General features: G+C 61.2%; 47 protein-coding genes, 1 tRNA gene and 2 pseudogenes. 18 read left to right on the top strand and 32 right to left on the bottom strand.

Annotation, left to right across the window (positions count from 1 at the left end; translation table 11 throughout):
- The 22 genes and pseudogenes from BLX42_RS09925 to BLX42_RS09820 form a co-directional block, all read right to left on the bottom strand.
- Positions 1-1,865, bottom strand: a 1,865-nt coding sequence (locus BLX42_RS09925) for a TIGR00180 family glycosyltransferase (RefSeq protein ID WP_161871700.1), incomplete at its 3' end; no start/stop codon positions are given.
- A 54-nt stretch (positions 1,866-1,919) separates the two neighbouring features.
- On the bottom strand, positions 1,920-2,654 hold the full coding sequence (locus BLX42_RS09920; protein WP_012315543.1) for a cephalosporin hydroxylase family protein: 735 nt from the start codon (positions 2,652-2,654) through the stop codon (positions 1,920-1,922).
- 6 nt (positions 2,655-2,660) lie between these two features.
- A complete protein-coding gene (locus tag BLX42_RS09915; RefSeq protein WP_161871699.1) occupies positions 2,661-3,746 on the bottom strand; it encodes a class I SAM-dependent methyltransferase in 1,086 nt (361 codons plus the stop codon).
- Positions 3,736-4,593 carry an NAD(P)-dependent oxidoreductase gene (locus tag BLX42_RS09910; protein WP_161871698.1) on the bottom strand — a complete coding sequence of 286 codons (858 nt, stop codon included), beginning with the start codon at positions 4,591-4,593 and terminating at the stop codon, positions 3,736-3,738. The genes BLX42_RS09915 and BLX42_RS09910 overlap by 11 nt, the downstream gene beginning before the upstream one ends.
- Positions 4,594-4,598: 5 nt before the next feature.
- Positions 4,599-5,822, bottom strand: coding sequence for a class I SAM-dependent methyltransferase (locus BLX42_RS09905; RefSeq protein WP_161871697.1), 1,224 nt, complete (start codon positions 5,820-5,822; stop codon positions 4,599-4,601).
- Positions 5,819-6,379 carry a dTDP-4-dehydrorhamnose 3,5-epimerase family protein gene (locus BLX42_RS09900; RefSeq protein WP_039604263.1) on the bottom strand — a complete coding sequence of 187 codons (561 nt, stop codon included), beginning with the start codon at positions 6,377-6,379 and terminating at the stop codon, positions 5,819-5,821. Before BLX42_RS09900 ends, BLX42_RS09905 begins: the two co-directional genes overlap by 4 nt.
- Complete coding sequence (gene rfbG / locus BLX42_RS09895; RefSeq protein WP_161871696.1) at positions 6,376-7,458, bottom strand: CDP-glucose 4,6-dehydratase; 1,083 nt, start codon at positions 7,456-7,458, stop codon at positions 6,376-6,378. The genes BLX42_RS09900 and rfbG overlap by 4 nt, the downstream gene beginning before the upstream one ends.
- Positions 7,440-8,213 carry a glucose-1-phosphate cytidylyltransferase gene (gene rfbF / locus BLX42_RS09890; protein WP_119687558.1) on the bottom strand — a complete coding sequence of 258 codons (774 nt, stop codon included), beginning with the start codon at positions 8,211-8,213 and terminating at the stop codon, positions 7,440-7,442. Before rfbF ends, rfbG begins: the two co-directional genes overlap by 19 nt.
- Before the next feature lie 125 nt (positions 8,214-8,338).
- Positions 8,339-11,920, bottom strand: coding sequence for a glycosyltransferase (locus tag BLX42_RS09885; RefSeq protein ID WP_161871695.1), 3,582 nt, complete (start codon positions 11,918-11,920; stop codon positions 8,339-8,341).
- A gap of 118 nt (positions 11,921-12,038) precedes the next feature.
- Positions 12,039-13,613 carry a flagellar hook-associated protein 3 gene (locus BLX42_RS09880; RefSeq protein ID WP_119687560.1) on the bottom strand — a complete coding sequence of 525 codons (1,575 nt, stop codon included), beginning with the start codon at positions 13,611-13,613 and terminating at the stop codon, positions 12,039-12,041.
- A 13-nt stretch (positions 13,614-13,626) separates the two neighbouring features.
- Entirely contained in the window at positions 13,627-15,675 is a 2,049-nt protein-coding gene (gene flgK, locus BLX42_RS09875) for a flagellar hook-associated protein FlgK (RefSeq protein ID WP_161871694.1), read from the bottom strand.
- A gap of 12 nt (positions 15,676-15,687) precedes the next feature.
- Entirely contained in the window at positions 15,688-16,854 is a 1,167-nt protein-coding gene (gene flgJ, locus BLX42_RS09870; protein ID WP_161871693.1) for a flagellar assembly peptidoglycan hydrolase FlgJ, read from the bottom strand.
- Between the two features lie 11 nt (positions 16,855-16,865).
- Entirely contained in the window at positions 16,866-17,975 is a 1,110-nt protein-coding gene (locus BLX42_RS09865) for a flagellar basal body P-ring protein FlgI (RefSeq protein WP_046785428.1), read from the bottom strand.
- A 12-nt stretch (positions 17,976-17,987) separates the two neighbouring features.
- Positions 17,988-18,683 (bottom strand): flagellar basal body L-ring protein FlgH, encoded by a 696-nt coding sequence (gene flgH / locus BLX42_RS09860; protein WP_161871692.1) that lies wholly within the window; start codon positions 18,681-18,683, stop codon positions 17,988-17,990.
- Positions 18,684-18,717: 34 nt separating this feature from the next.
- Positions 18,718-19,503: a flagellar basal-body rod protein FlgG gene (gene flgG, locus BLX42_RS09855; protein WP_012315556.1), complete on the bottom strand. Its 786-nt coding sequence runs from the start codon at positions 19,501-19,503 to the stop codon at positions 18,718-18,720.
- Positions 19,504-19,550: 47 nt separating this feature from the next.
- Positions 19,551-20,291 (bottom strand): flagellar basal-body rod protein FlgF, encoded by a 741-nt coding sequence (gene flgF / locus BLX42_RS09850; protein ID WP_046785376.1) that lies wholly within the window; start codon positions 20,289-20,291, stop codon positions 19,551-19,553.
- Positions 20,292-20,526: 235 nt separating this feature from the next.
- Positions 20,527-20,712, bottom strand: a complete 186-nt coding sequence (locus BLX42_RS09845; protein WP_012315558.1) for a hypothetical protein — start codon at positions 20,710-20,712, stop codon at positions 20,527-20,529.
- 73 nt (positions 20,713-20,785) lie between these two features.
- Positions 20,786-22,141, bottom strand: a complete 1,356-nt coding sequence (gene flgE / locus BLX42_RS09840; protein ID WP_161871691.1) for a flagellar hook protein FlgE — start codon at positions 22,139-22,141, stop codon at positions 20,786-20,788.
- Positions 22,142-22,171: 30 nt separating this feature from the next.
- The gene (gene flgD, locus BLX42_RS09835; RefSeq protein ID WP_119687564.1) at positions 22,172-22,879 is read right to left on the bottom strand and encodes a flagellar hook assembly protein FlgD; all 708 of its coding nucleotides are present in this window, start codon (positions 22,877-22,879) and stop codon (positions 22,172-22,174) included.
- A gap of 15 nt (positions 22,880-22,894) precedes the next feature.
- Positions 22,895-23,338, bottom strand: a complete 444-nt coding sequence (gene flgC, locus BLX42_RS09830; RefSeq protein ID WP_012315561.1) for a flagellar basal body rod protein FlgC — start codon at positions 23,336-23,338, stop codon at positions 22,895-22,897.
- A gap of 2 nt (positions 23,339-23,340) precedes the next feature.
- Positions 23,341-23,751 carry a flagellar basal body rod protein FlgB gene (gene flgB / locus BLX42_RS09825; RefSeq protein WP_012315562.1) on the bottom strand — a complete coding sequence of 137 codons (411 nt, stop codon included), beginning with the start codon at positions 23,749-23,751 and terminating at the stop codon, positions 23,341-23,343.
- Positions 23,752-24,197: 446 nt separating this feature from the next.
- Positions 24,198-24,523, bottom strand: a pseudogene (locus BLX42_RS09820) (transposase); the annotation flags it as partial.
- A gap of 299 nt (positions 24,524-24,822) precedes the next feature.
- On the opposite strand from BLX42_RS09820, the gene BLX42_RS09815 reads away from it, so the two are divergent.
- From BLX42_RS09815 to BLX42_RS09785, 7 genes and pseudogenes are all read left to right on the top strand, one after another.
- Positions 24,823-26,007 (top strand): hypothetical protein, encoded by a 1,185-nt coding sequence (locus tag BLX42_RS09815; RefSeq protein WP_178110729.1) that lies wholly within the window; start codon positions 24,823-24,825, stop codon positions 26,005-26,007.
- Positions 26,008-26,065: 58 nt separating this feature from the next.
- Complete coding sequence (locus BLX42_RS09810) at positions 26,066-26,614, top strand: adenylyl-sulfate kinase (RefSeq protein ID WP_161871690.1); 549 nt, start codon at positions 26,066-26,068, stop codon at positions 26,612-26,614.
- Complete coding sequence (locus tag BLX42_RS09805) at positions 26,611-27,360, top strand: class I SAM-dependent methyltransferase (protein ID WP_161871689.1); 750 nt, start codon at positions 26,611-26,613, stop codon at positions 27,358-27,360. Before BLX42_RS09810 ends, BLX42_RS09805 begins: the two co-directional genes overlap by 4 nt.
- A 5-nt stretch (positions 27,361-27,365) precedes the next feature.
- Positions 27,366-29,681: a PEP-utilizing enzyme gene (locus tag BLX42_RS09800; RefSeq protein ID WP_161871688.1), complete on the top strand. Its 2,316-nt coding sequence runs from the start codon at positions 27,366-27,368 to the stop codon at positions 29,679-29,681.
- Positions 29,678-30,295 carry a gamma-glutamyl-gamma-aminobutyrate hydrolase family protein gene (locus tag BLX42_RS09795; protein WP_161871687.1) on the top strand — a complete coding sequence of 206 codons (618 nt, stop codon included), beginning with the start codon at positions 29,678-29,680 and terminating at the stop codon, positions 30,293-30,295. Before BLX42_RS09800 ends, BLX42_RS09795 begins: the two co-directional genes overlap by 4 nt.
- Positions 30,296-30,365: 70 nt before the next feature.
- A complete protein-coding gene (locus BLX42_RS09790; RefSeq protein WP_161871686.1) occupies positions 30,366-31,079 on the top strand; it encodes a phosphocholine cytidylyltransferase family protein in 714 nt (237 codons plus the stop codon).
- A 24-nt stretch (positions 31,080-31,103) separates the two neighbouring features.
- Positions 31,104-31,814: pseudogene (locus BLX42_RS09785) on the top strand (IS630 family transposase); the annotation flags it as partial.
- 69 nt (positions 31,815-31,883) lie between these two features.
- On the opposite strand, the gene cheR reads toward BLX42_RS09785, so the two are convergent.
- Positions 31,884-32,711 (bottom strand): protein-glutamate O-methyltransferase CheR, encoded by an 828-nt coding sequence (cheR, locus tag BLX42_RS09780; RefSeq protein ID WP_012315563.1) that lies wholly within the window; start codon positions 32,709-32,711, stop codon positions 31,884-31,886.
- A gap of 51 nt (positions 32,712-32,762) precedes the next feature.
- On the bottom strand, positions 32,763-33,692 hold the full coding sequence (locus tag BLX42_RS09775; protein ID WP_012315564.1) for a chemotaxis protein CheV: 930 nt from the start codon (positions 33,690-33,692) through the stop codon (positions 32,763-32,765).
- 78 nt (positions 33,693-33,770) lie between these two features.
- Here BLX42_RS09775 and flgA point away from each other — a divergent pair, with 78 nt between their 5' ends.
- From flgA to BLX42_RS09755, 4 genes are all read left to right on the top strand, one after another.
- Complete coding sequence (flgA, locus tag BLX42_RS09770; RefSeq protein WP_161871685.1) at positions 33,771-34,523, top strand: flagellar basal body P-ring formation chaperone FlgA; 753 nt, start codon at positions 33,771-33,773, stop codon at positions 34,521-34,523.
- A gap of 150 nt (positions 34,524-34,673) precedes the next feature.
- A complete protein-coding gene (flgM, locus tag BLX42_RS09765) occupies positions 34,674-34,985 on the top strand; it encodes a flagellar biosynthesis anti-sigma factor FlgM (RefSeq protein ID WP_046785380.1) in 312 nt (103 codons plus the stop codon).
- A gap of 49 nt (positions 34,986-35,034) precedes the next feature.
- Complete coding sequence (locus tag BLX42_RS09760) at positions 35,035-35,502, top strand: flagella synthesis protein FlgN (protein WP_161871684.1); 468 nt, start codon at positions 35,035-35,037, stop codon at positions 35,500-35,502.
- An 80-nt stretch (positions 35,503-35,582) separates the two neighbouring features.
- Positions 35,583-36,326, top strand: coding sequence for a flagellar brake protein (locus tag BLX42_RS09755; protein WP_161871683.1), 744 nt, complete (start codon positions 35,583-35,585; stop codon positions 36,324-36,326).
- Between the two features lie 214 nt (positions 36,327-36,540).
- On the opposite strand, the gene BLX42_RS09750 is transcribed toward BLX42_RS09755, so the two are convergent.
- The 3 genes from BLX42_RS09750 to bkdR form a co-directional block, all read right to left on the bottom strand.
- Complete coding sequence (locus BLX42_RS09750; RefSeq protein WP_046785382.1) at positions 36,541-37,872, bottom strand: MFS transporter; 1,332 nt, start codon at positions 37,870-37,872, stop codon at positions 36,541-36,543.
- A gap of 130 nt (positions 37,873-38,002) precedes the next feature.
- Positions 38,003-39,244 carry a glutamine synthetase family protein gene (locus BLX42_RS09745; protein ID WP_168216552.1) on the bottom strand — a complete coding sequence of 414 codons (1,242 nt, stop codon included), beginning with the start codon at positions 39,242-39,244 and terminating at the stop codon, positions 38,003-38,005.
- Positions 39,245-39,443: 199 nt separating this feature from the next.
- Positions 39,444-39,929, bottom strand: coding sequence for a Bkd operon transcriptional regulator BkdR (bkdR, locus tag BLX42_RS09740; RefSeq protein ID WP_012315571.1), 486 nt, complete (start codon positions 39,927-39,929; stop codon positions 39,444-39,446).
- 197 nt (positions 39,930-40,126) lie between these two features.
- On the opposite strand from bkdR, the gene BLX42_RS09735 reads away from it, so the two are divergent.
- Genes BLX42_RS09735 through lpdA form a run of 4 tightly spaced genes read left to right on the top strand, consistent with a single transcriptional unit; the run spans position 40,127 to position 45,073 of the window.
- Complete coding sequence (locus tag BLX42_RS09735; RefSeq protein ID WP_161871681.1) at positions 40,127-41,359, top strand: 3-methyl-2-oxobutanoate dehydrogenase (2-methylpropanoyl-transferring) subunit alpha; 1,233 nt, start codon at positions 40,127-40,129, stop codon at positions 41,357-41,359.
- A gap of 1 nt (position 41,360) precedes the next feature.
- Positions 41,361-42,419 carry an alpha-ketoacid dehydrogenase subunit beta gene (locus BLX42_RS09730; RefSeq protein ID WP_161871680.1) on the top strand — a complete coding sequence of 353 codons (1,059 nt, stop codon included), beginning with the start codon at positions 41,361-41,363 and terminating at the stop codon, positions 42,417-42,419.
- Positions 42,420-43,691 (top strand): dihydrolipoamide acetyltransferase family protein, encoded by a 1,272-nt coding sequence (locus BLX42_RS09725; protein WP_161871679.1) that lies wholly within the window; start codon positions 42,420-42,422, stop codon positions 43,689-43,691.
- Positions 43,692-43,693: 2 nt separating this feature from the next.
- Positions 43,694-45,073 (top strand): dihydrolipoyl dehydrogenase, encoded by a 1,380-nt coding sequence (gene lpdA, locus BLX42_RS09720; RefSeq protein ID WP_161871678.1) that lies wholly within the window; start codon positions 43,694-43,696, stop codon positions 45,071-45,073.
- A 103-nt stretch (positions 45,074-45,176) separates the two neighbouring features.
- On the opposite strand, the gene BLX42_RS09715 is transcribed toward lpdA, so the two are convergent.
- Complete coding sequence (locus BLX42_RS09715) at positions 45,177-45,899, bottom strand: TylF/MycF/NovP-related O-methyltransferase (RefSeq protein ID WP_012315576.1); 723 nt, start codon at positions 45,897-45,899, stop codon at positions 45,177-45,179.
- Positions 45,896-46,762, bottom strand: coding sequence for a hypothetical protein (locus tag BLX42_RS09710; RefSeq protein ID WP_039602838.1), 867 nt, complete (start codon positions 46,760-46,762; stop codon positions 45,896-45,898). The genes BLX42_RS09715 and BLX42_RS09710 overlap by 4 nt, the downstream gene beginning before the upstream one ends.
- Positions 46,763-47,394: 632 nt before the next feature.
- Between BLX42_RS09710 and BLX42_RS09705 the strand changes: the two genes are divergently transcribed.
- Positions 47,395-48,366 carry an endonuclease gene (locus BLX42_RS09705; RefSeq protein ID WP_161871677.1) on the top strand — a complete coding sequence of 324 codons (972 nt, stop codon included), beginning with the start codon at positions 47,395-47,397 and terminating at the stop codon, positions 48,364-48,366.
- A gap of 22 nt (positions 48,367-48,388) precedes the next feature.
- Here BLX42_RS09705 and BLX42_RS09700 read toward each other — a convergent pair.
- Together BLX42_RS09700 and phnN are read right to left on the bottom strand one after the other, a co-directional pair.
- Positions 48,389-48,465 (bottom strand) — tRNA-Arg (locus tag BLX42_RS09700).
- A gap of 113 nt (positions 48,466-48,578) precedes the next feature.
- On the bottom strand, positions 48,579-49,166 hold the full coding sequence (gene phnN, locus BLX42_RS09695; protein ID WP_115274162.1) for a phosphonate metabolism protein/1,5-bisphosphokinase (PRPP-forming) PhnN: 588 nt from the start codon (positions 49,164-49,166) through the stop codon (positions 48,579-48,581).
- A 344-nt stretch (positions 49,167-49,510) separates the two neighbouring features.
- Here phnN and BLX42_RS09690 point away from each other — a divergent pair, with 344 nt between their 5' ends.
- Positions 49,511-49,837, top strand: coding sequence for an Arc family DNA-binding protein (locus tag BLX42_RS09690; RefSeq protein ID WP_003254499.1), 327 nt, complete (start codon positions 49,511-49,513; stop codon positions 49,835-49,837).
- Positions 49,838-49,956: 119 nt separating this feature from the next.
- Here BLX42_RS09690 and mgtE read toward each other — a convergent pair whose 3' ends face one another.
- Positions 49,957-51,399 carry a magnesium transporter gene (gene mgtE / locus BLX42_RS09685; protein ID WP_012315589.1) on the bottom strand — a complete coding sequence of 481 codons (1,443 nt, stop codon included), beginning with the start codon at positions 51,397-51,399 and terminating at the stop codon, positions 49,957-49,959.
- A 208-nt stretch (positions 51,400-51,607) separates the two neighbouring features.
- Here mgtE and BLX42_RS09680 point away from each other — a divergent pair, with 208 nt between their 5' ends.
- The gene (locus tag BLX42_RS09680; protein ID WP_161871676.1) at positions 51,608-51,772 is read left to right on the top strand and encodes a hypothetical protein; all 165 of its coding nucleotides are present in this window, start codon (positions 51,608-51,610) and stop codon (positions 51,770-51,772) included.
- Positions 51,773-51,837: the final 65 nt, after the last annotated feature.

The following is a 51,837-nucleotide window of genomic DNA, read 5'->3' as shown; positions in this document are numbered from 1 at the left end:
TCGAAGCCACCCGCCTCCACCAGCACCTCCCGACGCAGCAGCCAATGGCGTGCCATCAGCGTGGGATTGGCCTGCAGCAGGTCCAGGTTTACTCCCGGGCGCAGCAGCTCTCGCCAGGCACCATCGGCCTGTTGCTGGATCTCGTCTACAGCGACCGCGCGGCAATCGGGAGCGTTCAGCAGCTCGAGGCTGGCGCGCAAAAGACCGGTGGCGGTGAAACGGTCACCCGCATCAGCCAGCAACAGCCATTCGCAGGCCGTCTGCCGGGCGATCTGGTTGATCCGCTCGACGTAGTCTTCGCGGCTGACCTTGATGAAATGCAGGGTGTTCTGCAGCGAGGTGGCCACAGGCGGCTCGCCTGTGGTGAAGACCATGATCCGGAACGCCTTGCTCAGGCCGCCCAGCAGGCTGTCGAACGTGTCCTGGAGCTTGGCCATGTTGTTGTCCAGGTCCAACAGCAGAATGCCGAACTGCGGACCACCCTGATGCAGCGCCAGGTGCTCGTTGATGGTCGCTAGCGCGGCGGTGTCCGGCTTGCGCGCCTCCAGCCATTCAAGTAGACGGCCCGAACGCATGCTGCCGAGCAATTCGCGACCGCTCTGCTTCAACACGCCTTCCAAGCGCGCGAGCCAGGCGAACAGCGCCTCGCTTTCATCGCCCTCGTCGTTGTCGCGCAGGTGCTCGGCCAGGCGACGCACCACCTCGCGGTTAAAGGCATTGTGCCCCAGCGCGCCCCACAGGCGAGTACCGACGGTGCCAGGGGTGTCGTTGGCCTGCGCTTGCAGCAGGTGCTCCTGGCGCAGCAGCAGCGGCTCCAGTTGCTGCAACTGCAGGCGCCCGGCTGGCATGGCATGGATGAGGAATTCGAGCGCGGTGAGCTGGTCGAAGAAGGCCTGGTTGTAGAACGGCATTTCAACGTATTGTGATGGCAGGAAGGTGCGCACCGGCGGTTTCAGTGGATCGGCCCACTTTGAGCTCCACACTTTCTCCAAGGTGAGGGCCTTGCGCTGAAACAGGCTCTGAGACATTGACGCGAAACATTCCAGTGCGTGCTTACGCAAACCAGCACGATCCAGCCCTTCAATGGCCGTCGGCAGTCCAGCAAGAAAGTCGGCGAACGCTTCGCGCCCGGCCACCGATTTGGCATCAGTAAAGCTGAGCACGTGAATCACTTCGGTCTTGTGCTCTGAGTTGCCATAGTTGGCTTCACGCACCGCGTACGGCATCGGCAGGATCCGTGCATTGGCATTGGCCAGCAGGAAATATACATGGCCGATTTCCTGCCATTCAAAGCTTGTACCATCAGGCAGCAATTCGAACCAACGGTGTAGCAACGCAGTCCGCGTAACCGCAAAGAATGGTGGGATAAACTCCCCAATGTAGTCCATCACGCGCTGTTCAGCCCGAGGGTGAGCATAATCCTCGCTAACCTTCTTGTCCCGACGGTAGTAGCTGACGCCAGTGGCCTCAGCCAGGTACATCATGCTGTAGCCATGGCACATGCCGTAATCGGGGTTGGCCTCAAGGAAGTCCAGCGACTGGTTCAGCCCGTCGTACAGCAGGAAATCGTCATCAGCGGCGAAGGCCATGAACGGCGTGTTCACCCGGCCCACACCATAGGCCAGCTTGGCCTGGAAGCCCTGGTAGGAAAACTGTGGCAGGTGCAGGTACTCGATGCCGGGGTACTGCGCGGCCATCACCTCGGCCGATTCGCTCGAGGAATCCAGCACGAGGATCGAGCACCGATAGCCGCTGTAATACTGCAGCGTGCGCTGCAGGAACGCCGGCCGGTTGTGCGTCATCAATACCAGCGTGAACCGCTCGCGCAGTGTGGCTGCCTGGTCTGCCGAGAAATTGCCTTGCATAGTCTTACCCACCATTGGCGTTGCCGCCGAAGAAATCGAACTCTGTTGAATGTCTCAGCGAACCCGGCGCAGGTAGCCGTCCGGTGCTACGGTGACCAACAGCTTGTTCTGCAGCTGATAGTCGATTTCGAAGCTGTCGTTACCCTTGAGGTATTCCCAAACTGCGGTCTTGGGGTTGTCGCCAGGCCCCCACGGGCGATCGGGGAAGAAGTCTGCCGGCATGTCCTCGACCACGGTGTCCATCACCACGCAGTAACTGCCCACGGCCACCAGCGGCGCATACAGCTCCAGCTCCTTGAGCACGTGCTCATGCGTGTGGTTGGAGTCGAGCACCAGGATGACCTTCTTGCCTTCGGCGAGCGCCCTGACCTGCCCGGCGATGTCGGCATCGATGCTCGAGCCTTCGATCATGCGCACGCGCTTGCTCATCGGGTGCGCCTCGATGGCCTGGCGGTTGTGCGGGCGGATGTCGATGTCGATGCCAAGCACCTCACCATGGCCCTGCAGCTCCAGCAGGGAGGCGTAGTAGAGGATCGAACCGCCGTGAGCGATGCCGCACTCGATGATCAGGTCAGGCTTGACCTGCCAGACGATCTCCTGCATCGCCATCATGTCCTGGGGCAACTGGATGATCGGCCGGCCCATCCACGAAAAATGGTAGCTGTACTTGTGCTCGGCGGACTTGTTGAAGAAGTCGCGAGACAGTTGCTGCAGCTCCTTGTCTTCGCCCTGGGAGGCGATCTGCGCGTTGCACTCGGCTTCGAAGGCTTTGATCGGCGTGTCGGTCATGGTTCTTTACTCGGTTGGCTGGTCGGTGAAATCGGCATTGTCGACGGCGTGATAGACAAAACGGCCATCGGTCATGCGGCGGATTTCCTCGAGGTAATTGGAATTCATCACGAACAGGTGGGCGCCATCCGGCAGGCTTTGCATCGCCTCTTGCGGCGATGACACCCGCGCGCCACTTAACGGCAGGTAGCGACCCTGCTTGGCAGGATTGATGTCGATAACCTGGTCCACCGGAGCACCGGCACGCTGCAGGAACAGCGAATAGATCACGCCCTTGGACGATGCGCCCCAGATCGCCGAACCACGTCCGGCATCGCGGCGCACCAGACATGCGGCATGCTGCAGGCTGGCACTGAAATCGGCCGGCAACGACAGCGGCGGCACGGGCTCGAGCGTGGTGCGCAGGCTGGCAAGGTCGGCAACGATGTACAGGTACTGGCCATCGAACAGGTGACCGGCCTCGGCGACCGTGCGGAACAGGCGGTGCAGGTCGGCCAGGCGGAAGTAATTGACATGCTCGTAGAACAGGTCAAACCACGCTTTGTGCTCGATGATCCAGTCCAGGCACGGCACTTCGATGTATATCTGCCCTGCACCGCCATTGGCATCGGCGATGGCGGCAAGGAACGTGACCGGGTCCTGAATGTGCTCGAGCACATGGCGCAACACGATGGCTTCGGCCTGGCGGTTCAACTCACGGGTGAAGGGCGCTTTGACCACGTCCGGGTTGTCGCCCTCGTAGGCAGGGTCGATGCCGGTGACGGCATAGCCGCGCTCGCGCAACAGTTCGAGGAACCAGCCTTTGCCACAGCCCACTTCGATCAGGCGCTGGCCCCTGAAGTGGCGGGCGATGACATCTTCGACATCGTCCAGGTGGCGCTGGAAGCGCGCCGAATGCGCCTGCTCGTTCTGATAGTCGCTGTCGTAGCTGAGCTTGTCGGCGTCGAAAGCGTCGTTGTAGACCAACCCGGTGCGGCTATCCTGCACCAGACGCATGTCGGCGCTGGCTGAGGCTCGGGCCGATCGGGCATCGGCAAAGGTACGGTTCTGCAGCACCGGCAGGCCGGTAGCGCGATACAACTCATGTTTCATGGCGTGCTCCCAGCAGAGCCTGCAACTTGCGGGCATCGCCCCAGAACGCCATGGGTTCGTGGGCAGGATAAGGGTAATGGCCAAGGTTCAGCGCAAGGGTGGCGTTGCGCTCGGCGATGCGGGCTTCCACCAGCTTGCGTACCGATATCGGCTGGCCGCTGCAGCAATTGACCACGCCGCTGAAATCGCGCTGCCCGAGCAGGTCGGCCAGATATGTACTGGCGCTTTCGATAGCAAGGTAGTCGCGCAGTTGCTCGCCACCTGACATGTCGAAATGCGGTTGCCCCTGGTCGATTGCGCGGTCCAAGGCTGCCAGCAGGCTGCCTGGGTTTTGCCCCTCGCCGAACAGGTAGAACAGGCGCACCCACTGCAGGTTGAACGGTTGCTGGCGGGCCAGGCTTTCGAGGAACAGGCGCAAGCTGTGCTTAGCCAGCCCGTAAGGGTTGGCCGGCTGGCAGGCCAGCGCCTCGTCCAGCGCGCCATTGCGCAGGCCGTATTCGAAACAGGTGCCGGCCACCTGCACCTGGCCGACACCGGCTGCGACGGCACGCTTGATGAAGGCATAGTCAGCCATCAAGTTGCGCTCCAGGTGGAACAGCCCTTGATAATTCGGCAGGCCTGGCCAGGCCAGGTGCACCAGCGCATCGATGCCGTCGCACAACTGATTGACGTCCAGCTGCGGGTCATGCAGATCGGCGCCGACGAAATCGACCTGGCCGAACCACGGCATGGCTTGAGCCGGCTCCAGACGACGTGCCAGCGCACGCACCCGGTACCCGCGCGCCAGCAAGGCGGCGACCAGATGCCGGCCCACAAAGCCAGTGGCACCGGTGACAAGCACCTTCATCGCGGTCACAGGACGGTCAGCTCAGGCACGGCGATCACAAAGCGCCCGCCCCATTTGCGGATGTGCGCCTGCTGCTCGCTGACTTCCTTGAGCAGGTTCCACGGCAGTACCAGCACATAGTCCGGCCGCTCGATGGCCAGGCGCTCGGGGGCGACCACGGGAATTCGGCTGCCCGGCAGGAACTTGCCCTGCTTGTGCGGGTTGGCGTCGGCCACCCAGGCTAGCAGGTCGGGCTTCACGCCTGCGTAGTTGAACAGGGTGTTGCCCTTTGCTGCGGCGCCATAGCCAACCACTCGTTTGCCTTCGGCCTTGGCCTGCAACAGGAAGCGCAGCAGCTGGTGCTTGATCCGCTGCGCCGCCGGTGCAAGGGTGCTGTAGAACGCCGCCGTGCTGACACCGACCCGCGCCTCGATGCCAAGCAGGTCGTCGACACTGGCCTGGCGTGGGCGCGGGCCATCGGCGCGCTGCACGAAAACCCGCAACGATCCGCCATGGGTCGGCAATTCGCTGACATCGAAGATCACCAGGCCGTTGCGAGCACAAAGCGTGTTGACCGCCGTCAGTGACAGGTAGGAGTAATGCTCATGGTACAGGGTATCGAACTGCTGCTCGGCCATCAGGCGCAGCAGGTGCGGAAACTCGAAAGTAGCCACACCATCGGCTTTGAGCAGGGCCGCGAAACCGCGCAGAAAATCGTTGATGTCCGGCACGTGGGCGAGCACGTTGTTGGCGGCCATCAGGTCAGCCGACCAACCTTCACTCGCCAGGTCACGGGCGGCCTGTTCGCCGAAGAACACCTCACGAATCTGCAGCCCTTTCTCCCGGGCCGCCTGCGCAGTGCTTCGGGTGGGTTCGACACCGAGGCACGGAATGCCGCGCTCGGCCACATACTGCAACAGATAACCGTCATTGGCGGCGATTTCCACCACCCGGCTCTCGCCGTTCAGGCCGAAACGCTCGACCATCTGCCCGACATAGTCGCGGGCATGGGCCAGCCACGAACTGGAATAGGAGCTGAAATACGCATAGTCGGCATCGAACAGCGTCTCGGCGCGGGTGTAATCCTCGGTCTGCACCAGCCAGCACTGCTCACACACCGCCACTTTAAGCGGCACCCAGGCATCGGCCGCGGCCAGTTGGTCAGCGCGCAGGTAGGCGTTGGACGGCGGCGCAGTGCCAAGGTCGATCAGGGGCAGGCTCAGGCAGGTACCACAGCCACGGCAGTTCATGGACGCACTCCGGTAAACGACAGGTCCAGCCAGGGATGAGCGGCATCCCGGGCCGACAGATTCTTGACAGCAAGCGGCCAACGGATGGCCAACTTCGGATCGAGTACCGACAGCCCGCCTTCGCGGCCCGGCGCATAGTCGGCACTGTGCAGGTAAAGCAGCTCGGCATCCTCGCTCAGCACCTGGAAACCATGGGCAAAGCCGGCCGGTATCAACAGGCTGCGGCCATCGCCGGCCCGCAAGTGTTCGGCGTGCCAGTGCAGGAAGGTTGGCGAGCCTTCGCGAAGGTCCACTGCCACGTCCCACACCTCACCGCGCAGGCAGGTGATCAGCTTGGCCTCCGGGGTGTCGCCGGTCTGGTAGTGCAGGCCGCGTACGCTACCTGAGCCCTGAGTGTGCGAGTGGTTGATCTGGCGCACATGGAACGGCGCACCCAGGGCGCCCAGGCTGGATTCGCAGAACAGCCGCGCGAACTGCCCGCGGGCATCGCCATGGCGCTTGTGCTGGACACTGAACAGGCCACCCAGTGGCAAGGCTTGCAGCAGCAGATCAGTCACGGCAACTCCGTGTACAGGTTCAGCTGGTGCAGCGTGACGGCGCGCATGTTATCGCCACGCTGCCACGCCAGGTGCCAGTCGAGCGTGTGCTGCAGGCATTCGTGCAACGACCAGCGCGTGCGCCAGCCCAGCACCTGGCGGGCACGAGAGCTGTCCAGGCGTAGCAACCCTGCTTCATGCAACTCGCTTGGCTCGACCCGCACCCCTGGTGCCTGCGGCCATTGCCGGGCCAGGCGGTCGACCACCTCACCGACGCTGCACATGTCGCCTTCGCTCGGGCCGAAGTTCCACGCACCGGCGCAGGCCGGCCCCTGGGTATACAGGCGCTCGGCCAACTGCAGGTAGCCGGCCAGCGGTTCCAGGGCGTGCTGCCAAGGGCGCACGGCCTGCGGGTAGCGCAGGGTGACCGGCGACCCGGCCGACCAAGCCTTGAGCACATCGGGGACAAGCCGCTCTGCGGCAAAGTCTCCGCCGCCCAGTACATTGCCGGCGCGCGCGGTGGCCAGGGCCACGCCGTGTTCGGCATGCTCGGCGGCCGGGAAGAATGACGCGGCGTAGGACTGCGCCAGCAGCTCGCAGCAGGCCTTGCTGCTGCTGTACGGGTCATGCCCGCCCAGGGCCTCGTTCTCGCGGTACGGCCAGGGCCATTCCTGGTTGGCATAGACCTTGTCGGTGGTGACCAGGACGCACGCACGCACCCCGCCAACCTGGCGCACCGCTTCAAGCAGGTTAAGGGTGCCCATCACGTTGCTGGAATAGGTACCTAGCGGGTCACGGTAGGCCTCGCGCACCAGTGGCTGAGCCGCCAGGTGCAGGACGATTTCCGGCTGGGCCTGGGCCACCGCTTCAAGCAGCGCGCCGAGGTCGCGCAGGTCGCCGCGCACGTCGGCAATGTCGCTGCCGACCTGGGCAAGTTCGAACAGGCTTGGTTCGGTGCCAGGGTCCAGCGCGAAGCCTGTGACCTGAGCGCCGAGCTCACGTAACCAGAGCGCCAGCCAACTGCCCTTGAAACCCGTGTGACCGGTGAGCAGAACACGCTTGCCCTGCCAGAACGCTGGACTCAGGCCCACTGCTTCCATGGAGCCTCCCCGCTTTGCCAGAGTTGTTCCAGATGGTTCTTGTCACGCAGCGTATCCATTGGATGCCAGAAGCCATCATGCTCAAAGGCGTTCAGTTGCGACTCAGCGGCCAGGCAGGCAAGCGGCTCCGACTCCCAGGAAGTCTGATCGTTGGCGATGTAGTCGAGCACCTTGGGCGAAAGCACGAAGAAGCCACCGTTGATCCAGCCACCGTCACCACGGGGCTTTTCGACGAAACCGGTGACGCTGTCGCCGTCGCGTGCCAGCGCGCCGTAGCGCCCAGGAGGCTGTACCGCAGTAACGGTGGCGAGTTTGCCGTGGGCCAGGTGGAAATCCACCAGGGCGCCGATGTTCAGGTCCGAAACACCGTCCCCGTAGGTGAAACAGAAGGCATCTTCGCCCTCAAGGTAGCGAGCGGCGCGGCGCAGGCGGCCACCGGTCATGGTTTCTTCACCGGTGTCGACCAGGGTCACGCGCCATGGCTCGCTGTAGTTCTGGTGCACGTCCATGCGGTTTTCGCGCATGTCGAAGGTGACGTCCGAGGTGTGCAGGAAGTAGTTGGCGAAGAAATCCTTGATCGCGTAGCCCTTGTAGCCCAGGCAGATCACGAAATCGTGGATGCCGTGAGCCGAGTACTGCTTCATGATGTGCCAGAGAATTGGCTTCCCACCGATTTCGATCATGGGTTTGGGCTTGAGGTGAGACTCCTCGCTGATACGCGTGCCCAGTCCACCCGCCAGAATTACCGCCTTCATGTCGTCTCCTCGTGTTCGTCACCCGCCATAAGTCGTGTGGCTGCACGATTTATGGCGATATGACGGAGGGCTTGCAGGAAACGCGCCAGAAGGCGATTTATTGGTGTCGTCCATACACCCCGCAGTCAGCCCGGCATCCAGCCGCTGTACCAATGCTGAACGTGCTCTTCGCGCAGTACGTAGTCACGCAGCACTTCCTGCTTCAGCCGGTCGCCCTGGCGGAAACTTTCGTCAGGGTCCGCCAGGTGCATGCGGATCGCCTCCAGCCACTCGGCGGTGCTGTTGGTCTTGATCCGCGTGCACGGCAAGTAGCCTTCATAGGCACGGGTATCGGTGACGATCACCGGGTACCCGCACGCGCCGTATTCCAGCAAGCGCAAGTTGCTCTTGCAGTCATTGAAGATGTGATACTCCAGTGGCGCCAAGGCCAGGTCCAGGTTCAGGCTGGCGAGCTTGGCCGGGTACAGCTCCAGCGGCACCGGCGGATGGAACTCGCTGATGTAGGGCCGCAATGCCGGCGGACACATACCGAAGAACACCCATTGGACTTCGTTCGCCAAGGTCTTGACCACCTCGGCAATCACTTCCAGGTCGCCGGTATGGCTGGTGCCACCGCCCCAACCCACCCGCGGCTTGCGCGCGCTGCGGCGCTGGCTACGCAAACCGGCCCAGAGCTGCTCGGCCAGCATGTTCGGCATTACCCGGATATCGCTATGGGTGTCATGCAGGGCATCCGCCAGCGCCTGGGTCGAGACCACCAGCCGATCACAGCGTTCGATACCTCGGCGCAGGGACTTTTCCAGATCTTTTGGCGTGTGCTTGAGGTGCCCGTTCTTCTTCGGCACATCAATCACGTAGTCGTCCAGCTCGTAGATGCAAAAGCCCTTGGAGAAGGTCTTGAGGCGCTCGATCTCCTTGACGAACCCTTCGGTATAACGCCCCTGCAGAATTGCCACATCCGGCGAGCTGCGCTCCAGCTCGACGCTGCTCGGTATCTCGAAGTACTGCTGCTGGGTCACCCAGCCAGCCTTCTCCAGCTCGACCAGCGGCTGGATCACCCGGTAATGCCCGACCGCAGTCTTGTTCATTGGCAACGCCAGCACATGGGGCAGTGGACGGCTGACGAAAGGCATCCAGGCGGCCTTGAGGCCCGGATCCAGGCAGAAGCTGGAGCCGTTCAGGGACAGGTTGATATTGTAAGCGGGGTCACGCGCTACCACCGGCATCCAAGCCTTGAAGAAGGCATCATGCTGCTGCGCCAGCCGGGCCTGGCGCTCGGCTTCAGCCTGCGCATCGATCGCCGCCGGCGCTGGCGGGTCCAGTACCAGCCGGGCATCCGGCGCCCACACCACAAGGTACCCGGCTTCGCCCAGGCGCAGGCCCAGGTCGATATCGCTGAAGGCCAGGCTGAAGACGCTTTCATTGAGCCCGCCCAACGACAGGAACAGCTCTTTGCGCACCAACAGGCAATCAGCCCCGACAGCAGAATAATTCTGCGCCACTTGCAAACGCTGCATGTAACCGCCCGCCTCCATCGGCTCGCCCACGAACGGCGACCCCACGGCGCCACGCAGGCCCAGCACGCCGCCCGCATGCACGATCAGACCGTGGGCGTTGCAGAGCTTGGCACCCACCGCTCCGACTTCAGGGCGCTGGCCATGGCTGAGCAGTGCGTCGAGCCAGTCTGGCTCGGTGACCACAGCGAAAGGGCTCAGCATCAGCAGGTATTCACCCCGGGCGTGTTGCGCGGCAAGGTTCTGCACAGCGGCGAAGCTGGCCAGCTCGCCCAGCATCAGGACCCGCAACTTGTCTTCGCCCAGCTGTTGAAGGGCGGTGAGCCAGGCGTGAGTCTCGGCACCTTGACTGGCATTGTCGACAATCAGCACTTCGTAGTGACCGTAGGCGGTCTTCTCAAGCACGCTTTCCAGGCAGCGCTCGAGGGCAGGCAACTGGTCCTGGGCACTGATCACCAGGCTTACCAGTGGCTGGGTGGCGTGCAGGTAGCGGACCTGGTTGATTGCCCCGCCACTGTTCTGCAGCCGGTAGGTCACGCCCAAGCGCTTGAGGTGGGCATCCAGCAGTTTCGGATTTTCCTCAACCACTGCCTGCGAAGACAGCCAGGCAGCGTAGCTGAACGCGCTTTCGGCCAGCACTTCCGGAATGTGCTCGATGGCATGCGGGCCGCAGCTTTCCACAAGACGCCAGAGTAGATCGTGCGGCGCCAGCTCGCGATATCCGGGCGTGAAACCGCCCAGTGCCCGCAAGGCGTCAAGCGAGAACGCCAGCATGCGACCGGTATAAGGGTAGCCGCGCATCAAATCGAGGTTGAAGTCGGGCTTGAACACCGGCTCTACGGACGCCTCATCCCGCACGCCCCCCTCATCGCCATAGCAGCAGGCGATCTGCGGGCGCGATACGACCCGCTCGGCCAGGAGCATCAGGCTGAAGGCATTGAGCCGGTCGCCAGCACGCAGCAGGTAGATCCAGTCCACCTCGCCCAACTGGTCAAATGCCGTGTTCAGTTGTTCAGCCCAGTCGGCCTGCAATGGCTGGTGGACCCTGCGAACATCTGGGCCGCCTGGCAGCGGCGCGCTGGACAATACCAGCGTCATCTCTGCGCCATAGGCCTGGCGCTCAATGCTGTCCAGGGTAACCTGCAGAGCTTGTGCATCACCCTCGCTGTCGATAACCACGGGCACGATACGCGGACGAGTTGGCCAGTGCTCGCTAAGGCGCATCAGACGCGCGAGCACCAGCGGATCCTGTCGGCAGGCCAGCCATTTGCTGTACAGCTCGGCAAAGCTGTCGCTGTCGCTGCCGACATGAGATTCCTGGATCGCCTGCAAGCAACGCAGGATATGGATCAGGAACAGGTTCTCCCAGATACGCTGGGTATCGCCCTCGTCGCCCTGGAGGATTTGCACCCGCACCCAACCGGAGAACGGCTCACGTACTGCAGTGCGCGCGGCGAACATGTCGCGCAGGTGTTGTGATTCACTGGTAGCGGCAGCCTTCACATCGCTCTGGCGACGCAGTTGGTCGGGATGAACCCGCTCGACACAGTGCACCCCGGCGGTCACGCCCAGATGGCCGCGACGCAGCAGGCACACGAACAACACGAAATCGAGCATTGCCACAAAGCCCGGCGCCAGCGCAGGCAGCAATTCACGCAGATCGCGGGTACGCACCAGCACGCTGCTCAGCCCGCCGATGAAGTTGAGCTGGCGCGTCTCGAAGAAATCCAGCAGGTCGTCACCGTTGAACAGTGTGTCGCCAAAGGTGACCGGGCTGGTCTCCAGGCGCTGCGGCAGCATGTGATCTTCGCCATCTATCAGGTAGCGCCTGGCCGCGACCAGGCTGACATCTTCATGGGCCTGGAACAGTCGCACCTGGCTGGACACGCAATCGGCCATCAGGCGGTCATCGTCACAGAGGAACTTGATGTAGTCGCCCTGGCTCTGCTCCAGCCCGTGTTGCAAATTCCCGGCAAAACCCAGCGGTTGCGGGTTACGCAAGTAAATCAGTGGATGACGTGCAAGACTGCGCAGCTCATCGACCACCGCCTCTATCTGCGTACCTGGGCTGTCGTCGCAGACGATGACTTCGAGGTTTGCGTAATCCTGAGCCAGGGCGCTGACCAGAGCAGTACGGAAGTAACGGGGGTTGCAGGCGGGAATGACGAGGCTGACTAGAGGGGCTGGGTTCACGAGGAAATCTCTCGACCGATGACTGCCCGCAGGGAATTCAGAACAGTCGATACTACGGGGAAATCAATGCGCCTTCACCGCGTACCTTAGGGGTAAGCGGTGAAGGCGACGGGCGCACTTAACCGATGGCGTTGAACAGGCTCAGCTGGCTGACGCGTGCGAAAGCCGCCTGCGAAGCCTGAAGCAAGGTCTGCTGCTGGGTAAGGCGGACCAGCACGGTGGCAGGGTCCGAGTCACGGATCGACGACTGCGTGGTGCTGTTGGCAATGCTCAGACTCTCGTTGGTGTTCTGCTGGATTTCCAGCGCCTTGCCACGGGCACCGATATCGGTGACTGCCGTGTTGAGCGCGTCCTGACCGCTCTGGATATTGGCGATGGCCGAATCCAGGTCTGCACGCAGTTGCTGGTAGGCCGCGTTGTCGCCGTCGATCGGCTTGCTCAACGCCGTACGCAACTGGGCGACGGTGTCCAGAACGTTTTGGGTCTGGTGGTTGTCGACGTTCACCACGTACTGGTCACCGGACTGCTGCGCGGGCGTGCTGGTGAAGGTGAAGTCCACACCGGCAGCCGAGGCGACGTTGCCAGTCATGGCACCACTGGCCACCGGGCGGCTGTCAGCGGTCAGCGGCTGGGCATAGAGTTCGAAGTCCGTGGCGCTGGTGAACTTGATGACCGCACCGCCATTGGGAAACATCGCTTTGTACTGGGCCGGATCAGTGATGCTGATCGACGATACCTGAGCACTCGACGGGTTGCCCGGGCTACGGGTCGCAGTGATGGTATCGGGCTTGCTTTGCAGGGTGAAGGTATGACCTGCCACCGCTGCATCCGGAACGTCGCCGTCCTGAAGGTTGATGTTCAGCCGCATGTCCACACCACGGAAGCTGATCATCGATCCGCCTACGGTATCGGGATCGAATTTACCGCCCTGGGTGGCCTCGGCGGTCACATCGTTGCCCAAGCTGTCGGTGATGCTGAACTCGGTACTGCTGAGCATGGTGACTGTGTACGGCTGACCACTGCGGAAGCGATCGTTGTACGTGACGCTGCCGGACACTTGCCCATTGGACAGCTTCACGCGGCCATCATCCACCGCGGGGGCGCTCAGGCTGGTTTCGGTGCGGCTGGTGTTGAGGGCTTGCTCGAATACGCTATAGCCAGAGCTGTTGCCGGCCATCTTGAGCATGTCACCAACCTGCAGCTCCAGCTGGGTCTGGTCACCCTGATAAGAGTAGGTACCATCGGCATTGCGCACAAACGGCGCGGTGTCGGTACTGGAACCGGCAAACAGGTACTGGCCGTTCTCATCACGGCTGTTCATGAGGCTCAACAGCTGGTCTTCCAACTGCCCCAGCTCGGCTGCCTTGGCCTTGCGTTCGGTGTCGGTGTAGCCGGCATTACCCGACTCGATCGCCAGCTCGTTGACCCGCGTCAGGATCGTGTTGATCGAATTGAGCGTGGTCTCGGTCTGGTTCAGCGAGTTGGTGATGTTTGTCGCGTTGGTCTTGTACTGGGCCAGCATGTCTGCCTGATTACCCAGCTGCAGCAGACGTGCAGCCCCCACCGGATCATCGGCAGCGGTATTGACCCTGACGAAGGAACTGGCCTCTTCGTTGGTCTTGATCAGGTTGGAATAGTTGCGCTGGTAGTTCGCCGCGCTGGTCTGGTAGAACTGGGCCGTGGAAATACGCATGGATCAATACTCCTTAAAGCGCAGCGATCAGGGTGTTGAAGATGTCCTGCGCCGTCTTGATGATCTGCGACGAGGCCGTGTAGTACTGCTGGTACTTGATCAGGTTGCTGGCTTCTTCATCCAGCTGCACGCCGGACAACGAATCACGGGCACCGGCAGCCTGGGTAAGGATGACGCCGGTTGCCTGGGTGTCCATCTGGCCCTGCTTGGCCTGGGCACCCACACTTTCCACCAGTTTGCCGTAGGCATCGGTAATGCTGATGCCCTTGGTCGAACCAATGTCCATCGTCTGTTTGGTCTGCAGCTCCTGCAGGGACAGTGCATTGCGGTTGTCCGAGGAGCCTGCGCCGGTCAACGATACGGTAAAGCTGTCGCCATTCTTGGGCGAGCCGGCTACATCCATCTCGAAGCTGAATGACTTCTGGACGCCGCTGGCGTCATTGATCGGGTTGCCCGAGGCATCGATCATTGGCACATCGAGCTTCAGGGTATTGCTTTGCCCCGGAATGAAGGTGCCGGTGCCAATACTGTTGCCCTTGGCATCGAAGGCTTCGTAGGTTTGCGGTGAGGTGGTTTCGTCACCGAACACCAGGCGCACCGGGGTGGAATACTTTATGCCGGTTTGCAGCTCCAGACGCTGGGCAGGGTCGGCGATGTCCAGCACCGAGGTCAGGACCGGCTGGGTGATGACACCAGTACCGGAATTGCCGCTGCCGGATGTGGCGGTCAGCGGTGCGGCCAAGGCCAGCCGCTTGGCGTCAGTGAGGACCACATCGATTTCTGCCGAGGCATTGCGGGTCGGGGTGATCTTGAAGCTGTCCCCCACTGCAGCAGTACCGCTCTTGAGGTCGATGCTGAAACCGTCGATCACCGGTGCCGGGTCGTCGTTGGTGCTGTAGGTGCCCATGTCCGTGCCGTAAGGCAGCTTCTTGACCTGGAACTTATCCGCGGTCGGGCCAACGAACGTCACCTGATAGTCACTGGTGCTCAGCTTGCCGGTATCGCGGATGACAACGTTCAGGGCGGCGTCGCCAGCATTGCCAATCTTGGCAGTGCTGCGCGCAGACATGGCTTTGTCGCTATTGATGTCGCCAAACAGAGCAGCGCCGAATTCACCGTTCTTGTCGATACCTTGGCCGAGCTGCGAGTTGATCTGCTGCGACACCACCAGCGCGATACGACCCAGCTCGTTCATGGCCGGCGCCAGGGTTTCACTCCGGTAGCGCAACAGCCCACCCATTTCACCACCGGTGATGCTGTTGGTGATGTCCATGGTGGTGCTGCCACGATCGAGCTTGATCGCAAACTGCGTAGGGTCGGTGGCGCTGGGTTCAGCGCTCATCTTGTTGGTGGTCTTGCCCAGTACCAGCGACTGGCCGTTCTTCAGGTAGACGTCGATATTGCCGTCACGCTCGACGGTTTGCACACCCACCAACTCATTGAGCTGGCGCACGGCCTCGTTGCGCTGATCGAGCAGGTCGTTGGGCTGACCATTGACTGCCGAAACCTTGGAAATCTGCTCGTTGTACTGCGCGATACTGGAGGTCAGCTCGTTGATCCGGGCGGTCATCGAGCTCAAGTTGCCATTGATGTTGGTGTTCTGCTCCTTGAACTGGGCAGACAGGCTGTTGAAGCGATTGGCCAACGCATCGGCATTGCTTAACAACAGCTGGCGGGAAGCATCTTCGGTCGGTTTGTTGGCGGCGCTCTGCAAGGCAGAAAAGAAGTTGGTCAGCGCGCCAGTGATACCGGTGTTGCTGTCAGACAACAAGTTGTTGAGCGGCGTGACCTGATTCAGGTAGGCGGTGCTGTCACTGTTGAGCGAGGTGGCGGTCTGCAACTGTGCATCCAGGAAGGCGTTGTACACCCGGCGCACATCCGCCAGCGTGGTACCGGTGCCCATGAACAACTGGCCTTCCTGGAGCGAGCCTTTGGCACGCTGGATGTTCTGCTGACGGGAGTACCCGGCGACATCGGCGTTGGCGATGTTGTTGCCTGTGGTATGCAGACCCGACTGGGAAGCCGACAACCCCGACATGCCAATGTTGATCAAACTCGCCATGTTTCCATACCCTTAAAGTGGTGTTGTGGTACCGAGCGATGCATAGCTCTCGTACGACTTCATCTGTCTTGCGATCTGCGAGATCTTGCTGGCGTAATTCGGGTCGGTGGCGTACCCGGCCTTTTGCAACTCTTGCACGAACTGTTCTGGCTTATCGGCCGCCTTCACCGCTTCTTGATAGCGGGAATTGTTCTGCAGCAGGCTCACCAGGTCGTGGAAGCTGTCCTGGTAGGAATCGTACGAGCGGAACGCTGCCGTCTCCTTGACGAACTGGCCGTCACGGAACTCGCTGGTGATCGCCCGCGCCGAATCGCCTTCCCAATTGCCCGTGGCCTTGATGCCGAACAGGTTGTGGCTGCTGCTGCCATCGCTGTTGCGCATGACCGACTTGCCCCAACCGGTTTCCAGGGCGGCCTGGGCCACCAGGTAACGCGGGTCGACACCGATACGCTTGGCGGCTTGTTCGGCCATCGGCAGCATGGTGGCGACGAATGCGTCGCTGTCGGCGAACGCTTTCTTCGGCGCCAAAGGAGGCTGCGCCACGGCACGGCCGGTAATGCGCAGGCCGCGTTCGGGCACGGCAAAGCTCTGCGCCACCTGCTGCCCATCGCGGGCCGGCACGGCGGCGGTATTGGTGGCTGCCGCCGGGTTGCCCACCGAGGGCACGATACCGGCCAGCAGGCGGTCGGTCAGCTTGCCCGGCAACGCCAGGCGCCGTGAATTGAGCGCGGCAACGTCGTTGCGGCTGGCAGCCGACTGCGCGGCATGTACCGGCTCGGCTACCTTGTTGCCCCACAGCGCCGGCGCACTACCCTCGATACGCGGGAACGGGCTGGTGTTGACCGGCGCGCTCTTGTTCTTCGACAGCTGGCGCACCAGCACGTCCTGCAGGCCGATACCGCCGCCCTCGCGGGACATGCTCACAGCCAGCTGCTGGTCGTACATGTCGCGGTACTGCTTGACCGTCGCGCTGTTCATCGGGTTGTCATCGGCCAGTACATCACTGGCCTTGCGCGAGGCCTTGAGCATTTCGCTGATGAACAGCGACTCGAACTCCTGGGCCACCTTGCGCACATTGGCGTCGCTGTCGCGATCACCGTGCTTGAGCGAGCTCAGGCGATTGAGGTCGGTGTAGGCGCCGCTGTCGGCCGCGCTGGAAACCAGGCTTTTCGAGTTCATGCGTGGCGTCCTCAGATCACGATCAGGTCGGCCTGCAAGGCGCCGGCCTGTTTCAGGGCTTCGAGGATGGCCATCAGGTCGCTGGGCGCTGCGCCCACCTGGTTCACCGCACGGACGATTTCATCCAGCGTGGTGCCCGGGCCGAACTTGAACATCGGCTTGGCTTCCTGTTGCGCGTTGACCCGCGAGCGCGGCACCACGGCCGTCTCACCATTGGAGAACGGCCCCGGCTGGCTGACGATCGGGTCTTCGGTGATGGTCACGGTCAGGCTGCCGTGGGTCACCGCCGCCGGCGAGACCTTGACGTTCTGGCCGATCACGATGGTGCCGGTACGCGAATTGATGATGACCTTGGCGACAGCCTGGCCCGGGTCGATCTCCAGGTTTTCGAGGATCGACAGGTAGTCCACACGCTGGGTCGGGTCCATCGGCGCGCTGACGCGTACCGAGCCGCCATCCACGGCCTGGGCCACGCCTGGGCCCAGCAGTTCGTTGACCTTGTCGACGATACGCTTGGCGGTGGTGAAGTCGGGCCGGTTGAGGTTCAACGTCAGGCTATTGCCCTGGTTGAAACCACTCGGTACTGCACGCTCCACCGAAGCGCCACCCGGGATACGGCCTGCCGACGGAACGTTGACGGTGATCTTCGAGCCATCGCGGCCTTCGGCATCGAAGCCGCCGACCACCAGGTTGCCCTGGGCGATCGCATAGACGTTGCCGTCGATACCCTTGAGCGGCGTCATCAGCAGGCTGCCGCCGCGCAGGCTCTTGGAGTTGCCGATCGAGGACACGGTAATGTCCACCACCTGGCCCGGCTTGGCGAATGGCGGCAGGTCGGCATGCACCGACACCGCAGCGACGTTTTTCAGCTGCACGTTGCCGGAGCCGGCGGGCACTTTGATGCCGAACTGCGACAGCATGTTGTTGAACGTCTGCAGGGTGAATGGCGTCTGGGTGGTCTGGTCACCCGTGCCGTTGAGCCCCACCACCAGGCCGTAACCGATCAACTGGTTGGAACGCACGCCCGAGATACTGGCGATGTCCTTCAGGCGCTCGGCATGGGCGCCGAACGCACAGGACAGAAGCAAGGTTGCGGCAATCAGTTGCCTGACGTTGAACATGTTCATCCGTACTCAGAAGGGCCAAAGCGGGCTGAGGAAGAAACGGTCCAGCCAACCAGGCTGGCTGGCGTCGGCGAAGGAACCGGTACCCGAATAGGTGATGCGCGCATCGGCCACACGGGTGGACGGCACGGTGTTGTCGGTGGCGATGTCGTCGGCGCGGATCAGGCCGGCGATGCGCACCAGCTCTTCGCCGGTGTTCAGGGTCATCCACTTCTCACCACGCACGGCGATGATGCCGTTGGGCAGCACTTCAGCGACGGTGACAGTGACCGAACCCGTCAGCGTATTGCCTTGGGTAGCCTTGCTGTCGCCCTTGGTGGCGCGTTCACCGCTGTAGCCCGCTTCCAGCGACAGATCGCCGCTGCCGAACGGGTTGTTGGTGCTCGGCGTGGCACCGAACAGCGAGGTCAGGCCGATGTTGGCGCTGCTGTCCTTCTGGATCTGCGAACCGGCATTCTTGCTGGCCGAGGTGCGTTCGTTGAGCGTGATGGTGATGATGTCACCGACGCGGAACGCCTTACGGTCGCTGTACAGGTTCTGCTCGAAACCGGCCTGGTAGATCGAACCGTTGTTGGCCGCTGCCGGCAACGGGGTGCGCGGCAAAACCGGCGCGTAGTACGGGTCGTTGGGCTTGGCCGTCGGTGCGACGCAACCAGCCAGCAACACCGCCCCCCCCAGGGCGAACACGGACAACAGACGATTCATGACGCTTACCTCACGGTGTAACAGGGACTTGGGCTTACAGCTGCTGGGTGACGAACGACAGCATCTGGTCGGCGGTGGAGATGACCTTGGAGTTCATCTCGTAGGCGCGCTGAGTGGTGATCATGTTCACCAGCTCTTCCACGGTGCTGACGTTGGAGTTTTCCAGGGTCTGCTGCAGGGTGGTGCCGAAGCCGTTCAGGCCTGGGGTACCGACCTGTGGGGCACCACTGGCAGCGGTTTCCAGGAACAGGTTGTCGCCGATCGCCTGCAGGCCGGCCGGGTTGATGAAATCGGCGGTCTGGATGTTGCCGATCACCTGCGCTGCCGGGTTGCCCGCAGTGGTGATCGACACAGTACCGTCCTGGCCGACGGTGAAGGTCTGGGCGTCGTTCGGCACGACCACCGCAGGCTCCAGCGCAAAACCATTGGCGGTGACGATCTGGCCGTCGGAGTTCAGGTGGAAGGTACCGTCACGGGTGTACGAAACCGTACCGTCCGGCTGCAGCACCTGGAAGAAACCACGGCCGTTGACCGCCATGTCCAGCGGGTTTTCGGTGGTCTGCAGGCTGCCGGTCTGGAAGTTTTTCTGAGTGCCGACGATGCGCACACCGGTACCGACCTGCAGGCCCGACGGCAGTTCGCTGTCCTGGGTGGACTGCGCGCCTGGCTGGCGTTTGATCTGGTACAGCAGGTCCTGGAATTCGGCGCGGTCACGCTTGAAGCCGGTGGTCGAAACGTTGGCCAAGTTGTTGGAAATGACCGTCAGGTTGGTGTCCTGGGCGGACAGGCCGGTTTTAGCGACCCAAAGAGCCGGAAGCATCAGTATTCTCCTCGTGCGCCTGTTTTACGGCACCCGTTCAAGTGTGGTTAGCCGAGTTGCAAAACACGCGCCATGGCTTCGTCGCCTTCCTTGGCCGCGTTCATCATTTTCACGTGCAGTTCGAATTGGCGAGACAGCGCCAGCACCGACGTCATCTCTTCGACGGCATTGACGTTGCTGCCCTCCAGGAAGCCCGACACGACCTTAACGTTGACGTCGGCAGCAGCCGGCTGGCCGTTGGTGGTGTGGATCAGCCCGTCCAGGCCCTTGGTCAGGCCTTTGGTGTCCGGGTTGACCAGCTTGATCCGGTCGACTTCAGCCATCACCCGTGGGTCTTCACCCATGGAGCGGATGCTGATGGTGCCGTCAGCGCCGACTTCGACCTTCTGCTCTGGCGGAATGGCGATCGGGCCGCCGTTGCCGATCACCGGCATGCCATTGCCGGCGCGCAGCACGCCGAGGGCATCGATGTTCAGGCTACCGGTACGCACGTAGGCTTCGCTGCCATCGGGGGCCTGCACGGCAATGAAGCCCTGCCCCGCCACCGCCACGTCCAGGTCACGCCCGGTCTCGACCATGGGCCCTTCACTGAAGTCGGTGGCAGGACGCTCGGTCATGGCATACGCCCGCGACGGAAAGCTGTCACCAAACACCGGCATCGAGCGCGCCTGCTCCAGGTCACGCTGGAAACCATTGGTGGAAATGTTCGCCAGGTTGTTGGCATGGGCCTTCTGCGCCAGCGCGTTCTGGCTGGCGCCGGTCATGGCCACGTAAAGCATCTTGTCCACAGTCATCCTCCGCTGCACTGGCGATTGCTTGCCGCTCGCCGTTGCTGTGCAAGCACTCAAGCAAGTTCCGAACCAACTTTTTGAAATCGTGGAATAGCCCGTAAATACAGGCTTTGAGGGGAGCTGCCGACCATGAGAACGCCGGTTATCCGGCGCCGGGTTGCCGGTGGCGGCAAAGCAGGTGTCTGCCCTGGCCTCATCGCCGGCAAGCCGGCGATGAGGCCAGGGCAGGCAATCACCGATCGCGGCAACCGCCATTGTTGTAGGGCCCGGCAAAACGCTTCCAGCCATCCCCCGGCGACCATTGCGAGCACACCAGACGCCCATCCACCTGGCTTTCCCAGCGCCACCAGGGCGCAGTACCGGCCTGCGCCTGATACAGGCAGAAGGCAGCGAGCAACGCGACAAGCAACCTTTTCATGAAACACTCCTGCAAAAACGACAAACCCCTTCACGACAAAGGGGTTCGCCTTCACACCATTAACCCGCGACCATCAAGTCATCTGAATGATGGTCTGCATGATGGTGCTTTCGGTGGAGATGGTCTTGGCGTTCGCCTGGTAATTGCTCTGCGCCTTGATCAGCTCGACCAGCTCCTGGGTCAGGTTGACGTTGGAACCTTCCAGGGCGTTGGACTCCACGCTACCCAGAGTGCCGGTCTTGGGCTCATCGATGCCGGGGATACCGGACGAGTAGGTTTCGGTCCAGCGAGTACCGCCGATCTGCTGCAGGCCCTGCTCGTTGGCGAAGCTGGCCAGTGCCACCTGGCCAATGGCGCGCGACTGCTGATTGCTGAAGCTGGCGAACAGCACACCAGTGGAGTCGATGCTCAGGCTCGAGAGGATACCGGTGGCGTAGCCATCCTGGGACTGCGACATGCGCGCGGTCTCGGTGTTGTAGGACGTGGTGCTGTTCATCGACAGCTTCATGCCGTCGGCGTTGCCGGCAGCACCATTGGACGCCCAGTTGCCCGCAGCATCTTCCACTGCCGGCACCCAACCAGTCATGGTGAAGGTGTTGTTGGTCACGGTGAACGATGCACCCGCCGGGTGCCCTGTGTTATCGGCAGTCATGCTGCTGACAGAACCATCGCTGCTGAAACTGATGGTGCCGGTCAGCGGCGTGGTGGAAGCAGGATCGAACGGGTTACGACCGTCGACCAACGTGTACATGGTCCATTCGTTCGTACCGGTTTTGCGGTAGAACTGCTCCATGGTGTGCTCGTTACCCTGGCTGTCGTACACCTTGGTCGGGAACGACTTGGAATAGGTCGTCTCGTCGGTAGGATCGAACGGCAGGTTCGGCACCATGGCGCCCGTACCATCATCGATTTCCAACGGAATGTCGGTGGCCGACGAATTCAGGTTGATGCCTTGGTCGATCAACGTGGTGGCCTTGGGCTGCAGCGCCGACGTATCGATCTGCAGGTCGGTCAGCACGCCCTTCTGGATCTTGCCGGTAGCATCGGCAGCGTAGCCTTGCAGGCGCAGGCCGTCCGAGGTGACCACGAAGTTGTTCTTGTCGGCCTGGAAAGCACCGGCACGGGTGTAGACACGCGAGCCGTTGTCGGAGAGGACGAAAAAGCCCTGCCCCTGGATACCCATGTCCAGCACGTTACCCGTGCTATTGACGTCACCCTGGGAGAACTGCTGCGAGATCGCCGCCAGACGCACGCCGTTGCCGACCTGGTTCTTGCCCACACCCAGGCGATTGGCGCCGGCATAGACATCAGCGAACTCGGCACGCGAGGACTTGAAGCCGGTGGTATTGACGTTGGCGATGTTGTTGCCGGTAACGTCCAGCTGTTTGTTGGCTGCGTACAGACCGCTAAGGCCGATATTGAAAGACATGAATTCGCTCCTGTGCCGCGCTAGCGGGCCTTAGATACCGATGGTTTGTACGTCAGAGAGGGAGACCTTGCCGACGCCCGCAAGGTTGAGCACCATTTCGCCGGTGGCATTGAAGCTGACGCTGGTCACCTTGGCCGGCAGCAGCGTGCTCATCTGCACCGACTGGCCATCCACGGTGGTGCTGGCGGTGAAGGTGTAGGTACCCGGGTCGACCTTCTCGCCACTGTCGTTGGTGCCATCCCAGATGAAGTCGGCATAACCGGCCGCCTGCTCGCCCAACTCGATGGTCTTGACGGTGTTGCCGTCCTTGTCCTTGATGGTGATCTTCGCTTCACTGATTGCCTGCGGCACGACGAACTGCGCATTGAAGCTCTGGGTGGTATCGACCACCGCCTTGTCGTTCTGCACCACCACCGAACGGCCGACCAGCGACGAGGCCTGCAGGGCCTGGGACGAAGCCATGGCATTGGTGATGCTGCTGACCGACTCGTTCAGGGAGGTGATGCCTTCCAGGCTGCTGAACTGCGCCAACTGGGCCACGAACTCGCCGTTTTCCTGCGGGTCCAGCGGGTTCTGGTGCTGCATCTGGGTAACCAGCAACTGCAGGAACGCGTCCTTGCCAAGCGCGTCGGTACCGGTCTTGGACGCGGTATCGGTGGCTTTCTTGGCGGTACCACCGACGCCCGACGCTGTCAGGACATCATTTAGGTTCACACCGCTGGTGCTATCGACTGCCATGGTCTGGATTCCTTATCACTGACCCAGGGTCAGCACTTTCTGCATCATGTTCTTGGCGGTGTTCATCAGCTCGGCGTTGGTCTGGAACGCTCGGCTGGCGGAGATCATGTCAGCCATCTCCTCGACCACATTGACGTTCGGGTAGTAGACGTATCCGTCCTTGTTCGCCGCCGGATGGTTGGGTTCGTAGCGTGCTTCGAGGTTGCTCTGGTCTTCGATGATGCCCTTGACCTGCACACCCTGCCCTGCCTCGCCCTGATCTTCGAACAGCGACTGGCTGCCGCCGGCCTGCGCATTCTGGAAGGTGGTGGCAAACACCGGGTGCCGCGCGCGGTAGGTCTGGTCGATGCTCGACGAAACGGTCTCGGCGTTGGCGATGTTGGAAGCAACGGTGTTGAGGCGGGTGTTCTGCGCACTCATGCCGCTACCGGCAATGTTGAAGACACTGGACAGGGACATGGTCATTCTCCTCGCAGGGCCGATACCAGCCCTTTGAATTTACTGTTGAGCAAGGTGAAGCTGGCCTGGAAGCCAATGGCGTTTTCCGTGTAGTTCGATTGCTCGATCTGGGCGTCCACGGTGTTCTGGTCGATCGACGGCTGCGTCGGCGTGCGGTACTGCAGCGTGTCGTCGGCCATTGCCAGGCCTTCGGCCTCGATGTGGCGGCTGTTGGTACGGTCCATGGCAAAGCGGCCACCGCTCTGCTGCTTCTGGCTTTCGGCGGCGAGCACCGAAGAGAAGTCCATGTCACGCGCCTTGTAATTGGGCGTGTCAGCGTTGGCGATGTTGTTGGCCAGCACTTCGGCGCGCTGGGCGCGGAAGCCCAGGGCCTTTTCATGGATGCCAAGCGCCTTGTCGAAACTGATGCTCATGTCGGGGAAACCTTCGAAGGTTGACCGGAATATCGTTGGCCAAGCTATAGCAAGGGCTGTGCCAATGTTTTGAAAGGCCGGAAACATTGGGCTGGAGCAGGGATGGCTGATGGCGCGATGCCAGAAAAGCGGCAAAAGGCTTCCGCCTGGAGAACGGAAAGCGGCAATTGCCGGGCGGCAAAAGCGGCAAAACAAAAAATTGACGTCAACGCGCGCCGACTCCATCCCGCTCAGCCCGCAGACGTAATTTGGGACTCTTACTAGAGCCCGCACGGAGATAACTACCTTCGATCCATGATGGGATTCCCCTTGCACATCGCTGTCAGGGAGACACCCATGATGCCAGCCTGCTCGCAAGCAAGGAGTTCCAGGCCTTTGTAATAGCCTCGATCAGCAACTACCGTCAGCGCCTCAGCACCGATTTCTTTACGTGCCTGGTTATCCATATTGCGGCGAAAGTCGGCAATCGTTTTGAAGTCAGGCGCCAATCGGCCTATCAGCCACATCAGCTCGGCCTCATGCTCAGCCGGCGGCTGGATTGAATTCGGTTGAGATAGCAGTAGATGTAGATTTTTAGCAGCACTGCTGGATGGTAGGCCGGACGACCTGTTGTCGCAGAATCGACACCTTCGAACCCGAGCGCTCCAAGGTCGAGTTCATCCACGAAAACGTCGACTTCCAGAACTGGATTTTCTTCGGTGATGTAATCGTCCAGGCACTCCTGCAGCAACGTGACTTGCGTCCGAGCCTCACCGTCAATGAATCGCCTCATGATCGCCCCCGCCCCGATCTCGACGATCAAAAGGTTAGACAATCGCAGGCGTTTTCACACAGCCTGGTTCGATAGCAGCCGCTCGTGACAAGCGACCCAATGCTGACCCGGTCGCCCGATTTCCGACCTGGGCTGATATTTTCATGATTTTCCCGGCCAGATAGAGAATTCCATATCATAAGCCGTTGTTACTCAGAGACGTTTTCAGTATTTTGGCTCGGAAACGACGCGCGCCATCCCCCACCCACTAGGTGAAAAGCAGTTTCGCCCAGGAAGGTTTTTGAAATGCGACCCTCACCATGAAAAGTGTCTATCTGCTGAACAACGTCCAGAATGGCGGAAAAACCTACCTGGAATACCTGCTGCCGGCCCTGAATGCCCTTCGTCAACGATACAACTGCACAGTCCTCAACACCAAGCTCACAGGCGTGAGCAGGTACGAAGCCGAACAGGCGCTTGGTTACCCGGTCGAGGACGTAGAGATAGATTTCATTGTCCGCTTGAGGTCGCAAGTCATCATTTCGAACGATGCATTCATTGGCAGAGCTATCGACGAGTCAAACTTTGCGGTGTTTATCTCCCACGGCAATGTGGGTATGCCGATCAAAGACAAGCACTATGCATCTAGCCTGATGTCTTTTTTCGATGCCATCGTCGCACCCTCTCGTTCTTTCTTCGCCCTACTGAAAGACGGCATGCAGCTCTACCGACAGGAGCGCCATGAGTCCCTGCCTTTCCCGCTCGCGGCAGTGCGCTCCGACCTTCGCCGGACCAGTGCGATCTCTACCCTGCCAGTGAAGATCCCCACGATCCTCGATATCCCGCCCGACTTTACACGTAGGCACGGCAGCTACGTCGTAGGCATCCTCCCCACGCAGAAAGGTATCTGCCCGGACGGCGCGTCGCTGTTCGAAAACATGGTGGAGGTCATCAATGCGGTCAAGGCCCAGGTGCCCCACGCGAGCGTTATCCTGCGCCCCTATATGACGGACTTCGAACATCCCTTCATCAAGGAGATGTGCGAGCAGCTCTCTCACTACCCGTGGATTACTATCGACGAGACCAAGGGGCGAAGCGACGAGTTCTACCAACGCTGCGATACGATCATCACCGACGCCTCTAGCGGCGGCGTTTCGTTCATGCTCAATACCTGCCGCCTGCCTGTCTATTACGTACCGGCCGACTGCGCTAGTCATCCGGTGGTCAACGCCTGGCTCCAGCAAATGGACAGCCATCTCCCAATTGCCAGGAACGGCGACGAACTCAAGGAACTGCTGCACGGTTTTGCGCTACTCAACCCCGAGCAGCACTACTCCATCTACCGCAAGTTCCATGAGTCCGAATTCGGAGGCTTTCACCACCCCGAGGAAGTCTTCCTGGAACTGGTTGAAATGCAGCATGAATCTAGGTTCCGCTACTTTGAAATGTCTGACCACGGCGAGGTGAACGAGTGCGGTTCGATGCCTACACCGAACCGCTCATGAGCCCATCGGGCCCACCGCGGTACTATTTATCTACGGGCAGTCTATGGACACGGTCGGCATGAATACTGACAACACCGGACAGGTGGTGTGGATCACCGGGTTGTCGGGGGCAGGAAAATCGACGCTAGCCAGGGAGTTAGCAGACGGGCTCAGGGGCCAAGGTCGCTCGGTCATCCTGCTTGACGGGGATGAGCTTCGCGAGGTGTTCGGAACAACCACCGACCAGCCGCACAACTTTGGCAGGGACGGCCGATTGACGCTGGCCATGCGTTACGCGCAACTGTGCCGCGTCATCGCCGCCCAAGGGCATGTCGTGGTGATTGCGACCATCTCGCTGTTTCACGAAGTTCATGCCTGGAACCGCGCGCACCTGCCGGGGTACTTTGAAATCTACTTGAAGGTCCCGCTGGAAGAACTGCGTCGCCGGGACCCGAAGCACATCTATAAACGATTCGACGCCGGTGAGTTGCACAACGTCGCGGGGCTCGACTTGCCGATAGATGAACCAAGCGCACCCGACTGGGTGGCGGAATTCAAACCTGATCGCTCGCCAAGGACGTTGGCCGTCGACTGCCTGCACAGTTTTAATAAAAGGAAACACTTATGAAAACCGAATGGGATTACACCATCCTGGCTGACGCTTACCTGAAGCGTCCCGACTACGCCGATGCAGCGGTCGACGCAATGTTGTCGCTCGCGGGCGTAGAGAAAGGCGACCGTTTCTGCGACGTCGGAGCAGGCGTGGCGCACCTGACCATGATGCTGGCCGATCGCGGCCTAGAGGTCATCGCCGTGGAGCCAAACGATGCCATGCGCAACAACGGCATCAAGCGTACCGTCAACCTGGCTAACGTCGCCTGGTACGAGGGCACCGGCGAGGCCACTGGGCAGCCAGCCGAGGCATTCGATATGGTCACCTTCGGCAGCTCCTTCAATGTCTGCGACCGTCAGCAAGCCCTCAAGGAAACCGCACGCATCCTCAAGCCCCGCGGCTGGTTCGCCTGCATGTGGAACCATCGTCATCTCGATGATCCGATCCAGGCGCGGATCGAAGCCATCATCAAGGAGCGGGTCCCGGGCTATGGGTACGGCACCCGACGTGAAGACCAGACAGCCGTCATCGACGAGAGCGGCTTGTTCGGCCCGGTGGTTCATCTCGATGCCCGCGTCACCCACCAGCAGACCTTCGAGGAATGTCTGGAAGCCTGGCGCTCCCACGCGACGCTCGAGCGTCAAGCCGGTGCGAAGTTCGATGAGGTAATCAGCGCCATCGACGATTACCTGAAAAACATCGGTACCACTTCGATCAAGATTCCGTATTCAACCAATATTTGGGTGGCCCAGCTGAAATAATGCCGATGGAAATGCATTTCTCCACCAAAGCAGGAACCCTGGCCAGCTTGCAGGACCGTCTCGGCTCGGCGTGCATTGCGCGCCTCCTGTCGTTCACCGTCGACGATTGGCAGTCGGGGCGGCAGGCGTGCTTGCGCGATGTTCGTGGTCGCTTGGGTGACGGCACTTGGATTGTGCGCTCCAGTTGTCTGCGTGAAGATTGTGCGCAAACTTCGGGTGCCGGGGCATTCCTTTCGGTCGCCGATGTCGACGAAGCGGGCCTGGAGTCCGCGGTCGAACGGGTGATTGCCAGTTATGGCGATGCACAGCCTACGGACGAAGTGCTGATCCAGCCAATGCTCAAAAATGTGCTGCGTTCCGGCGTAGCCTTTTCCCACGACCCGAATACCTGTGCACCTTACCGGGTGATCAACTGGTCCGAGGGCGGCGACACTGCCTCCGTCACCAGCGGCAAGGGCGGGCGTCTGTGGCAGCAGGCGGCGCTCAGCGAGCTGCCGCCTCCGCCGCAACTCGCGCCCGTCGTCAGGCTGCTTGAAGAGTTGCTGGCACTGTTCGGTGCAATTCCCGTCGATTGCGAGTTCGCAGTCACCCGCGAAGTCGAAGGTCAAACCCTTTGGTTGCTGCAAGCCCGGCCGCTGATCCTGCCTGCGGTTGCTGAGTCCGACGCGGACCAGGCCGCCCGGCTGGACAGCATCCAGCGTAAGGTGGCCCGGGGCATGCAGCCGCACCCCTTCTTGATGGGACAGCGTACTGTCTATGGCGTGATGCCGGACTGGAACCCTGCCGAGATCATTGGCGTGCGCCCCAAGCCCTTGGCTCTCTCGCTGTATCGCGAGCTAGTGACCGACTCCATCTGGGCCTACCAGCGGCACAACTACGGTTATCGCAACCTACGCAGCTTCCCGTTGATGCCGCATTTCTTCGGGCTGCCCTATATCGATGTACGCCTGTCGTTCAACTCGTTCATCCCGGCGGACCTCGACGAGGGGCTGGCCGGGCGACTGGTCGATCATTACATCGACCGGCTTCTGGCCGAGCCGGCACTCCACGACAAAGTGGAGTTCGAGGTGGTCTTCTCCTGCTACACGCTGGACCTCTCACAGCGGCTGGAGCGCCTGACCGATGCCGGTTTCCAGGCGCACGAATTGGAAGCCATCAGCAACAGCTTGCGCAAGCTGACCAACCGCATCGTCCATCCTAAGGAGGGCTTGTGGCGGGCCGATGCCAGCAAGCTCGAAGCGCTCCAGGCACGACGTGAAGAACTACTGGCTTCCAACGCCGATCCTCTGGACCGCATCTACTGGCTGCTGGAAGATGCCAAGCGCTACGGCACTCTGCCCTTCGCCGGGCTGGCCCGGGCCGGCTTCGTCGCGGTACAGATGCTCAAGTCGCTGGTCACGGTAGGGGTATTCTCCCAGGCCGACTACGACGGCTTCATGGGCGGCGTCTCTACCGTCAGCGGACAACTGGCACGGGACCGCGCCACGCTCGATAAGGCTACTTTCCTCGCCCGCTACGGCCACCTGCGCCCGGGCACCTATGACATACTCTCGCCCCGCTACGACGAGGCGCCGGAGCTGTATTTCGACTGGACCCAGCCCCCCCCTCTGCCCAAGCCGGTAAAACCCTTCTCGCTGACACTTCCACAGATGCGCGAGATCGTCAGGCAACTGCAAGAGCACGGCCTGCAGCCCGACCCGGTCGGCTTGCTGGACTTCATGCAAAGCGGGATAGAACTGCGCGAACTGGCCAAGTTCCATTTCACCCGCAACCTCTCTGACGCCATGGCACTGATTGCCGAAGTGGGCACCCAACACGGTATCAGCCGTGCAGACATGGCCTATTGCGACATCAATGCACTGAAGGAAATGCACGTCGCCGCAACTGATCCAAAGGATCTGTTGTTGCGCAGCATCGAGCAGGGCAAGGCCCGTTACCAAAGGACGCTCAGGCTGTCATTGCCCCCCGTGATCACCCGCCCGGAGGATGTCTGGTCCTTCGAATGGCCAGAAGCCGAGCCCAACTTCATCACCCAGAAGCAGGTCACCGCGCTGGTGGCCAGCAGTGATAACCGGGACAAGCTGGCCGGAGCGATCGTCTGCATTCCCAACGCAGACCCCGGGTTCGATTGGTTGTTTGCCTACCCGATCGCGGGCTTGATCACCGCCTGGGGCGGGGCCAATTCGCACATGGCGATCCGCGCTGGCGAACTTGGCCTGCCGGCGGTCATTGGCACTGGCGAGGTCCTCTATCGTCGTTGCTCGGCGGCACAACGCGTGCACGTGGACTGCTCCGGGCGGCTGGTGGAAGTGCTGGCATGAGGGTGGTCGCGGTCAGCCAGCGCGTGGATGTACTTGGCGAGCGCGGCGAAACTCGCGATGCGCTCGACCAGCGGCTGGTGAATTTCCTCCTCGCTGGCGGATTCCTGCCAGTTCCGGTGCCCAATACCCTATGCCGGCCTGCATACGACAGCGCCGCAACGGCAGATGCCCTGCACGAATGGCTTGGCAATCTGGCGCCGCAGGCTATCGTGTTGTCGGGCGGCAATGACCTCGGCGAACAACCCATGCGAGACATGACCGAAGGCAGATTGCTCGACCATGCCCAGGCCAACCAGCTGCCGGTGCTCGGCCTTTGCCGAGGCATGCAGATGATCGCGCACTGGGCCGGTGTCCACTTGAAGCCGGTCAGCGGCCATGTATGCACCCGACATCAGCTGTCGGGCCGGATCGTCGCCGAAGTGAACAGCTATCATAGGTTCGCCCTCGCCGGTTGCCCAGAAGACTTCGAAGTACTGGCCCGCAGCGAAGACGGCGAGATCGAAGCCATCCGCCACTGCACCATGCCCTGGGAAGGCTGGATGTGGCACCCAGAACGGGAACAGTTTTTCGCCGCGCATGACGTAGCTGGTCTGAAAGCCCTGCTTGGCGAATGAACGACGCCGGGTGCACACTTTAAAAGCGCGTCGATTTACACCAAAACAAACTTCACGAGGTGGAGCTGCTGTGAAAGCCATTATCCTGGCTGCCGGACGGGGCAGCCGCATGAAGAGCCTCACCAACGAACGCCCCAAGTGCATGGTCGAGCTGCGTGGCAAGACGCTGCTGGCGTGGCAGCTTGAGGCGCTGCGCGAGGCTGGAATCCGCGAAATCGCCATCGTCACTGGCTACAAACGCGAGATGCTGAAGGACCAGGGCCTGCAGGAATTCCATAATCCGCACTGGGCGCAAACCAATATGGTTTCGTCCTTAGCCTGTGCCGAGTCCTGGCTGCTGGACGAACCCTGTATCGTCAGCTACTCCGATATCTTCTACAACCCAGCGGCAGTCCGCTCATTGATGAGCAGTACGGGTGCCCTGGCAATCACCTACGACCCGAACTGGCTCTCATTGTGGACCGATCGCTTCGGCAACCCTTTGCTCGACGCCGAGACTTTCCGCCTGACGCCTGACGGGACATTGGCCGAGATCGGCAACATGCCGGCTTCGGTAGACGAGGTCCAGGGCCAGTACATGGGATTGCTGCGCGTCACCCCTGGAGGCTGGTCTGAAATTGCTCGGCTTCGAGCCGCCCTCCCCCACGAAGAACGGGAAAAGGCGCACATGACTGGCACGCTGCAGCAGGTGATCGATGCTGGACGGGTTCAAATCCAGGCGTTCGCCTATACCGGCGAATGGGGCGAGGTGGACTCTGGCGAGGATTTGCATCTGTACCAATGAACAAGGGCCTTGCATGAACAGAGAGCAAGTCAGCTACGGGCTAATAGACTTTCTGCCCGGGTAGTCTCAGTGAAGACATTTAAGATCAGCAATGATCCGCACTTCGCCGAAAAGTTATTGATGTCGTCGGGCTCTATCTAAGCCCGCCGGACAACGCCATGGTGCTCTAGGTTGACGAGAAAACCCAGATCCAGGCGATGGATCGTACTCAGCCAATGCTGCACCTTCGACCTAGGCAGATTGAGCGGCGCGCCCATGATTACAAGCGCCATGGCACTGCCAGTCTGTATGCCGCGTTCGACATCATGACGGATGAAGTCATGGGCCGGATTACCCAGCGGCATCGGGCCAAGGAGTTTCTGGACTTTCTGCGACAGATGGATAGCAACACACCTGCCGGGCTGGATTTGCATGTGATTCTGGACAACAGCTCAACCGACAGAACCGCTGCGATAGAGGCTTGGCTGGACAAGCATCCGCGCTTCAAGCTGCATTTCACACCGACCAGCGCGTCTTGGTTGAACGCGGTAGAAGGCTGGTTTTCGCAGTTGGAGAGCCGGGCGCTGTATCGAGGCGTCTTCACCAGCGGGACCGATCTGAAAGCTGCGATCCGTCAATTCATCAAGGCTCACAACGAGCACTCAGCCAAACCGTTCAATTGGAACAAGACGGCAGGGGCCATCATCAGCTCAGTATATAAAGCTGAGCGTGATGAAAGATAAGCTAATGAATTAAGCGCTCGAGACACTAGGCGCTGTGAGCAGGGGCTGCGTAGCAGCCCCTCGAACAATCTAGAAAACGCCTTTATTTCGCCTGGTAGATAATCCCCGGGCTGCACTGCACCATCTGGTAATGATCCGGCAACCCGTTCAGCGCCTCGGAGGCACCGAGGAAAAGATACCCACCCGGCTTCAGGGTGCTGTGAATACGCAGCAAGATGTCTTTCTTCACCTGTGCCGAGAAATAGATCAACACATTCCGGCAAAACACGATGTCGAACTTGCCCAGCGCGGCATAGCTGTCGAGCAGGTTGAACGAGCGGAATTCAACCCGGCTGCGAATGGCCGGTTTCACCGCCCAGCGCCCTGGCCCCTTGGTGTCGAAGTAGCGCTGCAAGCGCTCCTGGGACAGGCCACGGGCGATCGCCAGGCTGTCGTACTCGCCGGTCTTGCAGTTGTTCAGCATCGAACCGGACAGGTCGGTGGCAACGATCTGCGCACCCATCTTCAACTGGCCCAGGTTGCTGCGCTCGAACTCATCGATGGCCATCGAAATGGAGTACGGCTCCTGGCCCGACGAGCAGGCCGCCGACCACATGCGCAGGCGCTGGCCGGGGTTGTTCTTGATGAACTCGGGAATGACCTTGTTCTTCAGCACTTCGAATGGGTAGGTATCGCGAAACCACAAGGTTTCGTTGGTGGTCATCGCATCCACCACCTGCTCGCGCAAGCCGCCACGTGGCTGGGCCTGGATGCGCTGCACCAGCTCACCCAGGCTCTTGATGCCCTGCTGCTCCATCAGCTTGTTCAGTCGGCTGGAGACCAGGTACTGCTTGTTCTCACCCAGCAGGATGCCACAGGCTTTCTCCAGGAATACCCGGAACTGTTCGAAATCCAAATTACCCGTAGACACTACTGCGGCCTCTTTTCAATCACAGGTACCGGGAGTCGCCTCCCGGCTACTTCAATGCGTTGCCTTGATCCGGTCGACCACGCGCTGGGCCAGGTCGTCCGGCTTGAACTTGGCCAGGAAGTCATCGGCACCGACCTTCTTGACCATCGCCTGGTTGAACACCCCGGACAACGAAGTATGCAGGCAGATATGCAGTTTTTGCATGCGCGGGTCACTGCGGATCTCGGCCGTCAGCGTATAGCCGTCCATCTCTGGCATCTCGATGTCCGAAATCATCATCAGGAACTCTTCTTCCGGCCGCTTGCCCTCGTCCACCAGCTTGCGCAGGTAGTCCAGAGCCTGGCGCCCATCATTGAGCGCCACCACCTCGACGCCGACCGTCTGCAGGCAGCGGCTGACCTGCTTGCGCGCCACCGACGAATCATCGACGGTCAGCACACGCAGCAGTACGGCCTTGTCCTGCGTGTCGGCATCGACCACACCGGCTGACACCGACTCGGACGACGGCGCCACCTCGGCCAGCACCTTTTCCACGTCGATGATTTCAACCATGCGGTTGTCCACCCGGGTGACCGCAGTCAGGTAGTGGTCGCGGCCGGTACCCTTGGGTGGCGGGTGGATCTCTTCCCAGTTCATGTTGACGATGCGCTCGACCGAGTGCACCAGAAAACCTTGGGTCTTGGTGTTGTACTCGGTGATGATCACGAAGCTGTTGCGAGTCTCTTCCTTCAGCCCGGGCAAACCGGTGGCCATCGACAGGTCGAGAATCGGGATGGTCGCCCCACGAATGTTGGCCACACCACGCACCACCGGGTGGGACTTGGGCAGCACGGTCAGCTCAGGGCATTGCAGCACCTCGCGGACCTTGAACACGTTGATGCCGTAAAGCTGCGCGCCGTTGAGGCGGAACAGCAGCAATTCCAGGCGATTCTGCCCAACCAGCTGTGTGCGCTGGTTGACTGAATCCATTACCCCCGCCATGCCTGACTCCTTTTTCTTTCTGCCATTTCGTAGCCACTCCTACAGCGAGTCGGCACGGGCTTTGCTTTTTTGAGCGCCATGTACACGAAAACGACAATTTTCCGACGACTGACGCACCTGCTGAGCGGCTCGCTGGCTGCGCTGTGCCTGCTGGCACCCGGCGCTCGCACGCTGGCGGACGCGGTTACCTTGCCTGAACAGCTTATCGGTGTCACCCAAGGGTTTCTTGAATTCACCGTAGAGGATTACCTGGCCACGACCCAGACAGCAGGCCGCTACGAAATACAGGTCAACTCGCTCGACCCGCGCCTGCGCATGCCCCTGTGCAGCCAGCAACTGGACGCCTCGCTGGAAAGCCCGGCGCAGCCACTGGGGCGTGTAACGATACGTGTAGCCTGCAACGGTGCCGCGCCGTGGACCGTCTTCGTACCGGCAACAGTGCGGCTGTTCCGCGATGTGGTGGTGGTTACCCGCCCGCTGAGGCGCCAGAATATCGTTGGCGAAGGTGACGTGGCCCTGCGCGAACGTGACGTTGGCACCCTCACCCAAGGCTTTCTCACCGACCTCGACCAGGCGGTCGGCATGAAGATGCTGCGCCCGACGGTGATCGACCAGGTGCTGACCCCGCAGCACCTGGAGCAGGCCGAAGTGATACGCAAGGGCGATCATGTGGTGATCATCGCCCGCAGCGGCAGCCTCGCCGTACGTATGCCCGGCGAGGCCCTCAGCAAGGGCGGCCAGGGCGAACAGATCCGGGTGCGCAACCTGAATTCGCAGCGGGTAGTGAAGGCCCGGGTCACAGCCCCCGGCCAAGTGGAGGTCGCCATGTAGATTGGGCTGGCGGTGTGCAACCGCTTTTCCTAAACTGTGCCAGAACGGGTTCGCGGGCTTGCCGACAGGCGGCTAAGCATTTGTGCCTAAAGTTTCTTTCGGGATGGCCGAAAACATGGCAAGCGTCCAAATACCCAGGGGTTTCTGATCATGGTCATCGACTTCAGTCGTTTGAATAACTCTCCGTCCATCACGGGCGGCGTTCGCGGCAATGCCGCGCCCGGCAACGCCGACAAGTCCGGCGAAACCACCGCGCCGAAAAGCGCAAGCGCCAGCGGAGAAGCGGTACACCTCAGCCAAGAGGCCCAGCAGTTGCAAAAGGTCAGCGACAAGCTGCGCGACCAGCCCGTTGTCGACAATGCCCGCGTGGCACAGTTGAAACAGGCGATCGCAGATGGCAGCTACCAGGTCGATGCCGGCCGGGTCGCCAGCAAACTGCTCGATTTCGAAGCCCAGCGCTGACCGTTCGGCGCGCTGACTTCACGGACGCTTAAAAAGCCAAGAGTTAGCCATGCACGACATCACATTGCTGCAACTGATCGAAGACGACATCGCCCCTACCCAGGAGCTGCTCGGCCTGCTTCAGCAGGAGGCAGTCGCCCTGCACGGGCGCGATATGGCGCCGCTGGAGGGCATTCTGGCCCGCAAGCAGTCGCTGATCGTTCTGCTCGAGCAGCAAGGCATCCGCCGCCATAACCTGCTCACCAGCCTCGGCCTCAGCGCCGACCGCGCCGGGGTGCAGGCCGTCGCTGCGCAGTCGCCGAACGGTGAAGTCATCATGCAACAACTCAACGTGCTGACCGAATTGATGGAAACCTGTCAGAAGGTCAACGAGACCAATGGCAGGATCGTTCAGGTACAACAGCACGTCACAGCCAACCAGATCAGAATCCTCATGGGCGGCGACTCTCCGTCGCTCTACGACAGCCGTGGCGCCACCTCGCCATTGGCCAAGCCCCGGGCGCTCAGCCAAGTGTGATTAGTTCTATCAAGGCACGGAACATACTGGCAAAATGCCGTTACTTGCGTGTGTCGTTTTTGCCTGGAGATTGATAACCCGTGTTCAATGAGACCGATGCTCCGCAGCCGCCAAAGGTGCTGAACACTCCTTTGGAGATTGCGGCCAACCTGCGCCAGTTGATGGAGAGCCATGATCCTTTGATCATCACCTTCCATGAGCGCAGCCAGCGCTTTCAGAGCTACGTGGTTCATGTGGACCGTGACAGCAATACCTTGGCGCTGGACGAGATGATCCCGCGCGATGGCGAAAAATTCATCGAGAACGGCGAGCCGTTCCGCGTCGAAGGTTTCCACGACGGCGTACGCATTGCGTGGGAGTGCAACCATGAACTGAGGATCACCGAGGTCGATGGCCACCGCTCATACCGCGGTGCCCTGCCGGACGAGATGACCTACCACCAGCGCCGCAATGCATTCCGCGCAGCGCTGAAGCTGTCGCAGCTGGTCGATGTGATTCTCGACGGCACCCACCTCAAGGGCAATGGCGCTTTGCGCGGCAAGCTGCTGGACATCTCCGCCACGGGCTGCAAACTGCGCTTTGAAGGCAATGTCGAGGAGCGCCTGCAACTGGGCCAGGTTTACGAGCGCTTCAAGGCCAGCAGCCCGCTGGGGCTGGTGGACACCATGGTCGAGCTGCGCCACCTGCATCACGAAGAGCGGATCAACACCACCTTTGCCGGCGTGCGCTTCCATAACCTCAATGGCCAGGCGCAGCGCAAGATTGAGAGCTTCGTGTACCAATTGCAGCGCGAAGCGCGGCGGTTCGATAAAGACGATTATTGATCGCCTGGCGAACGCGCAAACGCCACCTCAAGACTGATGCCAGTCTTTCAAGCGATTCAGGGCCGCTTTGCGGCCCATCGCCGGCAAGCCGGCTCCCACAGGGTCTGCGCAGCTCTTGAGGTCTGCGCTGTACCTGTAGGAGCCGGCTTGCCGGCGATGGGCTGCGCAGCAGCCCTAATAAAGCTAATTTTTTTGTGCCTACCCCGGCCCCGCCTCAAACCGGCTTGCTAACCTCGCCCGGATCAGCCGGTTCGGCCTTCTCTTCCGCCTCGGTATCTTCAGCCGCCACCGGCGCCTGCATCACTTCCTGCACGGTCTGTTCATCCACACGCGGGTCGAGCGCCGCCGACAACGGCGAACCCGCCGCCGGCATGGCCACGTGCCCCAGCGGCGCATCCTGTACCTGGTGCAGCCCGGTCACCGCCTTCGGGCGAATCCGCCACACCAGCACCAGCGCGAAGAACACGAAGAAGGCATACAGCATCTGCGCGCCCAGCACCTTCATCAGTACCCCCGCCGCCAGCGGCCCGATGCACGCCCCCACGCCGTAGGTGACCAGCAGCATGGCGGTCAGCGAGACACGCCGCTCGCTTTCCACGTGGTCATTGGAAAAAGCGACAGCCAGGGGATAAAGGCAGAACTGCAGCAGCGAAATCAGAAAGCCGATGCCGAACAGCAACTCCAACGGCACATTGGGCAAGATCGCCAGCGGCGCCGCCGCCAGCGCCAGGCCCACAGCCACGCTGCGGATCAGCACGGCCCGGTCATAACGGTCGGACAACCAGCCCAACGGCCACTGCACCAGCAGCCCGGCAAAGATGCAGCTACCCATGAACAGGCCGATCTGTTCGGTAGAAAGCCCCTGGCTGGACGCATACAGCGGCGCCAGGCCGTAGAAGGAGCCGACGATCAAACCCGAACCGAGCACGGTGCTCAGCGACTGCGGCACGCGCTTGATGAAGAATTTAGGCTCCATCGGTGCCGGGCGCAGCGGCGCCGGGTGAATGCGCCGGGTCATCGCCACCGGCACCAGGCACAGGGCGAAGCACATCGCGACCAGCATCAACAGCTCAGGGCCAAGCTCGGGGTGCACCACCAGAATCAGCTGACCGAGCACCAGCCCCAGGTAGGAGGCAATCATGTAGCCGCCGAACACCGCGCCGCGGTGCTTGGCGTCGGCCTGCTCGTTGAGCCAGCTTTCGATGACCATGTACTGGCACATCATGCCCAGGCCAACGAGCATCCGCAGCCCGACCCAGGCCGGTAGCCAGTTGGTCATGCCATGGCCCAGCACTGCCGCGCAGACGATTCCGGCGCAGGTGGTATAGGCCCGGATGTGCCCTACCCGGCCGATCAGTCGGTGGCCAACCTTGCCACCAACAGCCAGGCCGAAATAGTTGGCCGCCATCAAGGCACCGACCCATAGGCTGTCGACATGATCGGCCGCCAGGCGCAATGCCAGGTAAGTACTGAGCAGACCCGAGCCGATAAGCATCATCAAGGCAGCGAAATACAACGACTGAAACGGCTTCCAGATGTTTCGCATACGTCCCGTCGGGCTCCCTGGTCAGGTGGCGTTGGCTTGCTGGCAAGCATAAAAGCAAATCAGCCACGGCGCAGTCCCCTGCCTGCGAAATAGCAGAACAGGGGCGCGTGCAGTAGCGTTCGTGTCGCGCTCAGGCTTGTGCCGCCAACACTCGCCGCTCCCACGGCGTGATCTCGTTGTAGAAATCAGTCAACTCAAGCGTCTTGGTGGCAGCGTAACCTTCGATGAACTCAGCCCCGAACAGTTCCCGGGCCAAGGCGCTGCGCTTGAGGCGCTCCAGCGCCGCATGCAGGGTGCATGGCAGGCTCAGGTGCTCAGGCACCTCGAACTCACCCTGGATGGCCGGTGCAGGCTCCAGGCGCTGCTCGATGCCGTGCAGGCCGGCTGCCAGGCTGGCGGCAATGGCCAGGTAGGGGTTTGCATCTGCACCCGGCAGGCGGTTCTCGACCCGCCGCGCTACGGGGGCGCTGGCCGGAATACGCAGCCCCGCAGCGCGGTTGTCCTCCGACCAACAGGCATTGTTCGGCGACGCATACGGATGGCACAGCCGCTGGTACGAGTTGACATTGGGCGCGAACAGCGCAGTGAAATCGGCCATGCACGCCTGCAGGCCGCCTATGAAATGATGGAAGGTCTGGCTCGGCCGCCCCTGGTCATCGCTGAACACGTTTCGCCCCGTGGCGATCTCCACCAGGCTCTGATGAATATGCATCGAGCTGCCCGGCGTATGCGCCAGGGGCTTGGCCATGCACACCACTGTCAGGCCATGCTTGAGCGCGACTTCCTTGAGCAGGTGCTTGAACAGGAAGGTCTGGTCGGCCAGCAACAAGGGGTCACCGTGCAGCAGGTTGATTTCGAACTGGCTGACGCCCATTTCATGCATGAAGGTGTCGCGCGGCAGGCCCAGCGCCGCCATGCACTGATAAACCTCCTGAAAGAACGGCCGCAGGCCGTTGTTGGAACTGACACTGAATGCCGAGTGGCCGAGCTCGCGGCGGCCATCCTTGCCCAACGGCGGCAAAAATGGCTGTACAGGGTCACTGTTGGGCGCAAAGACGAAGAACTCCAGCTCGGTTGCAACGACCGGCGCCAGGCCCAAAGCGGCGTAGCGGGCGATCACCGCTTTGAGCAGCCCGCGGGTGGACAGCCCTGACGGCCGGCCATCGAGCTCATTGGCATCGCAGATCGCCAGCGCCAGGCCCTCCTCGCTCCAGGGCAAGCGGTGGATCTGCGCAGGCTCCGCCACCAGGGCCAGATCGCCATCGTCGCTGCCGTAGTATTTCGCTGGCGGGTAGCCCCCCATGATGCATTGCAACAAGACGCCACGTGCCATTTGCAGGCGCCTGCCTTCGAGGAAGCCTTCGGCAGTCATGACCTTGCCACGAGGGACACCGTTAAGGTCGGGAGTGACACATTCGATCTGGTCGATGCCCTGGAGGTGCTCGGCGAGCGAGCGCGGGGCTGCGGTGGTCATGACGCTTGTCCTTGTTGTTATGGGCTGGCAACAACATAGGCTGGGGGTGTTTAAAATATCAAGCACCTGCATCCGCAACGATGCAGTTCTTGCCCCCTCACTCGCGCAGGGTCATGCCATTGGACGGCAATGGCAGCGCCGTTTTATACCGCACCTGCTTCAAGGCAAAGCTCGACCGTATGTTCGCCACCCCCGGCAGTCGTGTCAGGTAATCGAGAAACCGCTCCAGCGCCTGGATGCTCGGCAACAGCACCCGTAACAAATAGTCGGGGTCGCCGGTCATCAGGTAGCACTCCATCACCTCCGGCCGCTCGGCGATTTCTTCCTCGAAGCGGTGCAGCGCCTGCTCTACCTGCTTCTCCAGGCTGACATGGATGAACACGTTGACATCCAGCCCCAGCACCTCTGGCGACAGCAAGGTCACCTGCTGGCGGATCACGCCAAGCTCTTCCATGGCCTTGACCCGGTTGAAACAGGGCGTGGGCGACAGGTTCACCGACCGCGCAAGTTCTGCGTTGGTGATGCGGGCGTTGTCCTGAAGGCTGTTGAGAATGCCGATATCGGTACGATCGAGTTTGCGCATGAGACAAAATCACCGGTTTTTTGTGTTTATGCGGAATGTTTATCTGCGCCGCTCGCTAAAGGCAATCAACTTGAGAGAAAAATTCTCCCGGCGTGTCACTACTATGTAATTGACGCTGACCTGCCAGTCACAAGCCGGTGATCAGCGGCGGCCGCTTCAGAGCTCACAAAAACAACATCCGAGCGAGCGTAAAAAGCATGAACGAGTACGCCCCCCTGCGTTTGCATGTGCCCGAGCCTACCGGCCGGCCAGGCTGCCAGACCGATTTTTCCTACCTGCGCCTGAACGACGCGGGTCAAGTCCGTAAACCGCCCATCGATGTCGATGCTGCCGACACCGCCGACCTGTCCAACAGCCTGGTCCGCGTGCTCGACGAGCACGGCGATGCGCTTGGCCCGTGGGCCGAAGACATCGATCCGCAGCTGCTGCGCCAAGGCATGCGCGCCATGCTCAAGACGCGGATATTCGACAGCCGCATGGTGGTCGCCCAGCGCCAGAAGAAGATGTCCTTCTACATGCAGAGCCTGGGCGAAGAAGCTATCGGCAGCGCCCAGGCGCTGGCGCTGAACCGCACCGACATGTGCTTCCCCACCTACCGCCAGCAGAGCATCCTGATGGCCCGCGACGTGTCGCTGGTGGAAATGATCTGCCAGCTGTTGTCCAACGAACGCGACCCGCTCAAAGGCCGCCAACTGCCGATCATGTATTCGGTGCGCGAAGCCGGCTTCTTCACCATCAGCGGCAACCTGGCGACGCAGTTCGTACAGGCGGTCGGCTTGGCCATGGCCTCGGCGATCAAGGGCGATACCAAGATCGCCTCGGCCTGGATCGGCGACGGCGCCACGGCCGAGTCAGACTTCCACACCGCGCTGACCTTCGCCCACGTATACCGCGCCCCGGTGATCCTCAACGTGGTCAACAACCAGTGGGCGATCTCCACCTTCCAGGCCATCGCCGGCGGCGAATCGACCACCTTCGCCGGCCGTGGCGTGGGTTGCGGTATCGCCTCCCTACGGGTGGACGGCAACGATTTCGTCGCTGTATATGCCGCCTCGCGCTGGGCCGCCGAACGCGCCCGCCGTGGCCTGGGCCCGTGCCTGATCGAGTGGGTCACCTACCGCGCCGGCCCGCACTCAACCTCCGACGACCCGTCCAAATACCGCCCTGCCGACGACTGGAGCCACTTCCCGCTGGGCGACCCGATCGCCCGCCTGAAGCAGCACCTGATCAAGATCGGCCACTGGTCCGAGGAAGAACACCAGGCCGTCACCGCCGAGTTCGAAGCGGCCGTCATCGCCGCGCAAAAGGAAGCCGAACAATACGGCACCCTGGCCAACGGCCACATCCCGAGTGCAGCCTCGATGTTCGAGGACGTGTACAAGGAAATGCCCGACCACCTGCGCCGTCAGCGCCAGGAACTGGGGGTTTGAGATGAACGACCACAACAACAGCATCAAACCGGAAACCGCCATGGCCACCACTACCATGACCATGATCCAGGCCCTGCGCTCGGCCATGGACGTCATGCTTGAGCGCGACGACAACGTGGTGATCTACGGCCAGGACGTGGGTTACTTCGGCGGCGTGTTCCGCTGCACCGAGGGCCTGCAGTCCAAGTACGGCAAGTCGCGCGTGTTCGACGCGCCGATCTCCGAGAGCGGTATCGTCGGCACCGCCGTGGGCATGGGGGCCTATGGCCTGCGGCCGGTGGTGGAAATCCAGTTCGCCGATTACTTCTACCCCGCCTCCGACCAGATCGTCTCGGAAATGGCGCGCCTGCGCTATCGCTCGGCCGGCGAATTCATCTCGCCACTGACCCTGCGCATGCCTTGCGGTGGCGGCATCTACGGTGGCCAGACCCACAGCCAGAGCCCCGAAGCGATGTTCACTCAGGTGTGCGGCCTGCGCACGGTGATGCCCTCCAACCCGTACGACGCCAAAGGCCTGCTGATCGCCTCGATCGAATGCGATGACCCGGTGATCTTCCTGGAGCCCAAGCGCCTGTATAACGGCCCGTTCGACGGCCACCACGACCGCCCGGTGACGCCGTGGTCCAAGCACCCGCAAAGTGCCGTGCCGGACGGTTACTACACCGTGCCGCTGGACAAAGCGGCCATCACCCGCCCAGGCAACGACGTCACCGTATTGACCTACGGCACCACCGTCTACGTGGCCCAGGTGGCCGCCGAGGAAACCGGTGTGGATGCCGAAGTGATTGACCTGCGCAGCCTCTGGCCGCTGGACCTGGACACCATCGTCGCGTCGGTGAAAAAGACCGGCCGCTGCGTGGTGGTGCATGAAGCCACCCGTACCTGCGGCTTCGGCGCCGAACTGGTAGCGCTGGTGCAGGAGCATTGCTTCCATCACCTCGAAGCGCCCATCGAGCGCGTCACCGGTTGGGACACGCCCTACCCTCACGCACAGGAATGGGCGTATTTCCCAGGCCCTTCGCGGGTAGGCGCGGCATTGAAACGGGTCATGGAGGTCTGAATGGGCACGCACGTCATCAAGATGCCGGACATTGGCGAAGGCATCGCGCAAGTCGAACTGGTCGAATGGTTCGTCAAGGTCGGCGATGTGATCGCCGAAGACCAGGTGGTGGCCGATGTCATGACTGACAAGGCCACCGTGGAAATCCCTTCGCCGGTCAGCGGCAAGGTGCTGGCCCTGGGCGGCCAGCCGGGTGAAGTGATGGCGGTCGGCAGCGAGCTGATCCGCATCGAAGTGGAAGGCAGCGGCAACCATGTGGATGTGCCGCAGGCCAAGCCGGTAGAAGCCCCGGCAGCCCCAGCAGCCGCCAAGGCAGAACCGCGTGTCGAAGCGCAACCGGTAGCCAGCCCGGCTGTCCCGACGCACACCGCCGCGCCGATCGTGGCGCGCAAGGCCGACGAAAAACCTCTGGCCTCGCCTGCCGTGCGCAAGCGCGCCCTGGATGCCGGCATCGAACTGCGTTACGTGCATGGCAGCGGCCCGGCCGGGCGCATCCTGCACGAAGACCTGGATGCATTCATCAGCAAGCCGCAGAGCCCTGCGGGCCAGGCGCCAGGCGGCTACGCGAAACGCACCGACAGCGAACAGGTGCAAGTGATCGGCCTGCGCCGCAAGATCGCCCAGCGCATGCAGGATGCCAAGCGCCGTGTGGCGCACTTCAGTTATGTCGAGGAAATCGACGTCACCGCACTCGAAGCCCTGCGCCAGCAGCTCAACAGCAAGTACGGCGACAGCCGCGGCAAGCTGACCCTGCTGCCATTCCTGGTCCGCGCCCTGGTCGTGGCACTGCGCGACTTCCCGCAGATCAACGCGACCTACGACGACGAAGCCCAGGTCATCACCCGCCATGGTGCGGTGCATGTGGGGGTCGCCACACAGGGCGACAACGGGCTGATGGTACCGGTGCTGCGCCACGCCGAAGCGGGCAGCCTGTGGGGCAACGCCGGCGAGATTTCCCGGCTGGCGAGCGCCGCACGCAACAACAAGGCCAGCCGCGAGGAACTGTCCGGCTCCACCATCACCCTGACCAGCCTCGGCGCCCTGGGTGGCATCGTCAGCACACCGGTGGTCAACACACCGGAAGTGGCGATCGTCGGGGTCAACCGTATCGTCGAGCGGCCGATGGTGATCGATGGCCAGATCGTTATTCGCAAGATGATGAACCTGTCCAGCTCGTTCGACCACCGTGTGGTCGATGGCATGGATGCCGCGCTGTTCATCCAGGCTGTACGTGGCCTGCTTGAACAACCCGCCTGCCTGTTCGTGGAGTGAGCATGCAACAGACTATCGACACCACCCTGCTGATCATCGGCGGCGGCCCTGGCGGCTACGTGGCCGCCATCCGCGCCGGGCAACTGGGCATCCCCACCGTGCTGGTGGAAGGCCAGGCGCTGGGCGGCACCTGCCTGAACATCGGCTGCATCCCGTCCAAGGCACTGATCCATGTGGCCGAGCAGTTCCATCAGACATGCCGCTACACCGAGCCGTCCGAACTTGGCATCAGCGTCTCCACGCCACGCCTGGACATCGGCCGCAGCGTGGCCTGGAAGGACGGCATCGTTGACCGACTGACCACTGGCGTCGCCGCACTCCTGAAAAAACACGGGGTCAAGGTCATCCATGGCTGGGCGAAGATCCTCGACGGCAAGCACGTCGACGTCGATGGCCAGCGCATCCAGTGCGAGCACCTGCTGCTGGCCACCGGCTCGAACAGCGTCGAACTGCCCATGCTGCCGCTGGGCGGGCCGATCATCTCTTCGACCGAAGCCCTGGCCCCCCAAACACTGCCCCAGCATCTGGTGGTGGTTGGCGGCGGCTATATCGGCCTGGAGCTAGGCATCGCCTACCGCAAGCTGGGCGCGCAGGTGAGCGTGGTGGAGGCGCGTGAGCGCATCTTGCCGACCTACGACAGCGAGCTGACCGCGCCGGTGGCCGAATCGCTGAAGAAGCTGGGCATCGCTGTGCACCTTGGGCACAGCGTCGAAGGTTACGACAGTGGTTGCTTGCTGGCCCGCGATGCTCAAGGTGCACAGCTGCGCCTGGAGGCCGACCGTGTGCTGGTGGCCGTTGGCCGCCGCCCGCGCACGCACGGCTTCAACCTGGAAAGCCTCGAACTGAAAATGAACGGTGCGGCCATCGCCATCGACGAACGCTGTCAGACCAGCATGCGCAACGTCTGGGCCATCGGTGACGTGGCCGGCGAACCGATGCTGGCACACCGCGCAATGGCGCAAGGTGAAATGGTCGCGGAAATCATTGCCGGCAAGGCACGACGGTTCGAACCCTGCGCAATTGCAGCAGTGTGTTTTACAGACCCGGAAGTCGTTGTGGTCGGCAAGACCCCGGAACAGGCCAGCCAGCAAGGCCTGGACTGCATCGTCGCGCAGTTCCCCTTCGCCGCCAATGGCCGCGCCATGAGCCTGGAGTCGAAAACCGGCTTCGTGCGCGTGGTGGCGCGGCGTGACAATCACGTGATCCTGGGTTGGCAGGCGGTTGGCGTGGCGGTTTCAGAGCTGTCCACAGCGTTTGCCCAGTCATTGGAAATGGGCGCGCGGCTGGAGGATATCGCGGGCACTATCCACGCTCATCCGACCCTGGGCGAAGCGGTGCAGGAAGCGGCATTGCGCGCGCTGGGCCACGCCCTGCACATCTGACACTGAAGCGGCTGCGGCCGATTTGGCCCGCGGCGCCCTCGGCGCTGCGGGCTTTTTTCATTCGGCGATGCTGCATTGGCCTGCAGACATGCCGATGATCAGTTCAAACGCGGAAGTAGCCCACCGACGAATCGAACGGCAGGCGCTTGAGTTCGATCTTGTTCAGATCCAGCACGTCACGCAGCGCGGCAGTTTCGCCAGGGAAGTTGCGGTAGGCGACTTCGTCCAGCACCACGATCGCGCCTTTAGGCATGTAAGGCAGGAAAGTCTCCAGCGCCACCTTGGTGGACGAATACAGGTCCGTGTCGAGGATCAGCATGGCCACTACCAGATCGGGGCGGGTTTTCACAAAGGCAGGCACGGTTTCCAGAATGTCGCCCTTGACGATCTCGCAGCGCGGGATCCGATTGACCGGGCGAATCAGATCGTTGGCCTCGATCATGTCCTGAATCAGGGTCTCGTCGGTGTCGGAGAACATGCTTTCGTTGATATCGGCTGGATCCTGCTCGGCATCGATGCTGGCAAAGCCGCCGAAGGTATCGAAACCGATGATCGAACGGTTGATCGCATAGGGTTCCAGAATCATCGATAGCTGCATGTACAGCATCAACGAGTTGCCTTTGTATACGCCGCACTCGACGATAGCGCCCGGAATGTCCTGCACCATCTTGAACAGTTCGATGCGCGAAAGCGCAGCGGTCACGGCGATACGGTTGGCAAACACGAACGGCGCATCAGCCACGTATTGGGCATCGACACGGCTCAGCACGCTGGCGCGCTTTTCGTTGTACTCGACCTCGGCAGCAGTCAGACGACGCTTGGTCATGGGTTAACTCCCTGGAATTGCGAAAAGTCGCTGGCATTGAAAAAGTCTTTGAAGCCGGCCTCTGCATCCGAACAACCGTTGTCGACGTTCGGTGCACCGCGCTTATGCAGCAGGTCTTGCAGGTGGATCAGGCGAAAGTCCACGCTGAACCGTACCTTGTCGGTGAAGTTGGCTACGGTGCCGTGTAGATGGGCACCAGAGAAAATCAGCATTTCGCCACTGTTGGCAGCCACACGCAGTTCGCCGCTGGTATCGATGTCTTCCAGCGGCACCGGGTGTACCCGGGTTTCTTCGGTAATGTTCTGCGAAGCCTTGTGCCGTTGCACATGGATCCAGTCATTGAGGCTCCAATCGGCGGAACTGTTGCGCACCGGCCGCTCGAAATAGGCCGGGTTGATCATCATGGTCTGTTCGGGCTCGATGCTGTACACCGGCATCCAGGTATTCACCTGGCTTTCCACGCTGCCGTACCAGGTATCGCGGTGGGGCTTGTATGCGTAACTCACACCTGCATGCAGGTATTCGTAGTTGGGCACTACACGCACACGAGGCACGTCGAAGATATAGTCCTTGGGGTCGGCCCCGATCTCGCGAATGAAATCGCGGATCAACGCCTTGGCCTGCGGGCCATTGGTAAACTGCCGCTTGAGCGCCGTGACGCGCTCTACGAAAGTCTCCACCGGCATCATTTTGTGCAGCGACTGGTGGTCAGTTTCGCCATCAAAGGCGGCGGTGATGCTCTGCCGGGCCAATGCACACAGCTCATGTGCATTGCCAAGGCCGGTTTCCAGGAAGATATCACCCCTGAACAGCGAGCCCCGGTAGTCCGGCTTGTTCTTCACCTGATTGACATAAAAATTCATACTTGCCCCTTCAGGACCTCATTGAGACCAATGCCCACCACGAACTACGTCGACTGGCAGCGGTGCATGGATTGAAGCGGACGCAAGGCGACGCATCCAGCCGCTGAGGGCGGGAACTCCAACCACGGCGATACAGGTGCATTGCCTGTATCCAGTGCTTCAGTGATCGGCATGCCGGCAGGAAACTTTAAGCGTGCGTTGCGATTGTCGGTTTATCACAACTGGAGGTCCTGATGGAGGTCCTGAGTGGCTGCAGCGTGCGGCATCCGGGAGTCTGCATAGACTATCACTGACAAGCACTATCGTCAGCTTGGTGCGCGTGACAGTTCAAAGCCAAGCAGTGTACTAGGCGTAAGCACAGGGCAGATTCGGACATTTACTACCTTTAACGGCACACACCATCACATACCTTCTCCACACTTGATCCTGGCTATCTCCTGCGGCCCACCAGCAAGCTCCAGAGACCAGGACACGCAGGGCGCACGGCGCAAGAACTCCTTGATTAGATAGCTGAACCCTGAGTGCCAGAGGGACCTGGATATAGGCACACTACGGCGACGCGATAGGACATTTCCTCAATTGACGTCAGCACACCGTATAATTCTGCCCCCGAAATCCGATGATGCTTTCTCATGAAGAAACTGCTGTACGTCGTTACCCTCGCCCTCGCTGTCATCCCTGCCGCCTTCGCCAATCCCCCCGCAACGTTTACCGAAGCCAAGGTTGTCGCCAAGCAGAAAATCTTCCTCGACCAGGCAAACAGCCCAATGGGCGAACTGTACTGTGGCTGCAAATGGACCTGGGTCGGCAAGTCCGGTGGCCGGGTCGACGCCAAGTCCTGCGGCTACGAAACCCGCAAGGTACAGACCCGCGCCGAACGTACCGAATGGGAGCACATCGTGCCGGCCTGGACTTTTGGCCACCAGCGCAAATGCTGGCAGAACGGCGGTCGCGAGCATTGCGTCAATGAAGACCCTACCTTCCGCGCCATGGAAGCCGACCTGTTCAACCTCTATCCGTCCGTGGGTGAAGTGAACGGTGACCGCAGCAATTTCAACTACGGCATGGTTTCAGGCGTTGCGCCCCAGTACGGGCAGTGCACCACCAAGGTCGACTTCCAGCAGAAAACCGCCGAGCCGCGTGACGAAGTCAAAGGCCTGGTTGCGCGCACCACGTTCTACATGTTCGACCGGTACAAGTTGAGCATGTCGAGACAACAGCAGCAGGTGCTTATGGCCTGGGATAAACAGCACCCGGTTTCTGCGTGGGAAAAGCAGCGCAATCAGCGAATCGCCGCGATCATGGGGCATTCGAACCCATTCGTCACCGGCGAACGGAAATGGACGCTGGGCTACAAGCCTGCCGGGGCTATGGACGTGGTAGCTTCGGCAACCCCGAAAACGGCTGCGAGAGATATCGGCAAGCCGACCCTGGCGAGTGCGTCGACTGACGGTGCGATCATTGGCAACCGCAACAGTCACGTGTACCACTTGGCCAGCGGTTGCCCCGGTTACAGCCAGGTCGCTCAGAAAAATCAGGTGGCATTTGGCAGTGAAGCAGAAGCGCAGAGTGCAGGTTACCGCAAGGCGGGTAACTGCAAGTAGGCGTATGGAGCGAGAGAAAATATGGCGTCCCAGGGCAGGTTCGAACTGCCAACCTTCCCCTTAGGAGGGGGATGCTCTATCCAATTGAGCTACTGAGACACAAGAACCGGCAGCGAACGCTGCACAGCTGAACGGCGAGCATGTTAACCAGAGGGCAGCCGTTTGTCATGCATCTATCGGGCTTTTTGCACGTAGGGCTTTTCCGATGCTTGTCAAACGGACACCCCCTGTTGACGCAGCAGGTCGAACAATACGCTGACCGCCGTGGCCAGTGACCCGGAGTTGTCCAGCGCATGCACGCCGGGATCGGGACAGCCCTGGAGCCTGGCACTACGCGCCAGGCGCTGATCGATCTCTTGCGGTGTCTCCCTGCCTCTGGCAATCAGGCGCGCACGCAATACCTCTGGGTCAACCTCCAGGCGTACTGCCAGCAGACCGGGATAGCGCCTACGCGCCTCGGGCAGATAGCTACGGGAACCGTTGACCAGCACCGACCGCCCTTGCGCGAGCCAAACGTCCACTTGCTTGGGTATCCCATACTCCAGACCGTTGGCTTGCCAATGCATGGCAAATTCCCCTGCCGCACGCATCGCTTCGAAGCGCTCTGGAGTGACGCTTTGCGCCGCCTCACCTGTGGCCTCTGCAGAACGTGTGATGACTCGCCGGGCAATTTCAACACCCGCGCCAGCCAGTTGCGCGCGAGCGGCCTCGATCAGGGAATCTTTTCCCGAACCAGAGGGTCCCATCAGATATATCAGCACGCCTGAGGCTTTATCTTGGGAGCTTGCGTCATGTTGCATAGCCACTATGCTCTATGGAAGGAAACCTGCGCATTTTAAGGGTTTTCTCTACCCTTTGCCGCGTTTTACGGGTTTTTGACGGCAAAGGGCTGACGGTAAGGCGAGCCTGGAAATGCAAAACTTTTCCAACCAGTACTCATTTCTGATAATTGGTACTGGCAAAAAGCCTTTATCGGGATCACTATTTGTCACAGAATTGACGCCAAGGAAACGGCGACCTTGAGGCAAGATGAGCACCAAATTTTCCAGGCGGTTGAACATTTTGTCGTCGCCACGGTCGTACCTGCATCCCGTGCGGCCAATTTGTGAACCGCTTCCCCTGAACCAAAAACCGGTTAATTTATATGCGCCCAATGAAACAGGCTATTTATTCGAGCCGCACCGCTGACAAGTTCGTCGTCCGCCTGCCAGACGGAATGCGTGAGCGCATTGCCGAGGTAGCGCGCAACCATCACCGCAGCATGAACTCCGAGATCATCGCACGCCTGGAGCAGAGCCTTATCCAGGAAGGTGCGCTGGGCGACGAGCTGAGCATGCGCCTGGACAGCCCCGAGTTGTCCCTGCATGAGCGCGAGTTGCTGCAACGCTTCCGTCAGCTGTCCCACCGACAGCAGAACGCGCTGGTCGCCCTCATCGCTCACGATGTGGAAATGGCAGCCGACGCCTCCTGAGGCGCGTAGGCGAGAACAAAAAAAGCCAGCGTAAGCTGGCTTTTTTGTTGGGCTGCGCACAGGCCTTGGTGGTGCGGCCAGGCGCATGCCTTGATCACTCTGGCGTGCACCTCCCAATATCAAAGCAGGAACAGCGTAGCCAACCCCAGGAAGATGAAGAACCCACCACTGTCGGTCACGGCAGTGATCATCACGCTGGACCCCATGGCAGGGTCGCGCCCCAGGCGCGTCAGCGTCATCGGGATCAACACCCCCATGAGCGCGGCCAGCAGCAGGTTCAAGGTCATGGCCGCAGTCATCACCAACCCCAACGACCAGCTGTCATACAGCCAGAACGCCACAGCACCGATCACTCCACCCCAGATCAGGCCATTGAGCAGCGACACCGCCAGCTCCTTGCGCATAAGGCGGCTGGTATTGCCCGGCGACACTTGGTCCAACGCCATGGCGCGAACGATCATGGTAATGGTCTGGTTGCCAGAGTTGCCGCCAATACCCGCCACGATCGGCATCAGCGCCGCCAGTGCCACGAGCTTCTCGATCGAGCCCTCGAACAGGCCGATCACACGCGAGGCCAGAAACGCGGTTATCAGGTTGATCGCCAGCCAAGCCCAACGGTTGCGCAATGAACGCCAGACCGAGGCGAAGATGTCTTCCTCCTCGCGCAGGCCAGCCATGTTGAGAACTTCACTCTCGCTCTCTTCACGAATCAGGTCGACCATTTCATCGATGGTCAAACGGCCGATCAGGCGGTCGCTCTTGTCCACCACCGGCGCCGAAACCAAGTCATAACGCTCGAAAGCCTGCGCCGCATCGTAGGCATCTTCGTCGGGGTGGAAGGAGACCGGATCAATCGCCATGACCTCCGCGACCTTCTTGTCCGGATCGTTGACCAACAGACGCTTGATCGGCAACACACCCTTGAGGATACCGTCGTAGTCGACTACGAACAGTTTGTCAGTGTGGTTGGGCAGCTCTTTAAGGCGGCGCAGGTAACGCAGAACCACTTCCAGGCTGACATCTTCACGGATGGTCACCATCTCGAAGTCCATCAGCGCACCGACCTGCTCCTCGTCGTAGCTCAACGCCGAGCGCACACGCTCGCGCTGCTGCGCATCGAGGCTTTCCATCAGCTCGTGAACGACATCACGCGGCAGCTCCGCCGCCAGGTCCGCCAGCTCATCGGCGTCCATTTCCTTGGCCGCAGCGAGGATCTCGTGATCGTCCATGTCGGCGATCAGCGATTGACGAACCGAGTCGGAAACTTCAAGCAAGATGTCGCCGTCACGATCCGAGCGCACCAGCTGCCAGACCGTCAGGCGGTCTTCCAGGGGCAATGCTTCGAGGATATAGGCGATATCTGCAGGGTGCAGGTCGTCGAGCTTGCGCTGCAACTCGACAAGGTTTTGACGGTGGACGAGGTTTTCCACCAGGTCGTGGTGATGACCTTCCTGACGGTGGGTCAGGTCCTCAACCACGCGTTGGCGCTGCAACAGTTCGACCACCTGGGCCAGGCGATCCTGCAGGCTCTCTTGTGCTTTCTTTACTTCTACTTCAGTCATAGGCGAACTCCACTCCCAGCAGCGGAGCACGCCGGGGGAATCAATCGGTCAGATCAGGCTGTAAGAATCTTGTTAAGAAGTAACTACTGGGTAAGTCCATGGTGGTATTCCACAAGCCCCGGCGGGGCTGACGGGCGCAATCATACACTGCCTAAGCTGTCAGATCGCTTAAAATTTTGGCCAGAACAATCGTTTGCGCGATAAAGCTATGACAACGCTCGAAGCCATGTGTGCGACGGCACGAGCCAAAGAAAAAACACATGCGGCGCGCAAAGAAGTGTCGGGCGGGTTTATTTTCAGTCTAGCGGGCATCACTGATAAATCAGTGAACGGCGGAAAACAAAAAGCCCGCTCAATTGAGCGGGCTTCTTGATATGTGGCGGACTCAGGAGGATTCGAACCTCCGACCGCTCGGTTCGTAGCCGAGTACTCTATCCA

It is taken from the genome of Pseudomonas sp. SG-MS2, assembly GCF_009933855.1.
Lineage (GTDB): Bacteria > Pseudomonadota > Gammaproteobacteria > Pseudomonadales > Pseudomonadaceae > Aquipseudomonas > Aquipseudomonas putida_E.
Note: the sequence above shows the minus strand (reverse complement) of the source record. Positions and strands in the feature narration are given on the sequence as shown.

Coding starts and splice junctions, on each gene's coding strand:
- BLX42_RS09745 (WP_168216552.1), bottom strand. CDS start 39,244: ATGACTGCCGAAGGCTTCCTCGAAGGCAGGCGCCTGCAAATGGCACGT.
- BLX42_RS09865 (WP_046785428.1), bottom strand. CDS start 17,975: ATGTTCAACGTCAGGCAACTGATTGCCGCAACCTTGCTTCTGTCCTGT.
- phnN (WP_115274162.1), bottom strand. CDS start 49,166: ATGCAACATGACGCAAGCTCCCAAGATAAAGCCTCAGGCGTGCTGATA.
- BLX42_RS09760 (WP_161871684.1), top strand. CDS start 35,035: ATGCACGACATCACATTGCTGCAACTGATCGAAGACGACATCGCCCCT.
- flgA (WP_161871685.1), top strand. CDS start 33,771: ATGTACACGAAAACGACAATTTTCCGACGACTGACGCACCTGCTGAGC.
- flgH (WP_161871692.1), bottom strand. CDS start 18,683: ATGAATCGTCTGTTGTCCGTGTTCGCCCTGGGGGGGGCGGTGTTGCTG.
- mgtE (WP_012315589.1), bottom strand. CDS start 51,399: ATGACTGAAGTAGAAGTAAAGAAAGCACAAGAGAGCCTGCAGGATCGC.
- rfbF (WP_119687558.1), bottom strand. CDS start 8,213: ATGAAGGCGGTAATTCTGGCGGGTGGACTGGGCACGCGTATCAGCGAG.
- BLX42_RS09730 (WP_161871680.1), top strand. CDS start 41,361: ATGAACGACCACAACAACAGCATCAAACCGGAAACCGCCATGGCCACC.
- flgK (WP_161871694.1), bottom strand. CDS start 15,675: ATGGCGAGTTTGATCAACATTGGCATGTCGGGGTTGTCGGCTTCCCAG.
- rfbG (WP_161871696.1), bottom strand. CDS start 7,458: ATGGAAGCAGTGGGCCTGAGTCCAGCGTTCTGGCAGGGCAAGCGTGTT.
- BLX42_RS09845 (WP_012315558.1), bottom strand. CDS start 20,712: ATGAAAAGGTTGCTTGTCGCGTTGCTCGCTGCCTTCTGCCTGTATCAG.
- flgD (WP_119687564.1), bottom strand. CDS start 22,879: ATGGCAGTCGATAGCACCAGCGGTGTGAACCTAAATGATGTCCTGACA.
- BLX42_RS09735 (WP_161871681.1), top strand. CDS start 40,127: ATGAACGAGTACGCCCCCCTGCGTTTGCATGTGCCCGAGCCTACCGGC.
- BLX42_RS09815 (WP_178110729.1), top strand. CDS start 24,823: ATGAAAAGTGTCTATCTGCTGAACAACGTCCAGAATGGCGGAAAAACC.
- BLX42_RS09750 (WP_046785382.1), bottom strand. CDS start 37,872: ATGCGAAACATCTGGAAGCCGTTTCAGTCGTTGTATTTCGCTGCCTTG.
- BLX42_RS09690 (WP_003254499.1), top strand. CDS start 49,511: ATGCGCCCAATGAAACAGGCTATTTATTCGAGCCGCACCGCTGACAAG.
- lpdA (WP_161871678.1), top strand. CDS start 43,694: ATGCAACAGACTATCGACACCACCCTGCTGATCATCGGCGGCGGCCCT.
- BLX42_RS09810 (WP_161871690.1), top strand. CDS start 26,066: ATGAATACTGACAACACCGGACAGGTGGTGTGGATCACCGGGTTGTCG.
- BLX42_RS09705 (WP_161871677.1), top strand. CDS start 47,395: ATGAAGAAACTGCTGTACGTCGTTACCCTCGCCCTCGCTGTCATCCCT.
- BLX42_RS09775 (WP_012315564.1), bottom strand. CDS start 33,692: ATGGCGGGGGTAATGGATTCAGTCAACCAGCGCACACAGCTGGTTGGG.
- BLX42_RS09920 (WP_012315543.1), bottom strand. CDS start 2,654: ATGACCGACACGCCGATCAAAGCCTTCGAAGCCGAGTGCAACGCGCAG.
- flgB (WP_012315562.1), bottom strand. CDS start 23,751: ATGAGCATCAGTTTCGACAAGGCGCTTGGCATCCATGAAAAGGCCCTG.
- BLX42_RS09905 (WP_161871697.1), bottom strand. CDS start 5,822: ATGAACTGCCGTGGCTGTGGTACCTGCCTGAGCCTGCCCCTGATCGAC.
- bkdR (WP_012315571.1), bottom strand. CDS start 39,929: ATGCGCAAACTCGATCGTACCGATATCGGCATTCTCAACAGCCTTCAG.
- BLX42_RS09915 (WP_161871699.1), bottom strand. CDS start 3,746: ATGAAACATGAGTTGTATCGCGCTACCGGCCTGCCGGTGCTGCAGAAC.
- BLX42_RS09805 (WP_161871689.1), top strand. CDS start 26,611: ATGAAAACCGAATGGGATTACACCATCCTGGCTGACGCTTACCTGAAG.
- BLX42_RS09680 (WP_161871676.1), top strand. CDS start 51,608: ATGACAACGCTCGAAGCCATGTGTGCGACGGCACGAGCCAAAGAAAAA.
- flgJ (WP_161871693.1), bottom strand. CDS start 16,854: ATGAACTCGAAAAGCCTGGTTTCCAGCGCGGCCGACAGCGGCGCCTAC.
- flgE (WP_161871691.1), bottom strand. CDS start 22,141: ATGTCTTTCAATATCGGCCTTAGCGGTCTGTACGCAGCCAACAAACAG.
- BLX42_RS09800 (WP_161871688.1), top strand. CDS start 27,366: ATGGAAATGCATTTCTCCACCAAAGCAGGAACCCTGGCCAGCTTGCAG.
- BLX42_RS09880 (WP_119687560.1), bottom strand. CDS start 13,613: ATGCGTATTTCCACGGCCCAGTTCTACCAGACCAGCGCGGCGAACTAC.
- BLX42_RS09710 (WP_039602838.1), bottom strand. CDS start 46,762: ATGAATTTTTATGTCAATCAGGTGAAGAACAAGCCGGACTACCGGGGC.
- BLX42_RS09715 (WP_012315576.1), bottom strand. CDS start 45,899: ATGACCAAGCGTCGTCTGACTGCTGCCGAGGTCGAGTACAACGAAAAG.
- flgC (WP_012315561.1), bottom strand. CDS start 23,338: ATGTCCCTGTCCAGTGTCTTCAACATTGCCGGTAGCGGCATGAGTGCG.
- flgM (WP_046785380.1), top strand. CDS start 34,674: ATGGTCATCGACTTCAGTCGTTTGAATAACTCTCCGTCCATCACGGGC.
- BLX42_RS09910 (WP_161871698.1), bottom strand. CDS start 4,593: ATGAAGGTGCTTGTCACCGGTGCCACTGGCTTTGTGGGCCGGCATCTG.
- flgG (WP_012315556.1), bottom strand. CDS start 19,503: ATGCTTCCGGCTCTTTGGGTCGCTAAAACCGGCCTGTCCGCCCAGGAC.
- BLX42_RS09795 (WP_161871687.1), top strand. CDS start 29,678: ATGAGGGTGGTCGCGGTCAGCCAGCGCGTGGATGTACTTGGCGAGCGC.
- BLX42_RS09725 (WP_161871679.1), top strand. CDS start 42,420: ATGGGCACGCACGTCATCAAGATGCCGGACATTGGCGAAGGCATCGCG.